Raw genomic sequence first — 57,671 nt, 5'->3', positions numbered from 1 at the left:
ATGATTTATGGTTAGCGCGGTTTTTGTGCGATCGCATAGCAGTGATGAATGGTGGTAAAATTGTTGAACTAGGACAAACAAAACAAATTTTTTCTCATCCTCAACATCCCTACACCCAAACCCTATTAGCTGCTGCACCTTTATTAGCAAAAGCGTAAGAATTTAGACGATAGATATTCAGTGTTTTCAATCATCAATCAACAATTACCAATTACCAAAGTAATTAATGTCTAAAAATCCGTCTTCCAAACCTTACACAACCAATACCAATCAATCAGATAAATGGCAAGAAAGAGTAGCACAAATAGCATATCGCTTCAATCAACAATATCAAAATCAGAAATTTGAAGTACCAGACGAAGTACAAGCAATGCCAATATTTCGGGAATGGAGTACTGGCATATTAACCGATAGAATTGTATCGCCTTTTTGGGAAATTGCTCAACCTCAAAAAAACCAACATTGTTTAGATATTGGTTGCGGTGTCAGTTTTTTAATTTATCCTTGGCGAGATTGGCAAGCATTTTTTTATGGACAAGAAATTAGTAATATTGCCAGAGATACTCTTAATTCTCGTGGTTCGCAATTGAACTCAAAACTTTTCAAAGGTGTTGAGTTAGGAGCGGCTCATCATTTAAACTATCCTTCAGAACAGTTTGACTTAGTAATTGCGACGGGGTTTAGTTGCTATTTTCCCCTAGAATATTGGAATGCTGTATTGTTAGAAGTCAAACGGGTTTTGAAACCAGGTGGACAGTTTGTATTTGATATTCTTAATTCAGCACAACCTTTAGCAGAAGATTGGGCGGTTCTAGAAACTTATTTGGGTGCTGAGGTGTTTCTAGAATCTACGACTGACTGGGAAAAAACAATTAAAGCTGCGGGTGCTAAAGTAGTCAAACGGCAATTAGGAGAATTATTCGAGTTATACAAAGTCCGATTTTGATATCAAATTCTGGACATTATATTTGAACAGATTATCTATACATCTACCTTCTTTCTTCCCCATTTTCTGCCTCAATGAATAATTCTCTCCATTTATATTGAATAAAATCAACACAAAGGCTGATAATTTTTACTGTGACAGTGTATTATTTGTGAAGATTTTAACAACAATTTTCCCAAGTAGCAGCAATGATTATTCGCCATGCCAGAGAAACTGATTTACCTGCCATTGTAGGAATTTACAACGCTGCGGTTCCCAGCCGCATGGCGACAGCCGATTTAGAACCTGTATCTGTGGAAAGTCGTCTGGCTTGGTTTAAAGGACGAGTCCCTTCACAACGTCCGCTGTGGATAATTGAGACAGAAGGTTTAATTGCGGGATGGTTAAGTTTTCAATCATTTTACGGCAGACCGGCTTACCATTCAACTGCGGAAATTAGTATTTACATTTCCCCAGATTTTCAGGGATGTGGTTTGGGAAAGCGACTTTTAACAAAAGCAATTGATGAAAGTCCAAATTTAGGTTTAAAAACTTTAGTGAGTTTTATCTTTGCTCACAATCAACCGAGTTTAGGATTATTTACATCTTTTGGTTTTCAGCTTTGGGGACATTTGCCCAGAATTGCCGATTTGGATGGGGAAGAAAAGGACTTAATGATTATGGGTTTACGGGTTGGGGAGTCACATTAAATAATTCGTAATTCGTAGTTAAATAAATTTAACCTGGAGTCTGTTAGAATTACCATATGCTAAATCTCTTCACTTTTTCTCAGAATAAACTGGAATTATTCACCACTAGGGATGTCGATGCAGTACTGACAAAGATTGATAATTCCTGCAATATCTGGTTGCGCTGTATTAACTTCCGCGATCGCACTGGAACAGCTAGAATTATCAAGTATTTTGGACTTAATCCATCTCGTGTTGACATGATTTTCAACCATTCCCCTATAGGAATTGATGAAGATATGGAAGATTGTTTATTTAACAGCTATGAAATTCTGACTCATAAAATCAAAAATCGGGAATTTGAGGTAGCCCGTGGTAGTATTGTGGTGGGAAGCAATTTTATCATCACCTTTGAAATCACGGAAGTAAAAATATTCAGTATCCTCACTAACAATCTTCAAAAGCAAAATTTAGATATTCAAAAGTGGGGAGTTGACTATATTTTATATTTTATATTTAAAGATATTTTGAATAATTACCATACTGTATTTGACTATATTTCTAGAAAGCTTGATGATTTAGAAGATGAAGTTTTAGATAAATTGGGTGATGATTCAACCTATCAAAAAATTGCCACGATGAGGCAATCTACTCGTGTTGGAAGGCGCAATTTTCAAAGCATAAAGTCACTTTTAGTTATGATGGATTACGACGATTTCCAATGGATTACCCCACCTGTGAAGGCACTATTTAATCAAGAATTGGCTCATCACATTGATAATCTCTGGCAAGAATATCTGGCTTTGAGAGCCTGGATGTCAGAATTAATGGAAATTCAACGGGATAATGTGGCCAGTGAAACTAGTGAACGAATTAATCGTCTAACTATTCTCTCAAGCATATTTTTGCCCATCACTTTTATTTCTGGCTTCTATGGTATGAACTTCAAATATATGCCGGAATTAGATCAACCTTGGGCTTATCCTGCTATTATCAGCATCATGGTATTAATTGTGATTTCTAGTATTGTCTATGCTAAACGACAACGTTGGTTGTAGTCAGCAAGATTGATTACACTGAGGTAGAAATCTAGTTACCATTGAAAACTAGGTAAAAAGTTCACGAAACAAGATTTTTAATAAATTAATTGTTTAATTTTTAATTGTTTAATTTTTAATTGTTTACACCCTATCCCTAGCTGGTGGCACAATACCAAACCTATTTAATCCTGCATCAATATCTCTCAACAACTTAAAATCATCTTCCGGTAAAGGATAACTATTACTACTAACTAAACCCCCCATTGGCTGTTTTTCCAAAAACGAAAATGCTTGCCGAAACTGTTGAGGTTCTGCTTTAACTGGGGCATCAAAATGACAGGAAATAATCCAATTAAAATCCCAATTTGCAACTTGATCAGCCCAATTTATAGTTTCTCTGGGTGCGCGATTTAAAATCAAACTTTGTAAAATTGGTGCAACAAATAAACGTCCGTTTCCACGCAATACATCAAATGAATTTTGCCAATTTTCTTGCCATTGGAAAGGGAAAACCCCAAAATAAGCTTTTCTAGAACGTTCTGGGGCTTTCTGGGCATCCCGTAATACTTCACCCCATGTGGGAATTGCTAACACACTGGGTTGAAAATACAATGCAAACAAAGTCACACGCTGCCATCCTTTACGGCGATTGGCTTGGGTATCTGCAACTACGTCAGAGGCTTTGTCTTTGGCGTGGTACAACAACGGATAGGGATCGAGTTGGACTATGGCTGGCGGGTTTGCTGGTACAGAAATTATGGTATCTGTAAGTAAGAGAGTGTGCGATCGCTTGTGGAAAAAAGCTACCTCTGCAAACTTGCCTGGCCCCAAATTAATTGCTCCCAATATGGCATAATCAAAATCATCCGCAAAAGGCGCTTTTTGGCTATTTATTGGCAATTTCTGAGTCCGGTTGCCAGGTAAACCCAACCAACTCAAAGGCAAATTTAGGGGAAAACTCCACTGTTCGGGTGCAACAAATACCTGTGCATTGGCAAAACATCGCGCAAAGGGGCCAACAAATACTTTATGTTCTATTCCCGATATAGTGGGCAAAATAATATACTTAACATCGCCGTGTTCTGCTACCAACTCATTTACCAAACGGACACATTCTCCGGTTGGTGCGACAGGTGCATAAACGAGCAAACCGCCTTTTTCTAGCTTTACTACAGTCATGCGAATTGGCACAACTACGTAGAAAATCCCTTGTAACTGATCAAAAGTCCAAATGGTATCTTTTACCACCTCTTTACGGATTGTCCGGCGTTTACCATAAGGGTAAATTGGCACAACAGGCCAGAAGCGCCATGAAACGTCCTGGGGATTAACATTTTCTATATTGACTATTTCTTCACCGTTAGTCACTTTGCCAACCTCTCTCAATTCCCAATGCTTAGATTTTTATTTGCTTTTCTAAATTTGGAGTTTAGCAAATTATTGAGCTAATAATTTAATTTTTCATTTAATTTTGTCACAAATCAAAGTAGGATAATATAGCAGATGCAAAATTGCTATGACTATAATCACTGCTAAATTGACTATTAAAGACTATCATCCAATAATTGCTTCTTGAAATAGCCCCAGATTCTATCCAGGATTTAAACCTTGATAGAGCTATTTTGAATTGTTAACTTGCAGACTTACTTAAGGTTTCACAACTTACAGCAGTTTTCATGTATTTGTACCACACGCTAATTTTTCTATTCCTTCCTTTGCGTCTTTGCGCCTTTGCGTGAGATATTAAGATGTGGTTCATTTACCCGAAAATCGCTGTAACAAAAGTTATATCAAGTTAGCAGACAATTTATCTAGAAATGACTACTGAGGCAGGGAATCGAGTTAATCCAGATGAGGAGAGTTAAGGACATCTATGTTGAACGAGTCTATTTTTGCAGATATTCAAAACCATTGGGCAAAAGCCTCTATTCTTGCGGCGGCGGGGAGAAATATATTAAAAGGTTATCCAAACGGTACTTTTCGTCCAGATGCACCTGTGACTCGTGCTGAATTTGCGGCGATTATTTACACAGCCTTACCGAAACAGGCATCATCTCGTCCGGGGATTACCTTTACAGATGTACCCGCTAATCATTGGGCAGCTAAAGCGATCGCTTCAGCATATCAGACAAATTATCTATCTGGGTATCCCAATCGTTCTTTCCAACCGAATCAACCAATCCCCCGTGTGCAAGCTTTAACGGCTTTAGCTTCAGGGTTAAATTATAGAGCAACAGAAGAGCCGGTCAATACGTTAAAAAAATATTATGATGATTTTGGGCAAATTCCCAATTACGCTGTAAGTGCGATCGCAGCCGCAACTGAAAAGGGCATAGTTGTTAACTACCCGAACATCCGACGTTTGCAGCCCAATACAAACGCTACTAGAGGCGAAATAGCAACATTTGTTTGTCGAGTTTTAGCAATTCCTACAGTACCTTACAAGTATCTTCCTGGTATACAATTGTTCGTAATTCCTCCACAATTTGAGTCAGCCGATACTTTTGTGGAGGGATTAGCACGAGTCCAAAAAGATAATTTGTGGGGTTATATCGACAAAACCGGAAAATTTGTAATTCCCCCACGATTTGATGAAGCTAATTCTTTTTCAGAAGGATTGGCATTAGTAAGAGAAAATATCAATAAATCAAGCTCAATCTAATTCATGGAAATTCGCGGTATTTGGATTACTACAACAGCCAGTCAAGTTTTTAACTCCCGACAAAATATTGCCGAGGCTATGAACTTTCTCGCCGACACTGGATTTAACGTTGTCTTTCCTGTTGTTTGGAATAACGGCACAACAACTTATCCCAGCCGAGTTATGCGAGACAACTTCGGCATAGAAATCAATCCTCGTTTTCAAGGTAGAGATCCTTTAAAAGAATTAATTGAAGAAGCAAAAAGAGTTAATTTAGCTGTTATACCTTGGTTTGAATATGGCTTTGCTAGTTCCTATCAAAAAAATGGGGGGACAATAATCGCTAAAAAACCAGAATGGGCAGCGCGTGACTATGCTGGAAATTTACTTAATAAAAATGGTTTTGATTGGCTAAATGCACTTGATAGCGAAGTACAAAACTTTCTCCTAAGTTTATTTATAGAAGTTGCTAAAAACTATGAAATTGCCGGCATTCAAGGAGATGATCGCTTTCCCGCTTTACCAAGTGAAGGTGGTTACGATAAAAAAACTGTAGAACGCTATCGTCAAGAATTTAATCGACTACCACCAGAAAATTCTAAAGATCCACAATGGTTACAGTGGCGGGCTGATATTCTTTCAAATTTTTTAACCCGCTTCTACCAAGAAATAATTAATATCAATCCGGAATTAATTATTTCCATGTCTCCAAGTCCTTTTCCTTGGAGTTACGAAAACTACCTGCAAGATTCTCAAACTTGGGTTGATTTGGGATTAGTTGATTTAGTTCATCCACAGTTATATCGCCGAGAATTACAAAGTTATAAAAGAGAAATAGATAAACTCATAACTACTCAATTTACTAAACAACAATTACCCCAATTAATTCCGGGTGTCCTTTTAAAAAGTAGTACGTATCGCATTGATACACAACACTTATTTCAGGCACTAAAATATAACCGTTCTGTTGGTATTCAAGGGGAAATTTTCTTTTTCTATGAAGGTTTACGAGAAGATAATAATGCTTTAGCTAATGTTTTAAAATCCAGTATTTACTCTCAACCCGCTGGAAAATTTGACCCGAAAGAAATTAAGAAGTATAGCTTTAGTCAGCGGCGAATAAATAATAATTATGCTTACATAAATAAATCTCAGTCAATTAGCCTCAAGGCAAAATTTGATTGGGTTGAGTCATTTTCTGATGGTATGGCAGCCGTCAAGATGGGTTACAAACACGGTTACATTGATAAAAAAGGTAAACTTGTTGGTAGGCTTCAGTTTGATAGTGCTGCACCTTTTTCAGAAGGATTAGCCTTGATAAAAATTAAGGATAAATATGGCTATATTGATAAAACTGCCAAACAGATACCTACATTACAATTTGATGATGCTAAGTCATTTACTGAAGGCATGGCAGCAGTGAAAATTGCTAATAAATGGGGCTATATTGATAAAAAAGGTACAGTTGTTATTGCTGCTAAATTTGATGATGCTAAGTCATTTACTGAAGGCATGGCAGCAGTGAAAATTGCTAATAAATGGGGCTATATTGATAAAAAAGGTACAGTTGTTATTGCTGCTAAATTTGATGATGCTAAGTCATTTACTGAAGGCATAGCAGCAGTCAAAACTGCTAATAAATGGGGCTATATTGATAAAACAGGTAAAACTATAATTTCCTCTCAATTTGACGATGCTACAGATTTTTCAGAAGGATTTGCATTAGTTAAACTTGGTAATAAATGGGGCTATATTGATAAAACTGGAAAATTGATTATCAAGCCGCAATTTGATGAAGCTGATATTTTTTCAGAAGGTTTAGCCCCTGCTAAAATGAGAGGTAAATGGGGATATATTAATCAGTTTGGTGAGTTTATAATTCCCCCAAATTTAGATTTTGCTAAACCTTTTTCTGAAGGCATGGCATTAGTTAATGTTGGTGGAGAATTAAAACAAGATCAAGAACAAGGCAAAGCATCTTTGATAGGTGGTAAATGGGGATATATTCGTAAACCTTAATAATCCTCAATTGCCATAACTAAACAAGTTTATTCTACTTCACTTGGTCTGAAAAATATTCTGTACCATTTTCTTCTCCACCCTATCAGCAGCATTATCCAACTCTATCATCTCACCATCACTTAAAAACCAACCCAAAGCGCCAATATTCTCTTTTGCTTGTTCCAAATTCTTCGCCCCAGGAATGGGAATTGTACCTTTACTAATACACCAATTAAGAGCAACTTGAGACATAGTTTTATTTCTAATATTTGCTATTTCCTGCAAACATCCTAAAAGCGGTTTCATTCCTGGCAATAATTGTTTACACAACAAACCGCGAATACCTTTAGGAAAAGTACCTTTTTCGGAAAACTTACCTGTTAATAAACCCAACCCTAACGGACTATAAGCAATTAATTTAATTCCCAAATTATCACAAACTTCTTTTAACCCTAATTCCGTCACTGGATAGGTAGATAAAAGGGAATATTGCACCTGCAAAGTTTTAATTGGTATTCCTCGTTCCTGAAATCTTTTATGCACCCATTGTAGTCGTTTTGTACCGTAATTAGATAATCCTACACCTTTCACTAAACCTTGCTCATACAAATCTGCTAAACCATCTAATAATCCCACTTCTTGCCAAGGTGCATAATTAGCTGTAGACCAATGCATTTGCACTAAATCGACATTTTTACCCAAACGTTTTGCGGAAGCATTACAAGCTGATATAATTGACTTTCTTGTCCATCTCCAAGGGTAAGCAGCAAGCTTAGTGGCAATGCAAATATTGTCTTTATTTATCCCTTCGTATTCTCTTGCAAAACGCCCTAAAAGTAATTCACTGCGTCCGTTTAATTTTCCTGTTCCGTAAGAATCACCAGTATCAAACAGCGTGACACCATTACTCACACACAGGTTAAATACCTGTTGTAATTGGTCGTCCATGCTTTCATTGTATCCCCAGAGGAGTTGGTTTCCCCATGCCCAAGTCCCGCAACCCATAGCAGGAAGGGAGAGTTTTTCATTAGTTTGCATCGTTACTAGCTATAAAAAGTGCATATATTAGCAGTTTAGTATAGTTGGGGTGAGCGAGCGCACTAATAGTTAGGATTCAGATCAAACTAAGTTAGATTAAGTTAGATGATGATGCAGATTTTATCTTGTATCTTGATTTAATTTAGTAAGCCTCAAATCTTCTACTATCGTAGTAAAAAGTTAGAAAAGTATCATCATCAACCAATATTCCTAAAATGATATCGAGGTTTTCTCGAAAATAGGGACTACCAGATTCTTCGTCATTACTAATAATATGCTCATCCAGTATTTCTACAACAATAGCTGGCTGATTTTTATAAGGATATTTTCTATTCTTGAGATTTGCTTTCCATTTCACTAGTTGTCCTACTTGAAAAGAATCTTTTTTGAGGAAATTATTGCAAGCTGTTTGCAGTTGAGTTATGTATTCCTCTCCATAGCTTTCTTTTTCTGTGGCAATTTCTTCTTCGTCTTCTTCAAAGTTACCATTTTGGAGAGATTGCACTAATGCACCTATTAAGTCTTGGCTAGAATTTTGTTTTTCGCTCATACGAATTATTTAACTCCCTATCTAGAATAAGCTAATTGATCACTTTTTGAATGATAATTATCTGGTATTTTAACACTTTTTTCAAATGAGCTACGATTTATTTTTCCAGGATTGGGAAAGATGTAATTATTATGTTCGTTCGATTCTAACATTAATGCTGGCAGAGAAGACCAGATTTTCTTGCTCATTTTGCTTAATAACCTAGTTTGACGCAATCTAATTTCTTCTTTATTTTTTACTCCTTCCACTACATAAAATATTTTAGGAGGCAATAAATTATAACTAGCGGGTACAACATCTAATAACCACCAGTCAAACAATTCACGTCTACCGTAAGAACCTGGGAAAATCGCATAACCTTCTAAGCAATCATCTAGAATTTCTAAAATTGCTTCTACAGATTTATCATAGTCAAGAACTCGAATTGCATTATAAAAAACATCTAATGCTTCGCTAATTGCTTGAAAATTCGCTTCTTTTTTCTGAAAATAAGATTCATGAGATTTAAATATCGCGTTAATAAATTTATCAAGTTTATTCTGATTTATCCTCTTAGTTGAATCTTTAATAGATTCATAGAAAAATTCCTCCATTAATTGAATAACTGTTTTAGGCAAATTATTATTTGGATCATAATATTCTAAAGTAGGTTCTACAGCTAAACTGATGATAAGCGTCATCCATATATATCGAAGATGGTTGATTGACTGATTTCCATTACCAAAAATTTCTATAACGGCTTTTAAATCATCTTCTAATGAAGCTATACCATTACTCTCTGGTTCATATAGTTCATCATAACGTTCTAACTTAATTTTATTAAATAAACACTGAAGATCAACAGGAATTCTATTGAATAATTCCTGTTGATAATTTTGATTTTGAATTATTTTTGATATCATAATCAATCTCCTCTTTATCAATGAGACATCTGAAACATATATCTACTAAAACAGTCTTACTATGGAGGATAAGGGTAGTCCCAAAATATTTCTACCTTCATATTTGGAAACTTTTCTTCAAACTGTTGTTTAACATCTTGACAACTTTGGCAAGGGTGTTGCTCTGTATAAAGATAGAGATACCCTTCTATTTGCAAATTGTAGTCTATTTCGAGAATATCTGCAATTTTTGAGAGTAGTTTATATTCAGCATCAGTATCCATGATGCGTCCACTGTAGGAGTCTAGTCCTGGTTGAAATTTTCCTCCTTCTGATCTTGGTTTGGGTCTAGGTATTGGACTTTTTTTGTTAGATGTTGCTTCTAGATGAAAAATCACATCTCCTATTTGTACTTCAGCAACGGCAACATTGTTTTTAACTTTAGGAAATGGTTGCGTACTGATGGGTTTATTGGAGAGCAAAATCTCCCTAATTTTAGCAGCAGATTCTCGTAACCTTTTCTTGATTGGATTTTCGTCTCCATTATTATCTTGCGTATTTGTCATGTAATGATATTAACATCTTATAGGATGTTATTTCCCTGGTAACATGAATGGTAAAGCATCAATCCACTATCCACAATACCAGTATTGCCTTCACAATCAAGATATAAGAACTTTCATCAAAACAGGTATTGAAAAATGATACGTTTAAAACTCTGGCAATGGATCATCCTCATCTCACCAATTGCGATAATTGTCTCCTTCCTACTCATATCCGCAGGAATGCAAATTCACACTTGGGGATTAAGTTGGATTTGGGCATTATTCACCCTTGTATTTGTCGGTTGGCGATGGTTGCTGGTACGCTGGACTAAACCAGCTGTAAATCAAATCGAAGCTGTCTTTGCAGAAGTGCAGGAAGAATTGGAATCTAGCAACGACAATAATATAAATGTGTCAACAGGAATAGATACAGCTACTCAAGTAGAAGCAGAATTACAAAAAGTTCTTACCGCAGCACAAAATGATTCCCCTATTTGGGAAGACTGGCAAACATTTTGGACAAGATGTCAAGATTTAGTAGTAGCAATTTCCCATATCTATAATCCAGAAGTAAGATATCCCTTACTCAACATCTACATTCCCCAAGTTTACGGTTTAATTCGTGGAACTGTAGACGATATGGATCAGTGGATGCAGAAATTATCACCAGTTCTCAATCAAGTTACAGTTGGACAAGCTTATCAAACATACCAAGTCTATCGTAAGTTAGAGCCATCCGCTCGTAAATTCTGGCAAGCTTGGAATTGGGCGCAATGGGTATTAAATCCTGTTGCAGCAGTAGCAAAAAAAGCGAGTGCAGGTGTTAGTAATCGTGCTTCTCAAGAACTACTGATAAATTTGAGCCAACTTTTACGAGAAGCGGCTTTGCGGAATTTGTGCAAACAAGCGATCGCACTCTATGCAGGTACTAAAATTGAATTACCTACCCCCACCCTACCCCAAGGCAAAACTCAAACCCTGCGTGACATTCTTACCCAAGCTGAACCTCCAGAAACAGTTGAGCAAAAACCCCTTAATATTCTCGTTATCGGACGCACAGGTGCAGGTAAAAGTAGTTTAATTAATACTATTTTTCAAAATGAACTTGCAGCAGTTGATGTGTTACCGAGTACAGATAAAATTCAGAATTATCACTGGGAAACAGAAAGCGGAGAAATTCTCAATCTTTGGGATACTCCCGGTTATGAACAAGTCAAACGTGATGATTTGCGGGATTTAGTCATTGATTATGCCAAAAATGCTGATTTGTTATTATTAGTTACTCCCGCACTTGATCCCGCATTGCAGATGGATGTAGACTTTTTAGAAGATATCAAATCAGAAATCGCAGATTTACCCATCATTACCATTGTTACTCAAGTAGATCGTTTGCGTCCTCTTCGTGAATGGCAACCTCCTTATAATTGGGAAATGGGAAATAAACCCAAAGAAATATCTATTCGAGAAGCGACAGAATATCGAAAACAACTTTTAGCAAATTTCTGTAATTTAGTTTTACCAATTGTCACCAGTGATATCAAAACTGGTCGTCATGCTTGGGGTGTAGAAGTGTTATCTTGGGGATTAGTAGAAGCCATATCTCCCGCAAAACAATTACGTCTCACTCGTTTTTTACGTAATCTGGAAATCCGCACGATTGCAGCAGCTAAAATTATCGATCATTATACCTTTCAAATGGCAACAACTCAAGGACTTACTGCACTTCTTAAAAGTCCAGTTTTGCAATTTATTTCTACTCTATCAACCGGTTCTCCTACTCTTGCTTATCTTCTTGCAGAAAAAATTCCCGTCGAACAATTACCTATAGTCATTGGTAAATTACAAATGGCTTATGAACTTTTTCCCCTTTTCAATCCTGATAATTCCCAATCACGCAATTTCGATTTACTATCTCTCTGGCCTTTGTTATTAGAAAATTCTACCACGACAGACCGCAACGCCGAAGCATTTGGTCATGCTTTAATAGAATATTGGACTCAGAATTTAACAATTGAACAACTGCGAGAACGATTTGATTATTATCTTCAATAACAACTGCACTTTATATAGCAATCGTATCTGACTTGTGAACAAGAGTCAGATACCAGATTTCTCAGAAAAGTTGGGTATCTTCCTGATATATATAGCATTTCCTAATCACATGAGATAAATCATAGCCCCCTCCACGAAACAGCGGGGAGGGGGTTGGGGGTGGGGTTCCTCACTCAACCGAGAACCGATATATCTCCTAAATCCATAGCGAAAAACTACCCTCATCATTCAAAGAGAGTAGTTGTTTAGAAATATCCAAACCTATTATTTAGCAATCTTCATTTTCCAAGTTTGCTACTGTCACCGCATTAAGAGCAAAAGCTAAAACTAATGGCATGGGACACTTGTAGATAAATGTATAAATAACAGCTACAATCGTAATAACTACAGCCGTGATTGACCAGAAAAGTTCCTGATTAGTTAATCCATTCTCTTCTTTAATCACTCTCAAAACATGAACCGGAATTGGTTCTGGCATTACTCCTCCAGGAGGAAACGCCCAGTAGTTACCACGTCGCTCGACAAATAAATCTGTCCAGCCGTTTTCCATGCACCATGCTTCAATCCATTGAATAGAGTAATGATTCATCATCGGGATACAATTCCAATTGTGCAATTTGTGTAGTTAGTGAATATAAATCTATAGAAGATTCCTGACTAGCTAATTGATAGCTATAAGATTAACGCTAATTCCATACTTATTAACTTTAGTTAAGCAATTAACACATAAGTTTAAAACATATAAAACATATAAATAATGATCAAAGATGAGCAAATGCTGCTTCCCCTTAATTAAAAGACTAACAGGCTATAGCCGCTATTTCTAGCAAAAGATAATAAACTTTACTTGAAGTTTGCTATGTAAATGAATGTAAAGAACCCTGTGAGTCATTGCTAAAATCTTAAGTAATTCTAAAATCATCAAATATCTAACTTAAACATCAATTTTTCAAGTTAAGAAATATAAAAGTTTCAGTATTTGCTGATTGATATCTGTGAATCAATGTCGATACCAATTCAACTATGTTTATATTCAAAATGCCTCTGCTCAAAAGCTTTTAGCGGCATTCTCATTATCTCATCTATTGCTAGAATGAAATATTTAACACTATGACGACATCAGTCTAAAGTAATAATTTAGTAAAACTTTTATAGATAAACCCTGGCATTTATGACAAAGTTTTAACCAAAATCAACCAGCTACTTAACAGAATAGGGTATGCTGAAATGCATTAAACACTAAATCGGCTATTAAATATGTACTGGCGACAAGGGTTAGCATTACTGTTAGGAATTATTATATGGTGCGTAACATCTCCAGCACGAGCAGACTGGAGTCACCCTCTATCATTTAGCAATGCAGAGTTAGGAAGACACGATTTTTCGGGACAAAGTTTGCAAGCTGCGGAGTTTTCTAACGCAAACTTAGAGATGACTAATTTTACAGGTGCTGACTTGCGGGGAGCCGTTTTGAGTGCTTCCGTCATGACAAAAGCAAATTTACATGGAGCAGATTTAACTAATGCAATGGTTAATGAAGTAAAATTGAATGGCGCTGATCTCAGTGATGCCATTTTGTTAGAAGCTCTTTTGCTCCGTTCTGTCTTTACTGATGTCAACATCACAGGTGCAGATTTTACGGATGCTATTTTAGATAGAGCGCAAATTAAAGAGCTATGTGCAGAAGCCAGTGGTGTGAATTCCCAAACTGGTGTAGAAACTCGTGAGTCGTTAGGATGTCGATAAAACTTGGTATAATTGGTGGCGGACAACTTGCCTGGATGATGAGCGATGCAGCAAACAAGCTAGGAGTAGAATTAATAGTACAAACTCCTAATCAAGATGATCCGGCTGTATCTATTGCTCAAGAAACAGTTTTTGGCGCAGTTGATGATGCCGCAGCGACGGAGATTTTAGCTTCAAAATGCGATATTATCACTTTTGAAAATGAGTTTGTCAATTTAGATGCTTTATATTTGTTAGAGCAGCAAGGTGTTTGTTTTCGTCCCCGATTAGCAGCTTTATCGCCGTTATTAGATAAATATCATCAACGTTGCTATTTACAGGATTTAGGATTACCAGTTCCTCAGTTTTTCGCTTTGGAAAAGCCAGAAGATATTCAAACTAAAATAGAAAATTGGGATTTTCCTATTGTTCTCAAAGCTAGACGACATGGTTATGATGGCCAGGGAACTTTTGTAATCCATGATTTAGCCTCTTTATCAAAAGTAGTAAATCAAAAAAATACACAGTTCTTAGTCGAAGAATTTGTTCCCTTTAAAAAAGAATTGGCTATAATTGCAGCACGTTCTGTAAATGGGGAAATTGTCACTTACCCAGTTGTGGAAACTCAACAACAACAACAGGTATGTCGGAGAGTAATTGCCCCAGCAGATATTACACCCCAGCAAGTAGCAGAAATTCAAGCGATCGCGCATACACTATTAAATAGCCTCCAAGTTGTGGGAGTTTTTGGCATTGAGTTATTTATAACTGCCGATGGTAAAATTTTAGTAAATGAAATTGCACCTCGCACCCATAATTCTGGGCATTTTTCCTTAGATGCTTGTGAAACTTCTCAATTTGAGCAACACCTGAGAGCCGTTTGTGGCTTGCCTTTAGAGCATACCCAGTTAAACTGCACCAGTGCAATTATGGTAAACCTTTTGGGGTATGAAAACTCACACAGCGACTACCAAAGTCAGCGCCAACAACTAGCAGCGATTCCCCACGCTCACTTACACTGGTACGGAAAAACAGAATCTCGTCCAGGACGTAAACTTGGACATCTTACCGTTTTGCTAGAGCAGCAAAACGAACAGACAGCGCTCGATATCATACACCAAATAGAATCTATCTGGTATCCTCCAGAAAAATTTTCCTAAAAAATTTCTCTATTCAACACACAAACTATTTTTGAAGGCTATAATGAGTTAGTTGCACTACGACGTTGGTGACTGCCCACAAGTTTTTTGATCTATGTCTTTAAGAAACTGGGAGCCAAATAGTTCTCGTGGCAGTATACCGGGCTTGTACCCGGAAACTTTAAACGAGCAACATCCGTTCCCACCTGGTATAACCAGGTCATAAACTTAGGCAAAACGGCGTCGCGGTGAACTCAAAATTTTTAGCTCTCAAGTTTAAACAACTTGGGAGTTTTAAATTTTATAGGTCAAGTCGCTTCTCTACGAGACGCTGCGCGAACGCTCCAATTAAAAATTATTATTAATCTTAAATTTTTTGCACCGCCAACTTCTATCCGTCCGGCTTTGTCCCAGTCTTGTTCATCACCTTTACCATCAATAACTGGATGAATAAAGCTGCGCGAACGCTCCTCCAGAAAAATTTTCCTAAAAAATTTCTCTATTCAACACACAAACTATTTTTGAAGGCTATAATGAGTTAGTTGCACTACGACGTTGGTGACTGCCCACAAGTTTTTTGATCTATGTCTTTAAGAAACTGGGAGCCAAATAGTTCTCGTGGCAGTATACCGGGCTTGTACCCGGAAACTTTAAACGAGCAACATCCGTTCCCACCTGGTATAACCAGGTCATAAACTTAGGCAAAACGGCGTCGCGGTGAACTCAAAATTTTTAGCTCTCAAGTTTAAACAACTTGGGAGTTTTAAATTTTATAGGTCAAGTCGCTTCTCTACGAGACGCTGCGCGAACGCTCCAATTAAAAATTATTATTAATCTTAAATTTTTAATTTTTAATTTTTAACTTTTAATTAAAAAAAGGTCAATAATATTCTCATAGGTTTGGTGTTAAGAAAATTAAATTTCTATAATCTGTATAAATTAACTCTTATTTAACTAACATCTGGAGTTATAATAGCATAATTGCGTTAAATTGTGGTTAAAGCTACAAAAACTTGACAAAATACTTAGCTAAAACAGTGTTCCCAGCCTCGGTTTTTCACCTAGACAACGGTTTAACATTTATTCATCAGGAAATTTCCACTACCCCTGTAGTGGCAGCTGATGTTTGGGTTCGCGCTGGAGCTACTTTGGAACCAAATTCTTGGTTCGGAATGGCGCACTTTTTAGAACACATGATTTTTAAAGGTACAGCAAACCTACCCCCAGGAGAGTTTGATTATAACATTGAAAAGATGGGTGGTGTGAGTAATGCAGCTACGAGTCATGATTATACACATTACTCTCTCACCACAGCTGCCCCTTACCTAGCAGATACCTTACCCCATTTAGGGGAACTGTTGCTCAATGCTACAATTGCGGATGATGAATTTATCCGTGAACGAGATGTAGTACTTGAGGAAATTCGCGCTGATGCTGATGATCCTGATTCGATAGGATTTGAATCGCTGCTTAAAAACGTCTATCAAAACCACGCTTATGGACGTTCTGTCTTGGGTACTGAGCAAGAACTGATGCAGCATTCACCAGAAGCAATGCGCTGTTTTCACCGTTCCCACTACCAACCCGAAAATATGACAGTGGTAATTGTGGGAGGAATTGCTCAAGAACCGGCTTGGGAAATTGTCAATCAATCATTTGCAAATTTTAGCGATCGCTCTAATTGCCCCCCATCTGAGAAAATAGTAACACCAGTAATTACAGGAATTCGCCGTCGAGAACTGATTTTACCAAGGCTAGAGCAAGCTAGGTTAATGATGGCATGGATAGCACCAGGAGTAGAACAACTCCGGGACGCACATGGTTTAGATTTCCTTACCGTCTTATTAGCAGAAGGCAGAACTTCGCGTTTAGTCCATGATTTACGGGAAGAAAAGCAACTCGTACAGGCAATTTGTAGTAGCTTTTCTTTACAGCGTGAATCGAGTTTGTTGACAATTACTGCTTGGTTAGAACCAGAATATTTAGAACGAGTCGAGTCTTTAATTTGCCATCATTTGCATAATTTACAAACTACAGATATTAGTGAACCTGAGCTTAATCGCATCCGCAGAACATTGTGTAATGAATATGCATTTTCTACGGAAACACCAAATCAGCTTTCCAGTCTCTATGGTTACTACAATACCATCGCTCAAGCAGAATTAGCTGTTAACTACCCCCAGCAAATTCAATCTTTTAATGCTCAAGAACTGCAAAAATTAGCACAACAGTATATTTGTCCACAGAATTATGCAGTGACAATTCTTAAACCCTATTAGTCATTAGTTCCAAATTATCACTCATGTCTAATAAGTAATTAAGTAAGCCGACCGAATTAAATCAAACCATGTTAAGCAATGTAAAAATATTATAATTCAGTTCGTAGTCAGGGCTTTAGCCCTTATTCGTATCACTAAGGGCGTGCCTCTTGCAGAGGAGCTACGCAAACGCGCCGCGTCTCTTTAGTGAAGCTTCGACCACAGGAGATAGAGAGGACTTAAGTCCTCTCTACAAACCTTTAATTATTTACACCGTCCTACTTACCAATAACCTATAACTAAAATAATGCAAAGTATAGATAATTCTAATTCTCCTATCCATCGCACCATATTAGCCAATGGCATTGTTGTTTTAGTGGCAGAAAATCAAGCTGCGGATATTATTGCCGGAAGGATTTTTGTGCGTGGTGGTAGTTGTTATGAAAATCGAGAGCAAGCAGGGTTATCACATTTGCTATCAGCAGTGATGACAAAAGGTTGTGATGGTTTATCTAGCTTAGAAATTGCCGAAAAAGTCGAGTCTGTAGGAGCAAGTTTAAGCACAGACGCTGGAACTGATTATTTTCTGCTGTCTTTGAAAACAGTAACGGCTGACTTTGCCGAAATTTTAACATTATCGGGGTTGTTATTGCGATCGCCCACATTTCCCGAAACCCAAGTAGAACTAGAAAAGCGATTAGCAATACAAGATATTCGCTCCCAAAAAGAGCAACCCTTTAGTGTTGCTTTTGAGCAAATGCGACAAGCAATGTACCAAGAACATCCATACTCGATGTCAGTTTTAGGTACTGAAAAAACCGTTAACAGCATCACTCGTGCAGACTTAATACAATTTCACCAAACTCATTTTCGTCCAGATAACGTGGTAATTAGTATTGCTGGACGCATTACACCCTCAGCAGCACTAGATTTAGTCACAGAAGTTTTTGGTGACTGGATTTCTCCAGCCGAACCACGCCATATACTTGATTTACCCGCAATTTCTGTCAAACCACAGTTATGCCTCAAACCCTTAAATACACAGCAATCAATCGTCATGCTGGGTTATATGGGGCCGTGCGTGAGCGCCCCTGGATACGCGGCTTTGAAATTGCTGTCTACATACCTAGGAAATGGTCTTTCTAGCCGCTTGTTTGTGGAATTACGAGAAAAAAGAGGTTTGGCTTACGAAGTATCCGCCATTTACTCTACACGCCTCTTTCCCGCCTCATTTGTGGTTTATATGGGTACAGCCCCAGAAAATACTAGTATCGCCCTCCAAGGACTACGCCAAGAAGTAGAACGACTATGTACTACTGAACTATCGGCAGAGGAACTACAAACAGCGAAAAATAAAATTCTGGGTCAGTATGCCTTGGGTAAACAAACTAATGGACAAATTGCTCAAATATACGGTTGGTACGAAATTTTAGGTTTAGGAATTGAATTTGACCAAGAATTCACCGAACTGATTCATAAAGTCACTCCTAAGTTAGCTATGATAGCCGCTCATCGGTATTTACAGGAACCTTATTTGTCTTTAGTTGGTCAAGAAGAAGCAATTCAATCAGTTAGCAATTAACAGTTTGACTTGCACAAAGCGTCACTAATACTGCTTTATCAGAATTAAAAAATTAAAAATTAAAAATTAAAAAAGCAGATTACACAAGCTTTTCAGTAATTTTTAATGGTTGATTGACTTACGCCATTGTGTAAATAGAGCGATCGCATCGCCAGCCTTTGGCATCCCACCAAGGTAAGATAAGTATGAGAAAATTTCCACCAAATAGTATGTTGTATTACTTACTTTTATTCATTGCCACACCTGTGCTAATTAGCTCCTCAGCTATGGTATCAACGGCAGCACCCACCAAAATCGCCCAAGTCAACGCAGTCGGCAACATCAACCGCCCTACGCTCAAACTTGGTAGCCAAGGTGAACGTGTCTTTGAACTTCAAGCTGCCCTGAAACTGTTGGGTTTTTATACAGGTACAGTGGATGGCATTTATCAACAAGGTACAGCTATTGCTGTTTCTCAATTTAAACAAGCTGCTGGCTTAAATCCAGATGGTATTGTAGATTCCATCACTTGGCAAAGACTTTTTCCTAATGTATCGCCGGTTGCCACTATCTCTTCTTCTCCACCACCTATCTCAGCAAATAGTTTAACCGTTCCTACCCAACTCACTGGAACCACCAGAATCAACAACACACCTGTACCAAAACCAACTTCCCGGAATCAGCCTAATCCAAATTTTCAGCCTACTCCGCGAAATCAGCAAAATCCTAGTATTCAATACACCCCAGAAGGGTGGGCAATTTTGCGTTTAGGTAACCGTGGTTCAGAAGTGGTAAAGTTACAAAAACTACTACAAACTCTGGGCTTCTTGAAAGGTAGTATGGATGGAGACTTTGGGATCACCACTGAAGCAGCCGTAAAAGCGGCTCAAATCCGCTATGGGTTAAAACCAGATGGGATAGTTGGTGGTGCTACTTGGCAAGCTTTCTTACGGCGATTACCCCAACAACGTTAGGCTGATACAAAAATATTGTTAATTGATATGAAACACTTTTTATTAACTTGGTTTGGTACTGCGATCGCGTTATTAATTACGGCTAACATTGTTCCTGGATTCATTATCAGAACTTTTGTAGCTGCTTTGATTGCTGCGATTGTCATCGGTTTGGTAAATGCCATTATTCGCCCTTTTTTGAGTTTGTTAACATTTCCCATCACCTTAATTACCTTTGGGTTATTTACATTTGTAATCAACGCTTTAACTCTTTGGCTGGCCAGCGCCTTAACTCCAGGTTCTGATTTTATCATTCAGGGTTTTGTCCCGGCTTTTTTTGGTTCAATTGTGTTGGCAATTGTTTCTAGCATCATTAACTATTTTCTGCGAGTCGTTGATTGAAAAAAGCAGTATGACTTCTGAATTCTGCTGTATTTGCTTTATTTGTATTATTAAGGAATATGAATTAAATCAAGTACAACTCTTAAGTTATATATAGGGTTTGCTGAAAAAGTTGTCTGTGAGGGTAGGGAACAGGGAACTTTTTCAGCAAACCCTACTTATCAAAAAAACTCTCCGCGTCCCCGCGTCTCTCCATCTCCGTGTCAGCCTAATTATAAGTTTTTAACTGGACACGATATTACCGTTTGGGCAATAGCTATTGTCACCGTTCCCACTTCCCCTGGTAAGCGAAAAATTTGTTTAGGAACTAATAACCTTACACCCAAAGTAGTAATTTCACTAGCGGCCAGAATCGCAGAGGCCTCTGCAACACTTGGGGTTCCTATTCTTTCTTCAACAATTTTAGCAGGGTGAGGAACACAGACATTAGCCAGATTTGCGGCTGTGAAGGTTTTTAGAGGTAAATTGTATACCAGACAAAAGTCCTTTAAACCCACTTCATCAGCTTTAGATTCAATTGTAGCCATACCGGAAATCTGAGATCGGCTAAGTTGATTTTCTCGGAAAATTTTCTCAATTGCGGTATTAATTAATAGTGATGAAATTCCTTTTTGACAACCAATACCTACCCATAAAACTTGTAAAAATAATAAATCTACTTGCATAATTTACTCATTCTATAGTATTTAATTAAATTTAATCTTTTCTATATAATCTCGCAAAGACCTTATAAATAGACGTAAAATCACACCAAAGTATGATTTATTTTTTATAAATGTGAATTTTGATACATCAAAAATGATAAGTTTAATACTTTCGCTAAACATAAAAACCGATATATTCAGTACAACTAGCACAGTAGGAAACATCGAGGGAGAAACAAAGCAAAGGTAAAAGGTAAATTACGTCTTCATGTTTACTTTTTTTCTACCCTTGTAGCGTAAGCATTTCATCTTGATGTTTCACTTTCTTCTTTCTCCGCCGTCACAAACTCTCAACAGTTACGGCGGAGTTTTGCTGTCTGAGTGTCACCCAGCAGTTTTGTAGCAGGGAACAGGCTGGAAAGTCTGTGTAATTTTTAGGTTTTCCGAACTTAATACTCTAAACGGCTAAAATATCTTGTGACAATATTCGTGAACTGTAGTGTAATTTTCTCAAAAAACTGTAACCTTCACAGGTGATATGAATCATATCATGTATAACTTGATATACTGCATAATTAATTTTAGAGGCTTTAAGCAAAAAATCTTAGTTGATTGTCTTGTATAAAGCTGCTCATTACCGCTTAAATTACTGTAATCAGTTTACTCAAAAAACATCTACCCAATATGCTACAGAATACTGACTCTCAGCCATCCCTAGTCAATAAAATTAGTCGCTTATCCCAACCGTTCATTTCTCCTGACTTAATCAACGTCAATGTCAACGGTACACTTTACTTTACAGACAGCGACGAAACTAACGGAACTGAGTTGTGGAAAATTGATACTGAGAGTAATCGTGTGTTAGTCAGCGATATCAATCCAGGAGAAGGGAGTTCCAATCCCTACAACCTAACGAACGTCAATGGTACACTCTACTTCACAGCTGATAATGGTACTAACGGAACTGAGTTGTGGAAAATTGACACTGAAGGAAACCCTGTGCAGTTGGATATCAATCTAGGAGAAGGGAGTTCTAATCCCTACAACCTAACGAACGTTAATGGTACACTCTACTTCACATCTGATAATGGTACTAACGGAACTGAGTTGTGGAAAATTGACACAGATGGTCAGCCATTACTAGTTAGTGATATTAATCCGGGAGATGTAAGTTCCAAACCCGAATCTCTGATTAACGTTAATGGCACACTGTACTTCACCGCTAATGATGGTACTAATGGAACTGAGTTGTGGAAGATTGATACAAATGGTCAGCCAGTATTAGTTAGTGATATTAATCCAGGGGAAGGAAATTCTAATCCCCAATCATTGATCAACATCAATGACATACTTTACTTCACAGCGGAGAACGGTACAAACGGTTATGGATTGTGGAAGATTGACACGGATGGCAACCCAGTAGTAGTTAATACTCCAACTGTCAATCGCTCTTCCAATCCCGAATCTCTGATTAACGTTAATGGCACACTGTACTTCACTGCCGATGATGGTACTAACGGCTATGAGTTATGGAAGATTGATACAAATGGTCAGCCAGTACTAGTTAGTGATATCAATCCAGGAGAAGGAAATTCCCACCCATATAACCTAACTAACGTTAATGGCACACTGTACTTCACAGCTGATGACGGTACAAACGGTTATGACTTGTGGAAAATTGATACTCAAGGTAAGGCTGTACGGTTGGATATCAATCCAGGAGAAGGAATTTCCAATCCTTACAACCTAACCAACGTCAACGGCACACTTTATTTCACTGCCGATGATAGTACTAACGGAACTGAGTTATGGAAAATTGATACTCAAGGTGACGCTGTACGGTTGGATATCAATGCGGGGCGAGGAATTTCCAATCCTTACAACCTAAACAGCATCAATAACACACTTTACTTTCTGGCTTATGACGGTACTAACGGCTATGACTTGTGGAAAATTGATAATCAAGGAAACGTCGTGCAGTTCGACATCAATCAGGGAGAGGGGAGTTCCAATCCTTACAACCTAACCAACGTCAACGGTACACTTTATTTCACTGCTGATGATGGTACTAACGGCTATGAGTTATGGAAAATTGATGATCAAGGAAATGCAGTACTAGTCAGCGACATCAATCAGGGAGAAGGAAGTTCCCATCCCAATAACCTAACCAACGTCAACGGCACACTTTATTTCACAGCTGATGATGGTACTAACGGCTATGAGTTATGGAAGATTGACACTCAAGGAAACGTCGTGCGGTTTGACATCAATCAGGAGGGAGGAAGTTTCTATCCCTATAACTTAACTAATGTCAATGACACACTTTACTTCACAGTTTCTGACGATGTGAACGGAACTGAGTTGTGGAAGATTGATAGCAATGGTAATCCTGTTCAATTTGACATCAATCAGGAGGGAGGAAGTTTCTATCCCTATAACTTAACTAATGTCAATGACACACTTTACTTCACAGTTTCTGACGATGTGAACGGAACTGAGTTGTGGAAGATTGATAGCAATGGTAATCCTGTTCAATTTGACATCAATCAGGAGGGAGGAAGTTTCTATCCCTATAACTTAACTAATGTCAATGACACACTTTACTTCACAGTTTCTGACGATGTGAACGGAACTGAGTTGTGGAAGATTGATAGCAATGGCAACCCTGTACAATTTGACATTAATCAAGGAGGAGGAAGTTCTAATCCTTACAACCTGACAAACATTGATGGCACACTTTACTTCACAGCTAATGATGGTATTAATGGCTATGAGTTGTGGAAAATTGATAGCAATGGCAACCCGGCATTAGTCAGCAATATCAATCAGCAGATAGGAAGTTTATATCCCTACACATTAACCAACATTGATGGCACACTTTACTTCACAGCCTCTGATGGTACTAATGGCTATGAGTTGTGGAAAATTGATAATCAAGGCAACCCAGTAAAAGTCAGCGATCTTGGTTATGGAGGACTGCTTTATTATACAGCAGGAGGACTAATTGACATCAAAGAAGTTATTCGCACTTTATCTGATCCAGTTAATAATGCGCCAACAGTGGCTAATATCATTGTTGACCAAAAAGCCATTGAAGACAATGCCTTCAGCTTTACTGTTCCTTCTGACAGCTTCATAGATGTAGATGCTGGAGACGGACTTACTTATACTGCAACTTTGGAAAATGGCGACCCTCTGCCTAGTTGGTTAACTTTCACGGCAGCAACAGTTTCTTTTAGTGGCACTCCTGATTCTCAGGACGCGAGTGATCTCAACATCAAAGTTACAGTCACAGATAGTGCTGGGGCTACAATCAGCGATGTGTTTAACTTGGTGATCGACTCTCCAATTAAAGGTACATCAAATGCAGACAACCTCAAAGGAAACTCGGGCGAAAATAGCATTTTTGGATTAGATGGTAATGACTACCTTAATGGTGGAAGTGGCGACGATACCCTCAATGGTGGCAATGGTAATGACTACCTGAATGGTGGTACAGGTAATGATATCCTCAATGGTGGTAATGGTGATGATACTTACGTTGTAGATAGTCTCCAAGATACGATTACCGAAGGAGACAATGCAGGTATTGATGTTGTCAAAGCATCTGTAAGTTTTATATTGGGAGACAATGTAGAACGTCTCATCCTGACTGGTAAGTTTAATACTTTCGCTAAACATAAAAACCGATATATTCAGTACAACTAGCACAGTAGGAAACATCGAGGGAGAAACAAAGCAAAGGTAAAAGGTAAATTACGTCTTCATGTTTACTTTTTTTCTACCCTTGTAGCGTAAGCATTTCATCTTGATGTTTCACTTTCTTCTTTCTCCGCCGTCACAAACTCTCAACAGTTACGGCGGAGTTTTGCTGTCTGAGTGTCACCCAGCAGTTTTGTAGCAGGGAACAGGCTGGAAAGTCTGTGTAATTTTTAGGTTTTCCGAACTTAATACTCTAAACGGCTAAAATATCTTGTGACAATATTCGTGAACTGTAGTGTAATTTTCTCAAAAAACTGTAACCTTCACAGGTGATATGAATCATATCATGTATAACTTGATATACTGCATAATTAATTTTAGAGGCTTTAAGCAAAAAATCTTAGTTGATTGTCTTGTATAAAGCTGCTCATTACCGCTTAAATTACTGTAATCAGTTTACTCAAAAAACATCTACCCAATATGCTACAGAATACTGACTCTCAGCCATCCCTAGTCAATAAAATTAGTCGCTTATCCCAACCGTTCATTTCTCCTGACTTAATCAACGTCAATGTCAACGGTACACTTTACTTTACAGACAGCGACGAAACTAACGGAACTGAGTTGTGGAAAATTGACACTGAAGGAAACCCTGTGCAGTTGGATATCAATCTAGGAGAAGGGAGTTCTAATCCCTACAACCTAACGAACGTTAATGGTACACTCTACTTCACATCTGATAATGGTACTAACGGAACTGAGTTGTGGAAAATTGACACTGAAGGAAACCCTGTGCAGTTGGATATCAATCTAGGAGAAGGGAGTTCTAATCCCTACAACCTAACGAACGTTAATGGTACACTCTACTTCACATCTGATAATGGTACTAACGGAACTGAGTTGTGGAAAATTGACACTGAAGGAAACCCTGTGCAGTTGGATATCAATCTAGGAGAAGGGAGTTCTAATCCCTACAACCTAACGAACGTTAATGGTACACTCTACTTCACATCTGATAATGGTACTAACGGAACTGAGTTGTGGAAAATTGACACTGAAGGAAACCCTGTGCAGTTGGATATCAATCTAGGAGAAGGGAGTTCTGGAGATGGTAATGATTACCTGTTTGGATTAGGTGGCAACGACATCCTCAATGGTGGCAATGGTAATGACTACCTTAATGGTGGTACAGGTGATGATGTGCTGATAGGCGGAGTTGGTGTAGACCGATTAACTGGTGGAACTGGTAGCGATCGCTTTATACTAGCTAATACACAGGCTGGAGATTTTGATATTATTACTGACTTCACTGTCGGTGATACTGTCTTAATATCTAAGTTAGAATTTGGACTCAATCAAGAACTGGGCGCTCTTGACTCCAGTGTGTTTAGACTTGGTTCTAGTGCTATCTTAGGAAGCGATCGCTTTATCTACGATCAAATTCACGGTAAACTTTTCTTTGATGCTGACGGAGTTGGTACTACAGCACAAGTTCAAATAGCGCTGTTTTCCAATCAAGCATCTCTTGCCAGTACCGATATAATTGTGACTGAGGCCAGTATTTAGGCATCATATCAAGTCTGGCTAATTGGGGCTTGCTGAATAAGTTGTTTGTGGGCATAGGGTTTTATCTTTTTTCAGCAAGCCCTACTTATTAAAAAAAATCTCCGCGCGATTCCCTAATTATCAGTCTTGAACCGAACAGGATATTACTCTTGCGCCCCAGCTAGTCTTAAAATCCGCGCAATTCCCTGATAGTTATTAAATTCGGCAATCATTAAAGCTGTATAACCACCTTTATTTCTTAAATTCACATCCGCCCCAGAGGTAAGTAACATCTGCACAGCTTGACTATAACCCTCTGCGGCAGCCCACATTAACGCCGTTGCCCCAGATGAGTCTTGAAAATTTACATCTGCGCCTTTTGCTAACAGCAGTTTGAAGACTTCTGGATGGTTGCTGGCTATGGCTTTGACTAAAGCTGTTTTACCATCATCTGCTAAGGCATTGACATTAGCTCCATAGTCAACTAGCGTTTTTACTGTTTTGGTATGTCCTTGAGATGCTGCTAATGTGAGGGCAACTTCACCAAAGTTTTTTTTATCCATGTCAGCCCCAGAATGCAACAAAGCTGCAACTAGTTCGCTGTGTCCCTGGAATGAGGCTACAAGCAGGGGTGTATCACCCAGATGATTTCTAATTTGGACATCTGCACCCCGTTGAAGTAATACTTGCACTACATCAAGATAGCCTTCGACAACAGCACAATGCAGGGCTGTTTCACCTTCTTTATCTTGGTGATTAATTTTTGCACCTCCATCTAACAAAGCTGCAACAATATTACTGTTTCCTATGGCAGCAGCAGCTAACAGTGCAGTACCACCATCGTGGTTTTTCAGATTAGCATCAGCCCCATTTAACAATAGTGTTTGCACCATTTCTAAATTTCCTAAGTCTACCGCTGTCATTAAGGGTGTCTCACCTTCTGCATCTGGGCTATTGACAATAGGACTATTTTGTGATATGGCTTTGACAACTTCTGTCCAGTTGTGCTTGATTGCTAGTTTTAAAGCGGTATCATTATCTTTATCGGTAATATTTGCCTTGGCACCCGCAGCTAATAAGATTTCCACCACATTGAGATGACCTTTGACTGCTGCTGCCATTAAGGCGGTGCTACCATCTTCATTAATAGCATTTACGTCGGCACCTCTAGATATTAACAGCTTAATAATATCAAGTTGATTGCTACTAGCTGCCAACATTAACGCCGTCAACCCATAGGTTTTTCTGGGTAAGTTGAGATTAGCGCCAAAATCTAAGAGCGATCGCACTATTTCTGTATAACCTAAATTCGCCGCGAACATTAACGCAGTCGTGCCATTGCGATCGCACACATCTACCTCAACACCACTAGCCAGTAACTCACACAGACTCTTGATATCGCCACTTTTGGCAGCTTTTAGTAGGAAGTTATCTTTGTTTTCAGTCATAAAGGAATTCCCGCTTAAACGTATATTCTTTAATTTATAGCCGTGTACAAGGTGGTTAGGACATCAATTGATAATAAAACTCCCACTACAAGAGGGTTTTACTCCTGTACGGGCGAACGGCCGTTCGCCCCTCCCGACTCCTGACTCCTGACTCCTGCTATAGCGTCACTATTTAGTCTGAGATTGTTTAAGTACTTTGGCAAGAGGGAAATAAAAGTACTGAGTTCTCAGCTTTAAACTAAGGTATGCTAATTTTTATTAAGATTTAATAATTGGAAGAGAACACGATGAGCCTCGAACTTTCTCCAGCAGTGAAATATGGTTTGAATTTCTTTCACCCAGTGATGATGTGGATACTACTAGCACTGTCACTGTATGCTGCCTACTTGGGTCTGCAAGTACAGCGTACCAGAAATGCTAAGGGTGAAGAAAAGAAAGAACTCATTCAAGGCAAATATACAGTCAAGCACTACCAAATCGGCTCTATTCTTTTAGCTTTGATGGTAGCAGGTTCAATTGGTGGCATGGCTGTCACCTATATCAATAATGGTAAATTGTTTTTTGGTCCACACCTGTTAGCCGGTCTGAGTATGACAGGTTTGATAGCATTTTCTGCGTCTCTTTCCCCCTTTATGCAAAAAGGAGCAAATTGGGCGCGTGTAACTCATATTTTGCTTAATTTCGCTATTTTAGGGCTTTTTATATGGCAGGCTATCTCTGGCGTAGAAATTGTCCAAAAAATTCTCACTCAAGCATAGTCAGGTGTCAAGTCGCTTCTCTACGAGACGCTGCGCGAACGCTGCAATTAAAAATTAAAAATTATTAATTAAAAATTATTATTAATCTTAAATTTTTAATTTTTAACTTTTAATTAAAAAAGGTCAGTGGTCAGTTGTATTGTGCTACTGACCATTGACAAATAAATCTAAGTAGCCATCATGAACTGCGTACACCAGGACACATGAAAAACTTCTTATTCCCCTCATCGCTTGCGGGGAGGGGTTAGGGGTGGGGTCTTATTTTCAAGTCAGGTCTTCACTTGTTATGAGACTTAAGAGGAAAGGCCATACCCTGAGACTGATGAAAATCCTCCTGGACTTTGCGGGTTAAACGACGGGAGACTTGGCGGACAATTTGATGAAGTAAGCGATCGCCTGTAGACTGAATTAGAGAATGGGGTAAACGCTGAATAAATCTGGGAAAATGAAGCTCAACCATCAAATCTAATTGCCATTCTACCTTTGTCATCTCAGCGGCACTTTCTACCAATTGCAGCGATGCATTATAGTCTACGTCATAACCAGGCGCTTGGTAATCAGGGATAGGAATAGTCCGAATGCAATAATTACCCTGTTCTGGATCTAACAATTCCAAACCAATTTTCGGCTCTACTTCATAACCAAAAGAACCAAACCGACCAATTACTAACGCATAGCCATTTTTTCCCAAAGGTTGCACTTTCATCGGTTCAGCGCAGCGTGTGAACCATGAGGAGTGAGAATCCAGATAATCAGCAACCTTACTCACAGGAGCATACATTTCCATACAATCTTGATGATGGCTGTGAAATCTGCTTATATTTATATTATCTTCTTTAAAAGCAGTTTCATCGATTGTCACGCTTGATTCCACAGATAAAACTGATTCATTTATTTCCACAGATGGATAATCCCAGTTGTTTGCTACCATAAGTGTGTTTTTTGTAAAGATAGAAGTTTGTCTATATTCATGATTCCCACTTCGGGATAATTTTTTCACAAAAAAATGCAAATTTCACGAAAACCTCAAAAATCTGTCATCAACTCCATAGAATCACTACAATAAAGAACTGAACAAGCACATATTAGTTTCCCAAGATAGCGCTAATTATGAAAGTATTTGTAGCAGGGGCAACAGGTGAAACAGGTCGTCGCATTATCCAAGAGCTAGTTGCGAGAAATATTCCTGTCCGCGCCTTGGTGAGAGATCCAGAAAAAGCTAAGGCTATTTTATCTCCTGATGTCGAAATAGTTGTAGGCGATGTATTACAACCAGAAAGCCTATCTGCGGGATTAGGTGATAGCACGGTAGTAATCTGCGCCACAGGTGCAAGTCCCAGTTTTGACCCTACAGGCCCCTATAAAGTAGATTTTGAAGGGACAAAAAATTTAGTAACTGCTGCTCAAGCCCAGCAGATTCAGCATTTTGTCTTAGTTTCTTCTTTGTGTGTTTCCCAGCTTTTTCATCCGTTGAACCTATTTTGGCTGATTTTAGTTTGGAAAAAGCAAGCTGAGGAATATATCCAAAAAAGTGGAATTACCTATACTATTGTCCGACCAGGAGGTTTGAAAAATGAAGATAACTCCGATGGTATAGTGATGCAGAGTGCTGATACATTATTCGATGGTAGCATCCCTCGGCAAAAAGTGGCTCAGGTATGTGTTGAGTCTCTTTTTGAACCCGCTGCGCGTAATAAAATTGTGGAAATCGTGGCTAGAGTAGGAGAGACTACGAAAAGTTGGAGGGAATTATTTGAGCCGGTTAAGTCTTTTTGATCAAACGCAGAGGGACGCTGAGGTTAGCGCAGAGGTTCGCTGAGTTTTGATGATCCAATATCTATGTTTGTTATGAGGAGTTAGGTTCTGAAAGGCTTTGAACTCAAAGGTGTAGAAAAACTGATTGGCCCTTTAGCGGCGCTGCTCGGTTTTGTATATTTATTACAGTGGTATGTTGGTGGAGATTTACATTCGCCTTCCGAACCTCTGTTTGGGGGAAAGCAGCCTCCATTGGTGATGAAAGATGGTGATCCTTACATTCGGGCTTTGATGCGAACTATCTCTACCAGTGAGGCTAATAGTAAGCGTCCCTATTCTCTCTTATATGGTGGTCAGCAAGTTAGTGATCTGAGTCGGCATCCTGAAATATGTGTCACCATTGTGGTAGGTCCAAATACAGGTAATTGTTCCACTGCTGCTGGTAGATATCAAATTATTAATACTACTTGGTATGAAATTGCTCCCCGCTATCATCCAAATCCGCCCATGCAGTTAATGTTTTGGTCTCATTATAGCTTTGAAGCAGAGTATCAAGATGTAGTAGTTTATCGTTGGTTGAATGATTCACGAGTTTGGGGAACTGATATTTCTCAACTCCTGCGTCAGCAAAAGTTAAATGAAGTTTTACGGCGACTTTCTCCCACTTGGACAAGTTTAGGATATGGCATAGAGACTAATCAGAATACTCGCTTTTTACCTCAAGTTTATCAGCAATTATTGCAAGAAGAATTAAAAGCTGCTAATCAACCAGCGAAGGGAATTTTGACACCTTCTCCAATTCTTCAGAGTCCACAAAAAAAACCACAAAATCGACCTAATTGAAAGTTATTTGGTAAGTATTCAGGATAAAGAATACAGAAGATGCTACGCAGACCTGCGGTTCAGGAGAATAAAGGCTTTTTTAGTAAACTTTGATAATTTTGATAAAATCTTACCTCTCTCTATTCTTCATTTCATAAGCATTCTGACTCCTGACTCCTGACTCCTGAATTCTTACGTTATTTGAGTTAATCAATCAAAAAATTTCTGATATTTTTTACAAAGTCTAATGTATTTTCTAAGTGAATATTATGTGCAGATTTATTAATTATTCGTAACTGCGAAAATTCACATCTGTAAGACATTGCTGTATTGATATTTACAAATTTTTTATCATTTTTGCCAACTAGCAACAGCAATGGAAGTTTATTTTGTTCTAGCTTTTCCCAAAGAGAAGGCTGATATCCATTGCCCATAAATTGCAGTGACTTTACCAGTTCTAGAGGATTATTTTCTAACCTACTTTCTAGCATTGGTGGATATTGAGAATGATTTTTGATATTACCAAAGATTGGCTGATTGTACCAATTATTGAGGAAGGTTTGAAAATCTTTTTTATTAATAATTCGGGTTAATTTACTGGCAATTTGGAAATCACTTTTAATTCTGGCTAATCTTTCTGTATCTGTTGGTATACCTGGGGAAGCTGATTCTAAGACAACTTTGATAAATTTTTCGGGGAAATATAGAGTTAAATATAACGCTAATCTTCCTCCCATTGAATATCCGATTAAGAAGCATTGGGATATTTTTAATTCATCTAATAAGTTGATTATCGCTGGGGCGGTTTGTTCCATTTTATAATATTCATCTCCTCCCAAAACTTGAGTTTTACCATGTCCAGGTAAGTCAAGGGTGAGATAAGAAAAATCTTCACCTAGTAATTTTATGGCTTCATCAAATTCATCAAGATTACCCATGAAGCCATGTAGGAAAAGAATTAGTGGTTTTTGGGAATTGTCAATTAAAGAATAATTAAATTTATATTTTTCTAAATTCATTTTTTTATTCTAATAAGAATGGATTTCATTTAAGAAATAACTTCCATAGGAATATAAATTTGAAATTCTGTACCTTTATCTGGACTAGAAAAGCAGAGTATTTTACCCTTATGTTCTTCAACAACAATTTGGTAAGTAATAGATAATCCTAAACCAGTTCCTTTACCTATGGGTTTTGTGGTGAAGAAGGGATCAAATATTCGTTGCTGATTTTCTTTAGGAATTCCAACACCATTATCGGTAATGGAAATTAAAACACAATTAGCTTCTACTAACTTAGTAGTAATAGAAATTTGGGGATTTCTTGGTAATTGTTTAGCTTGTAAAGCATCAATAGCATTTGTTAAGACATTCAAAAAAACTTGGTTAAGTTTTGCAGGATAACACTCTACTAGTGGTAATTTATCGTATTCTTTAATGATTTCAATTGCTGATGAATTGAATTGGTTATTGAATCGGCATTGCAAAATCATGATAATACTGTCTATGTCTTTATGAATATCAACTTTTTTGATTTCAGTTTCACCCAAGTGAGAGAAAGTTCGCAAAGAAAGCACAATATCGCGGATACGGGTTGTGCCGACTTCCATCGATTTGATGAGTTGTGGTAAATCCGACTTAATAAAATTTAGATCAATTAATTTTGTAAAAATCTTTATTTCTATTTCTGTATCAACTTTAAGATGATATTTTTCATAAAGTTCTATTAACTTTAACAAATCTGCCGTGTATTGTTGAGCATGAGGAAGGTTAGGATGGATAAAATTGATAGAATTATTGAGTTCGTGAGCTATTCCGGCTACAAGTTGTCCCAAGCTAAACATTTTTTCTTTTTGGATGAGTTGAACTTGTGTTTTTTCTACTTCATTTAAAGCTTCTTGAATTTTATTATCGCTAATGGTTAAGTTTTTTAATGTATGAAAAAGCAAAATGAAAAAATTTATTAATGCTAAACATAAACCAGTGATTTGAATAGTTTGTAATGTATAAGTTCTGTTATTAGATATCTGCTGTTGTTCTGTAGTGATCTGATTCATCAAGTCTAATAATTGGAGGTTATTCTCATTTGAATAGACTATAGCATCTTGTAATGATTGCCGAGAAATTTTATTTTTAGATGAAATAATCGGTTCAATTTTGACTTTATAGGGATTCCAAATCGCTTCTGCTTGAGTGAGCAGATTTTTTATCTTAGTACTTTTCAGATATGAAATATATACTGGCTTTTCATCACTACCTGTGACGGTTTTACCTATTTTAAATCCTATTAAAGTTTCATCAAATTGCTTATAAGCCTGGGCTAATTCATCCTGTGCAGCAGAGATTGTTTTTTCGGTCTGCTCTGCTATTTGTAATTGCAAGATAGTTTTAGAAATTCTTTGTGATAGCATTCGCTGACGACCAGCTAAGTTAATAATTAGAGCATCTTCTTTTAATTGAGAAGAAATCAAAAAATTAGGGAGAAGAACACCTAAATCAAAACACAAAAACAGACCAGCCGAAAAGAAAATAATGCGGTACTTTCCTTTAAAAAATAGATATGTAGGCAATATTTGCTTGAATTTTGCTATCATGACTCAATACTGGGAAACTGCTATCTTGTAAATAAGTATAAAGGCTAAAATAAAGATAAATATGCCAAATATGCAAATAAATGAACCAAGCTAAAACCTTCTTGTCCATTTCCTGCTCCCCAGGAGAAGTATTTACACCAACTTGACTGGAAAATAAAGGCTCTGACGGGCAAGAAATTTTTTCATAAGTTCTGCCACTGCTGTTTTTGAGTTTCTAAGGTAAAAACCGATCTAAAGCAGCTTTGAGTTGTTCAAGTTCTACATCAATATTGCCTTCTTGGGCGGCTCTAGCAATACATTCAGTTAAATGTTCATCCAAAACAATGCGTGCTACTTTATCTATTGCGCCTCTGACAGCGGCAATTTGCAATAATACATCAGGACAAGGGCTATTTTGTTGCACCATTGTTTTAATACCGCGAACGTGTCCTTCTATACGCGAGAGCCTATTGACAATTCGTCGTAATGACTCTTCACTATGAACGTGAGGATGAACAGAATCTACCTGTCCAGGAGTATGATCTGTGTGTTCGTGGTTGTGATCTTCATCGTGTGTGTGTTCTGGTGGTGGAGATGTTGTCAAGGATTCATGAGTTAATTTGTTGGAAGTATTCATGGGATATGAAGGTTTTGGTATTAATTAAGATCCTAACCTAGAGAGATTATGGATTGGTGGAAAAACCGAACCAAGAAGGGCAAATTTCCATAATAGCCTGGTTACTCTATGTTCTATTAACTTGATTACAGATCACTTTGTCCATATCCCCAATTAGACGACGCAGCCAGATAAAAACTTCAATACGCGAAGATTTTGATCCAAGCTGTAAAAATAAGTGTATGTAGCTTTGTCACAAAACAGCAAAAATTAGGCTTCTAAATCAGATTGTAATTATGCAAATTTCCAAATCACTCCGCTATATTCGCCAATTGAGTTCCTATGTTGTCGCCATTTTTTTAGGAGTTCTGCTGACGGTTACTTGCTTACAAGTCTTACCATCTGAAGCGGAACCTGCTCCTGCTGTAGTTGCTCAAAAGTCTTCTGGTGGGATTGCTGCTATTGGTAGCGGTAGTTTTGTCACAGCAGCGGTAAATCGTGTGGGGCCTGCTGTGGTCAGGATTGATACAGAAAAAACTATTACTCGTCGTGTTGAGCCTTTGATGGAAGACCCATTTTTCCGGCGGTTTTTTGGTGATAGTTACTCTCAACAGTTACCGACTGAGCAATTACGCGGTCTAGGTTCTGGTTTTATTTTAGACAAAAGTGGGATAATTCTTACTAATGCTCACGTAGTTGATCAAGCTGATAAAGTCACCGTTCGTCTTAAAGATGGTCGCACTTTTGAAGGTAAAGTTCAAGGCATTGATGAAGTTACGGATTTGGCGGTAGTCAAGATTAATGCTGGTAATGACTTACCTGTTGCACCTTTGGGTTCTTCGGAGAATGTCCAGGTGGGAGATTGGGCGATCGCAGTTGGTAATCCTTTAGGATTTGATAATACGGTAACATTGGGGATTGTCAGCACTCTCAAACGTTCCAGCGCTCAAGTCGGGATTAATGATAAACGCTTAGATTTCATTCAAACCGACGCTGCAATTAACCCTGGTAACTCTGGGGGGCCGTTGTTAAATGGTCAAGGTGAAGTGATTGGGATCAATACCGCGATTCGTGCAGATGCGATGGGGATTGGGTTTGCGATTCCTATAGATAAGGCTAAAGCGATCGCATCTCAATTGCAACGAGATGGAAAAGTTGTTCACCCTTATTTAGGTGTACAAATGGTAACATTAACACCGGAATTAGCACAACAAAATAACCGTGATCCCAATTCCATGTTTGCGATTCCTGAAGTCAAAGGTGTATTGGTAATGCGAGTTGTACCCAACTCCCCGGCTGCAACTGCGGGTATCCGTCGTGGAGATGCAATTGTGCAGATTAATAATAAAGCCATTACTAGTGCAGAACAGTTACAAGCCGTGGTGGAAGATAGTCAATTGGGTGAAGTTTTGCAGGTAAAAATACAACGAGGAAATCAAACACAACAGCTTTCAGTTCGTACCGCTGAGTTGAAAGACCTTTCTTAGTTAGGACTTACGCAAGATGTGACTGAAAACTTATTCCTGTGTAGCGGTAATTCATGAATTACCGCTACATTGTTTCTGTTTTACGTAAGTCCTATTAATTATTGTTTATGGGGGTATGTTTCGGTGTACCCCTTAAAGGATGTCTTCCATAAAAATACTCTAAATATTGTTATTATTCTATTTCTATACCATTAAGGAAATTGAATAATGTTGAAAGTCTTTGCTGACCGAGGTGGGACATTTACAGATATTGTTGCTATTACAAATAATCAAGCAATCGTAGACCGACTTGCAAAACATCCAGAACGTTTTTTAATTGTTTCTCTGCCTAATCAAGAATGGGTAATAGTCTATAAATTACTGTCAGAAAATCCTGAACAATATCAAGATGCAGCGATTCAAGGCATTCGGGATATTATCGGTATTTCCAACAAAGAACCCATTCCTAATGAAGCAATAGAAGTAGTAAAAATGGGGACAACAGTAGCAACAAATGCGCTGTTAGAAAGGAAAGGTGATCGTTTGGTTATGGCTATTACTAAAGGCTTTAAAGATGCCTTGAGAATTGGTTATCAAAATCGTCCAAATATCTTTGCTAGGCAGATAGTTTTACCTTCCATGCTTTATGAACAGGTAATTGAGGTAGATGAACGCTATGATGCTCACGGCAATGAATTAATAGCCGTAAATATTGAACAAACTAAAAATGATTTACAAACAGCTTATAACACAGGAATTCGTAGTTGTGCCATTGTTTTTATGCACAGCGATCGCTATCCCCACCACGAACAACAAGTAGCACAAATAGCTCAAGAAATCGGCTTTACACAAATCTCCATATCTCATCAAGTTAGCCCTTTAATGAAATTAGTCAGCCGAGGAGATACAACTGTAGTAGATGCTTATTTAACTCCGATTTTGCGTCGCTATGTTAATCAAGTAGCCAGTCAGTTACCCAACGTGAGATTAATGTTTATGAAATCAGATGGAGGGTTAACCGACGCACAACAATTTCAAGGAAAAGATAGTATTTTAAGCGGTCCAGCCGGCGGTATTGTTGGTGCAGTTCAAACCAGTAAAAGAGCAGGTTTTGAGTTAGTAATTACCTTTGATATGGGAGGAACAAGTACAGATGTTGCCCATTTTAAAGGAGAATATGAACGCCAATTGAATTCAGAAATTGCTGGTGCAAGAATGCGAGTCCCTGTATTAGCAATTAATACAATTGCTGCTGGTGGTGGTTCAATTCTCTTTTTTGATGGTTCTAGTTATCGTGTTGGCCCCCAATCTGCTGGTTCAAATCCTGGCCCAGCTTGTTACCGACGTGGAGGACAATTAACTGTAACAGATGCTAATGTCATGTTAGGAAAAATTCACCCCCAATATTTTCCTTCTGTTTTTGGAAATACAGGCAATTTACCTTTAGATCAAGATATCGTCAAAAAGCTATTTATAAAATTAACCCAAGACATTACAGCCGTCACAGGTAACAATTCTACACCCGAACAAGTAGCCGCAGGATTTATTGCTATTGCTGTAGAAAATATGGCAAACGCAATTAAAAAAATCAGCCTCCAACGTGGTTATGATGTCACCGAATATGTACTTTGTTGTTTTGGTGGTGCAGGGGGACAAGTTGCTTGTTTAATTGCTGATACATTAGGAATGAAAAAAATATTTCTGCATCCTTATGCAGGAGTTCTTTCTGCTTATGGAATGGGATTAGCTGATGTTAGAGCAATTAAAGAAGCGGGAGTAGAACAGCCTTTAAGTCAATCATTAATCCCGCATTTACAGCATTTAATGGATACTTTAGAAATTCAAGCTAGAAGTACCATTAACTCAGATGAAACAAGTAGTAAAGAAGAAATAGTTAAAAAGATTAATTTAAAATATGACGGAACTAATTCTACATTAAACATTAATTTTGCCGATGATGTGGCATTAATGCGAAAAGAATTTGAAACCGAACATAAATCTCGTTATGGTTTTATTCAATCAGAGAAAATCTTAATTGTCGAATCAGCCTCAGTAGAAGTAATTCAGAAAATGGATACTCCTGAAGAACCCTTAATTATTCGTAACCGTCCCCAAAATGTAGCACCTAAATCAGTTGAAATAGTGAAGATGTTTACTGCTAATCAATGGTATGATGCTCCTGTTTATCGACGGGAAGATTTACAACCAGGAGATAGAATTAGTCAACCCGCAATTATTGTTGAAAAAATCAGCACAATTGTAGTTGAAGCTAACTGGGAAGCAACATTAACTGAGCGCAATTATTTAATTTTGCAACGCATTTTTAAATTGTAGGTTGGGTTAAGCGACAGCGCAACCCAACAAAATTTCTCTCGAAAATGTTGGGTTATGCCTACGGGATACATTCTTCAATCAACCTACCATTTTAGTTATACTTAAAATATAAGATTCAAAATTATCTATCAATTCATTAATGACAGTAATTAATGTTAGAATAAAAAAATAACTACTTGGTATCATATTATGATGATTACTCAAGAAATAGCATCGGAAGAAAACATCTCTCCAGATGTAATTTTTCCTCCCAGTGATTTATATAGTGATGAACCGACCGTGGAAACAGAACTACATCTACGACAAATAATTTTACTTTTCAAATGTTTAGAATGGTTATGGAAAGATAGAACTGATTTTTATGCTGCGGGAAATCTGAGTATTTATTATAGTCCGCATCAGAAAAAAACAGAAAATTTCCGGGGGCCTGATTTTTTTGTAGTCTTAGGAACTGAAAGAAAAACTCGTAAAAGTTGGGTAGTTTGGGAAGAAAATGGTAAATATCCTCATGTAATTGTCGAAATTCTTTCACCAAAAACAGCTAAGATTGATAGAGAATCAAAAAAAGAACTTTATCAAGATACTTTCCGCACACCCGAATATTTTTGGTTTGATCCCTATACATTAGAATTTGCAGGTTTTCAGTTAATAAATGGAAAATATCAACCTGTAAAAGCAAACGAAAAAGGATGTTTATGGAGTGAACAATTAGGCTTATCTTTGGGAATTTATCAAGGTTTATTACGTTATTTCACACCAGAAGGAAATTTAGTACCTACACCTGAAGAAACCGCAGAAAAAGAAACTCAAAGAGCAGAACAAGAAGCTCAAAGAGCAGAACGTTTAGCAGCGAAATTGCGGGAATTAAATATTGATCCAGATACTATTTAAGCAAAAATATAGGTTGGTTTTTGCTCCTCAACCCAACCTACAGTTTAATTTGAAGTTAATTAATTTATGTAAAAAAGATGTCCACCACATCTCAACCTGATCCCGTCCGTTTAGAAATCTTTAAAAACCTCTTTCAATTTAACGCCGAACAAATGGGAATTGTTCTGCAAAACACCGCAGCATCAGTGAATATTAAAGAAAGGCTAGATTTCTCTTGCGCTATTTTTGATGCTTCAGGATTATTAGTTGCTAATGCTCCCCATATTCCCGTACATTTAGGCTCAATGAGTGAAAGTGTCCGCAGTTTAATTAATGATAGAGGTGACACCATAAAAGCAGGTAATGTTTATTTATCAAATAATCCCTATAACGGTGGAACACATCTTCCTGATGTAACAGCAATTACTCCTGTTTTTGACACAGACGAAACACAAATTATTTTCTATGTAGCTTCTCGTGGACATCAATCTGATATCGGCGGAATTACTCCCGGTTCTATGCCTCCTCACAGTACCACCGTTGAAGAAGAAGGAATTATTTTTGATAATTTCCTCTTAGTTGAACAGGGAAATTTTCGAGAACCAGAAACAAAGCAATTACTCTTAAATCATACCTATCCTGCCCGTAACCCTAACCAAAATATAGCAGACTTTAAGGCACAAATTGCCGCCAATGAAAGAGGAGTTCAAGAACTAAATAAAATGGTTTGGCAATACGGGCTTGAGACAGTGCAAGCTTACATGAAATTTGTCCAAGACAATGCAGAAGAAGCAGTTAGAAAAGCGATAGATGTTCTCAAAGATGGTGCATTTATTTATGAAATGGATAATCATGCCAAAATCCAAGTAAAAGTCACTATTAACAGAATAAATCGAAGTGCTGTAATTGATTTTACTGGTACATCTTGGCAACTAAATAGTAACTTTAACGCTCCCAAAGCTGTAACTCAAGCCGCAGTTTTATATGTGTTCCGTACTTTAGTTGATGATAATATTCCTCTCAATGCTGGATGTCTTAAACCTTTAGAAATAATTATTCCTGAAGGCTGTATGTTAAACCCAATTTATCCCGCAGCAGTAGTCGCTGGTAATGTAGAGACTTCGCAAACTATTGTTGATGCTTTATATGGTGCTTTGGGTGTGATGGCTGCTTCTCAAGGAACGATGAATAATTTCACTTTTGGAAATGAGAAATATCAATATTATGAAACTATTTGCGGTGGTTCTGGGGCGGGGATTAATTTTGATGGTACTGATGGAGTTCATACACATATGACTAACTCCCGGTTGACTGATCCTGAAGTTTTAGAAACCCGTTATCCTGTACAAATAGAAAGTTTTTGTCTGCGTGCTGATAGTGGTGGTAAAGGAGAATATTCTGGGGGGAATGGGGTAATTCGTCGGATTAAGTTTCTAGAACCGATGACAGCTAATATTCTTTCTAACCATCGTTTGATTCCTCCCTTTGGGTTGAATGGTGGAGAAGGGGGAAAAGTAGGAAGGAATTGGATAAAACGTCAAAATGGAACTGAAGAGTATTTAGATAGCACGGCTACAGTAGAGATGCAACCTGGGGATATTTTTGTGATAGAAACTCCTGGAGGTGGAGGATTTGGTAGGGTTTAGTGAATCTAAGAGAAACCAAATATCACCTTTTCCCTAACTTCCAATTTTCACCACCTGGTAATTGAATTAAATAATCATCAATTATAGCCGGTAATTCCTTAACTGAATATTGATAAGTCAATTTCAATAGAAATTTTGCTTGATGAATTATCTGTTCTTTATCTACCATTTCGGCGAGTTGAAAAGGGCTGTAAACACCATTCAAAACTTCCACGCTTGCATCTCGAATAGCTATATCTATTTCATGTTCAAGATAATCATTCCATTCATCTAAGTTAATGTAATATAATTTCTTATTTTCTTTGAGATTAACATCTTGAATTTCTAAAACGGCATTTCTAATAGATGCAGCCCAAGAATTTGTTAACCGCTTCTCTATTTTATTTTTAATTAAATGTATCAGCAGCACTTTTAGAAAAGACTTAATTTGCCGTAAAATTGCCTTTTTACTCATCCCCTCTAATTCATCTACAATAGCTAAAGCATCTGCATAACGCTGTTCTAAAATGCTATTTCTGAGGTCTATTAATTCCTGTGTCATTGCTGTATTAACCTCAAATTAATTCAACCATATTTAAGTATAGCAGAATTTCAGAAGCTAGGAGTTAGTTAGGGTTTAGGATTGCTAAATATCTACAGTATATTAATGTTATTTTTTACCTAACTTCTCGAACTTCTCCCAAACGAGTAAAGCGAATTTCAATTCGTCTTCTTGTTACATCCTCTTTCCGCGCTATCCCTGCAAATTGTCCATTTGGTAATATTAATTGTGCCGCAGAATAAGCACGAAATGATAAGCCAGATAGTCTACCTTCTTTTTTTTGGGTATCACGCAGCACTTTGACAACTGATAAAGCCCGCATTAATCCTAAATCAGCATTAGAACCAGCTTGGAGTTTACCGACAGGTAAGTTACCACTAACTACATTTTCTAAATTCACATCTAAATTACTTGTTATATTACCATTAGGTTGTCCGTCAGTATGTCCGATTATTTCGACAACGTTAATGCCATATTGTTTAGTTCTATTTTCTATTTCCGGTACTATTTGTTTCAAAATATAATTTGACATTTGTTGAGGAATTTCTGCACTACCAGAAGCAAATCTGTAAGCACCTTGATCTTTGATAACTATGATTGGTGGTGTGTCTGTTGATTGTTTTTTTGGCTTTATTTGGGTTTGCAAATATTTTACTTGCTGCTCTAATTGTTTTACTTTTACCGCTAAATTAACGGAATTTTTAACAGGTTTATTTTGATCTTTAGTAATTTGTGAGATGATAATAGTTAGAAATAAAAATAAGACTAATATCATAAAGGCATTAGACATCAAATCTGTAAATGCTTGCCAAACATTTAAATCTTCGTTATATTCTGTGTAGCGTGAACGACGAGCCATAATTTAATTCTTTTTGATTACAAACAAATGTGATTAAGAAATTTTATAAGTTTATATCTATGATTCTGGTGTTTTCATTACTTGTCTGAGTTGGTTAATAGAATTTTTCGTATCATGCAAATTTTTATTACATTCTTGAATATTTTTGATGATCATCTCTAAACCTTTTGTATTTATATCTGTTTGCTTGTTGATACCTTGAACAATAATATTACTAACGTTTTTATATTCTGAAATTAATTCAACATTGTTATTTTGTAATAAGCTTATTAAATCTAATTTAATAGTGTCAAACTTAATGATAAATTGATTAGCGTATCCTTCAATATTGCTGATAACCGTCTGAAATTGTTGATGATTATGATCAATTTTTTGGGAAAAATTAGAAATGAAGCTATCACCTAAATTATCAAATGCTACATTCATCTGTTCTGTGTTGTATTTTACAAGTTCTGAATTGTATTTGACAAACTCTAATAATTGATTGAGCGAAACTTCTACATTATTCAAACTATCAGCTTTATCGCTAACTTTTATTTCTAACTGATCAAGTTTATTAATAGCTTCAGAAAAACTATTAGCACCTTGTTGGAGTTGAGGAATAATTTTACTCATCTGAGTTTGATTAGTTTGATGTAAATCTAATACTTGAATTGAACTTTGATTAATACCTTTGATATCTTCTCCTAAATTAATTAAACTCTGACTGCAATTTTCTAGTTCAATTAAGGAATTTATAATTAATTCTGTTGTCGCGGCTAAACTTGCTGCTGATTCGGAAAAATTTTGCTGTGTATTACTCAAATCTACTGTAGCTAATGATAATTTTAAAGGAAAATCACTTTTATTAAAAGTTTCAGCAGACTCTTTAAATATTTGAGATGTTGAATTTAGTTCTGACATTGAATTTTCAAACTCATTAGCAGCACGAGATATAGTTCCAGCAGCGTCTGTAAATTTTTCATAGACTTGTCTAGCTAAATCTGTAGTTTCTCTATTTCCGTCAGCAATTTGTTGTGCCACTTTTCCCATAGATTTTTCTACAGCTTCTCGTACTGTTTCGCCAAAATTTGTTAAAAACACATCTTGCTGATCTACCATTCTATTAACTATTCTATCAAGACGAGCATCACCTTGAACTTGAGGAAGATAAATATTATCTAAATAATCTTCTAAAGAACTAATTAATTGATATTTTGCAAAACTAGTATTCCAGAAACCATAGGATATTGTTAATATAAAACTCAAACCAATTCCTATTAAACTTGTCTTAAAAGCAATACCAGGGTTAGCGCGTCTCAAATCCTGTTGACAGGGGAATTACAGTAGAGGAGAATAGTTTGCTATGGATGCTGCTAACACAGAAACCATGTATTGATCATTCATAGAATGGTAATATTGTTGTTAGTGCTAGTACGGATAAAACTATCAGAATTTGGGAAAGCTACAGGGGAACAATTAAACGCACTTTAAATGGACATACGGATGCAGTTTTAGCTGTTGCTATTAGTCCTGATTCTACAACTCTTGTTAGTGGTAGTGTTGATAAAACTATCAGAATTTGGAATTTACAAACTGGGGAAAACTGTTATATTATTAATCAGCATTTAGCAACAGTAAACACACTAGCAATTACTCCCGATAATCAAACTCTGATTAGTGGAAGTTCAGATAATAAAATTAAATTATGGAAACTCCAGACTGGGGAATTACGTCACACTCTCAAAGGACACTCAACGGCTATTTCTGCTATTGCCATTCACCCAGATGGTAAAATTATTGCTAGTAGTAGTCAAGATGGAATTATCAATCTTTGGAATATCGAAACTGGGGAATTATTAGAAACTCTTTCTGGGTTTAGTCCCCTAGCTTTTAGCGCTGATGGTAAAATGTTGATTAGTGGCGGAAAAGGTGGAACTATCAAAATTTGGCGACAAGTTCAAAGCAGTGATAATTTATCCTTAACAGGGGAATGGTGGGAAATTTTAGGCGTAGAACCCAAAACTCATCCTCAAGACGTAAAACTTGCCTATCTGAGATTAGCCAGATTATATCATCCTGATATTAACAGTTCTGTAAGTGCTAAAACTGCCATGCAAGCAATTAATGAGGCATATCAAAAGTTTCAGCAGCAATTAAAGACACATAATTGATTAACCAGTGAAAATTTAGGGATTTTGCTACTATAAGCTCTATTTTTAAATGGTTATTACTGTAGAATATATATACCTTCATCAGTATTCCGCATTCGCTACAAAGTTCTTTGGCGGGGCGCACGCTTCCGGGTTTGAGGGCTTTGGCTTTTTTGTGGGATTCTATGGATGTCATCTATTTTGTTTATTTTTACTAAATATGGCTTTTATTACCTTACCGTTAGGGGTTGTGAAGTTGACGGTTTGAGTTGAATAAGAGGTTTTTTTCTCGCAAAGTCTTTATAATCGCTACTTAGATTTTTGCCTGGAAATTACAGAAAATTTAAATTTATTAAGAAATAATTAAGTAATTACAACATTACCGGTAGAGGATAATATCGCTTAGACTGAATGTGTCTTAAATAGAGACTGTCAATTTTTGATACATGAAGGAATTTAGATGCAGCAAATACTCCAAAATACTAAGAGACTAGTATCAGTGAGCCTAGCTACACTACTAATTTTAGTAAGCACTATAACTATTTTCCCATCTACAGCTAGTGCAGATAATAATGTAGTAAAAATCGAATGTACCTCAGACTGCGGTAATATCGTTCCATTTGCAGCTGGTGTAGTTTCTGGTAGCGCAGTAACACTTATGGCTACTGGAGATACAGCAACTTTAGCAACTTTAGCTGCAACCGGGGCTGCTACTATTGGGGAAATAACAACGGCTTTAGCTGGGTTAGGGGTGGCTGCTGGAACTGCTGTCTCATCACCAGTTTTAGTTCCTGTAGCAGTAGCAGCGGCAGGTGGATATGGTGCATATCAGTTACTTGTAATCTCTTTACTGTCTACACTGGGTGTAACAGATTTTCTGGTTTTGCACTTCTTCTTAAATCCTGTTGACATTACTTAGATACAGCAGCTAGATGGGTTATCTATTAACTTACCTTGAGTTGTGCCACTTGATCATCCTCCCACATATCAACTAGATTCCCTTGTCAATAGGATTTGAGATGCGCTAACCCTGAAAGCAATACTCATCCCTTCTAGAGGTTTCTTTAATTCAGTAACTAAATTACTAACATCATTAGCATTAGTTTGATTAATAGTTTGACTAAGCGCCTCTAAATTCATGGTGATACCGAAAAAAGTACCCATCAAGCCAAATGCTAACAGTAAATTTGGCATAATTCGACATAAATAATCTATTTGTTCACAGGTAAAATTCAAGCCTTTGATTTTTTCCTGACTATAAATTTGATCAATTAATGCTCCTGTATTTACCTGTTCTAATTGTTTAGAAGCTTGCTCAAATCTATCCTCCAATGTTTGGACAATTTTTGGTTGTTCTCCCCTTACTCCTGACTTGATTAATCTTTGAACTTTATTAGTTAAAACTATCAAATAGTGGTAAAGAGATATGCGAAGCAAAAGAGTAACTCCAGATATAACAGCAAAAAAAACAATGCTAACAATTAAGTAAGATGGTATTGGTGGCATAAAAGTTACCTTTGGTAGTGCGGGAAGATGGTTAAAAGTGGGTAGATATGAACTACCCAGGAAAAACTACAGTGGATATTGAATGAAGACTCTTTGTTTTTCGCGTTCGTATTCTTCTGGAGTCATAAAACCTTCATCTAAATCTTGTTTAAGCTGCTCTAATTCTTGCCGTCGTTTTGAGCGATTATCAGTATTATTTAGAGGAGAAGTAGAGACTATTTCACCAACAATAGCTTTTTGAGTTTCTGTATTGTTTCTAGTTTGAAGTAAATTTTGATTTCTAAATTTTGCTTCCATCTTCTTCCAAAAACGATTGATAATTCCCTCTTTTATGTTATGTTGTGTAGTATTTCTTGTATCTACATATACTCTTTGTTTATAGGAAGAATTAGGACTATGATCTGGTATTTTCTCAACTTGATTTGCAAATTTACGCCATTTTGGTAAATACTCGTTATCCCATAGTTTTGGATTATTTTCCATTCGAGCGATTGCATCATCTAAAATTTGCTTTAACGTATCAGCCATATTGCGATTATTGGCCAAATCTTCCAAAGCTTCCATCCAATTTGCACTCAAAGCAGCAGTATAATAACTATCTTGAAAAGCGTCATAATATTGAAACTCTAATTCCTGAGTTTTCTGATTTTCTGCTAGTAACTCTAATGCTAAACAAGGATAGAAAATATCCTCTAGTTCTTCCATTCTTCTAGCATCTGGTGGAATAATATCAGGAAAGGAAGCACGAGAATCATTATGTAAAAAAGATGTACCAGAATTTTGTTCTCGTAAATATGGGTTTCTCATTCTTTCCAAACTACTAATTAATCTCAACGGAAACCCAGCATACTCATTCACAATTAAAATTTCATCGTCTGCTTGTATTGCTTTTAAAACAGTGGCTGAAATTCCTAAATCTTGTGTTAATAATTTTTTAAAATCTTTTACTTCTGATTCATCTGTATCTTTATATCCTACTAATTTACTACTTTTACCACCCTCGTCACGGAAATAAGGATCATTTAAATTTAAACGCAGAAGTGGTTGAGCTTCCTGCATAATTTGTCCTAAACGAGTTGAAGCAACAGATGAAGAGTATTTCTTTATGAAGCGTTTAATCACAGAAGTAACAATATTACTGCCTCGAAAAGCAAATAAACTATCAACTTTTAAGTCAATTTCTTGTTTTAGCTGAGAGTGCGTAGTGCGTTCTATATTCAAAAAAAATGCTAAGGATGTCCCTCTACCAGTAGCTTCAGTAAGTGCTGAACTTGCTAATACCAACTGAGGACGAAAATCATTTTCTGGCAACATAGTTTGATAGCAAAGTTCTATATCTTCAGTATCAAAAATTGCCTCTCCACTCATTTCATCAAAATTCAACTGTTTTAATTCTCGTTCCTCTTTTTCATAAGCACTTTGTAAATCTTCTACTAAACTGTTGAAAGCTGCAATTTGTTTTTGTTTTTCTTGAACGTGCTTTTGTAACTGATTGACAATTTTCAGAGTTTCTTGCCGCACAGTCAAGTCAAAATTATGCCTGATAATTTTGCAAACTTCCTGCATTACTTTTTTGGCTTCATCTTGAAATTGACTATTCTTTAGATTTAAAATCAAAATAAATTTATTTTCAATTTCTTCAATTATTTGTTCAGCATTATCCCATTTTCTTTCTACATCTTCCAATCTCTTCATCCCACCAAAATCAGTAATTGCTTCTTGCAAATCCTGTTGATATTTATGCAATTCATGTTGCAGAGCATCTATCCAACTGCGGGTATTTTTAATAGAAAATTTAGCTTCTATTGGTGTGAGTAATTGAATTAGATAATCATCAATATTATTGCTAAGTTCCTTAACTATTTTAGGAGCAGCCTGAATTAATTTTGTCAACCAATAGCCGCGATTACTTTCCGTTTCTCCTGGTTGCACTGTGCGGAATTGTTTATAAAATTCTCCTGCTAATTGTTGGCGAACATTTGCACGGTCATCTTTATTTTTAGATTCACCAATTAACCGTGATAATTTATTCTGCCAAGTTTTGATACTATTACTAAAAGTCTTATTAGATTCTTCTACAGATTCTGCTAGTTTATTAGTTAATCCATCTCGTTTTGCTAAGTCATTATGCCAATTATGCTGAATTAAAAATTGCTCAAGTAAGTTCAAAGGGTCTGGACTTTGACCTTTACCATTTAACCAAAATTTGACTAATTCTGAACTGACTTTTGTTAAAGCAATTTGGATAATAGTATCACGAGGAAAATAAATTGCTGACAATCCAAATGTTAAGTATCTTTGGCTATTAGGACGTGGATGTTTATCGGACTGAATGATGTGTTGAAGGAAATTATCTCGATTACCTTTAATAACTGGAGCTAATTCACCAGAAAAATCTAGAGCTATCTTATGAGCAATCACATTACATAGTTTACCTTGGGTAAGAATTTCATATTCACTTCCTGTTTGCTGAGATAGTAAATAAGCATAATCAAAGGGTGGACGTTTTTCTTGAATAATTGATAAATTTTCAATATCATAGCAGGCTTTAAATTCTGTACTAGGATTGCTGTAATAATTTAATTCTTTTAATGCAGCATAAGTATTAGCACTCATATTAGGAGTATTCCCATACAATTCTGGACTAATCACTAAATAACCCAAAATCTGAGCGCCTTGTTCACCATAAAGATTTCTTAGACTATAAGCAACATCCAAAAACATCCCACTTCCTGTCCCACCGCAAAGAGAACCAACCACAAAAATATTTAATCCTGGTTCTATTCTTAAACCTGATTTCAGTAATAAAGATTCATGTCCTCTCGTACGTCTTTCTGCGGTTTCAATCGCTGTTTTAATTTTTTGGTAATTATTAAAGAAAGCTAATCTACCAACAGGTCTAATACCTTTTGCACCTTCTTCAACTGCTTTAATATTCCGCAATAACTGAGGAGGAAACCAGATCCCAATATGGTCATAAGGTCCGTAACTACTATATTCTGAACGCCGTTCTAGTCCGTCTACAAACATGGTGACATCTTTAGATGACATGGTAGCGCTGACTTTTTCAGATTCTTTAAAACTCAAATCAACACCATGATATGTACTCCCAGTTCTAATCCCTGTGACTTGGGTTGCAGCTTTATCTGTGTCAATGTGAACAAAACTGACAATTGGTAAGTTATTTAAGTCTCCATAGCGGTCAACAATTAACCTTCTAATTCGCATTAAAACATCTCTACCAGTTCCACCTAAACCGATACAAATTGTGCGATTAATTCCTCTAGATTGGGTTTCGTTTGCAGATGCTTGAGTCATGTTTTTTCCCCTGAATACTATTTTTTGATTTTGATAGAAATCTCGTGATCGCGCTGGCGTGAATCTGGGCAATTTAGTGTGAAATTAGAACTTGATATGAGAGTCCGTGAGGTGACTTTTTTGTTGTTAAGTTCAATTTTTGCATCTTCCTTTGGCACTAAATAAAGCTTTTCTCCTTTACGTTCTAAATATGCTCTAATGTCTCCACCTCGAAAGCTGATAGAATGTATACAGCTAGAATCATCTTCACCAATTGCGATTTTTTTATTGTTTGGTAATCTACATATTGGTTCTTCATCTTCATTATCTTGTAACTTAATTCGCACCTCCCATTTTTTTTGCAATTTAGTAAATTTTAATATACTCCAAATACCTGCGGCAACTATTAATAATAAAATTAGAGTTGGTAGCCATAACTGTTTAATTAAATAAGGATCAACCAAACAAGTTTTTTGACCTCCTGGTGCTGGTGTACAAAATTCTTGAACTGTAGGATTAATATCGACTACAGATAGTTTATAATCTTTATTAGATTGTGTTGGAATGGGGAGCGGTCGCTCTTTTAAAGGTAAAGCCTTAATCCAATTCTGTCTTTCCTGACTTTCCGGTGATGTCGCAATTCTGAAAGGACTATTAGCAGGAGTTTCTATCCAAACTTGGCAAGTAATTTCAGGTTTAGTACATAACGGTGCATCAGTAATCCAAACAACCGACTGCGGCTTAATTGGTAGATTTTTGGAAACTCGATTTTGATTAATCTGGGCAATACCTTGATAAACAGTTAATTCTGCTTTTTGAATATCTGTACCGTAGCGGTTAGGGTCATAATTAAAAGGAATTTTAGCTAATACTTTATCAATATTTTCTGGATTTTTTTGACTAAAATCTATAGGTGTTCCTAATGGATTTTTAACATCTATAATTTCATTAAAAACTAAATCTTGACCAAAGGTCACAACATAAACAGAATCTCCGGGTTTGAGACTGTCTGCAACTATCTGACGTAAGCGAATACGTCCTTCGTCATTTAAACCTACACTTTTCGTGACATCAATAGCTAAGACAACATCACGTTTACCCCCACCCAATAGGGATACCAACTGTAAGCCATTTTTCTGTGTATCAGTCAGTGGTTGTCCAGGGGTAATTTTTGTCAAAATCACAAACCTTATAGCCTATTAAATAGTGTGTTTCAGACTTATTCCACAAATAAGTAACAAGTCTAGTTCAAAGTATAAATCAAAGAATTGTATTGTTACTGTTTGCAGCTTGTATATTTTTGAATTGTACCACTACTTGTAGTTACGCGCTCTATTTAGACTTTCATTAGCATTACTTTACTGACTACTTACTAAATTTGACAGCTATGTCAGTTACTCTCCTCACATACGACTTGAGAAATATCACACATCGCGCTACTCTTCATTAGCGTCAACCCGTGAAACTCAAACCATGACAAACCACCCCCAAATACCCCCCTGCACCTGGAAACGTCCCATTGGCCTAGGCTGGGACAAACCCTACACCGTCCGCTATGCTAGTAATATTGATGATGGTCCCTGGCACGGAATGCCTCTCGGTGGCTTTGGTGCAGGGTGTATAGGACGTTCTTCACGAGGAGATTTTAACCTGTGGCACATTGACGGGGGAGAACATACTTTCAAAAACGTTCCCGCTTGTCAATTTAGTGTCTTTGAATCTGGACAAGCTTACGCATTATCTACCCAACCACCAGAAGATAACACACTGCAATCTTGGCAATGGTATCCACCTTCTCCCCTCTCTGTTGATTGTGTGAAATCAGGAACTTATCATGCACTTTATCCTCGCAGTTGGTTTGTTTATGAAAATGTCTTAAAATCACAATTAACCTGTGAGCAATTTTCGCCAATTTGGGCAAATAATTATCAAGAAACTAGTTATCCTGTAGCGGTTTTCTTGTGGAAAGCCCACAACCCTACAAATGCACCAATTACTATTAGCATTATGCTAACTTGGGAAAATATGGTGGGTTGGTTTACGAATACTTTGAAATCTCCTGAAGTGCGAGTTAGAGATGATGGTAGTCCAGTTTATGAATATCAACCAGCTTGGGGAGAAAGTCAAGGTAATTATAATTGTTTAGCAGAAGATGATCAATATTTTGGTTGTGTTTTAGGTCAAGTTGCTGATAATCAAACTGTCCAAGAAGGAGACGGAACTTGGTGTATTGCGACTGCAAAAAATCCTCAAGTTGAAATATTTCATCATTCCCGATTTAATCCTGTGGGTAATGGTGAAGATGTTTGGCAAAGTTTCTCAGAAAATGGTTCTTTACCTAATTATATAGATGAAACTCCCGCAGATGAAAAAACCAGATTAGGTGCTGCTATTGCAGTACGTTTCACTTTGCAACCAGGGGAAAATTTGGAAGTTCCTTTTGTCCTCAGTTGGGATTTTCCTGTAACAGAATTTGCAGCGGGAGTGAACTATTACCGCAGATATACAGACTTTTTTGGTTGTAATGGTGAGAATGCTTGGCAAATTGCCACTACTGCACTTAAAGAATATCAGAATTGGCGATCGCTCATCCAAAACTGGCAACACCCTATTCTCAACCGTTCTGACTTACCCGACTGGTTCAAAATGGCGTTATTTAACGAACTCTACGACTTAACCAGCGGGGGAACTCTCTGGAGTGCCGCGTCAGAAATTGATCCCGTTGGCCAATTCGCCGTGTTAGAATGTCTAGATTATCGTTGGTATGAAAGTCTGGATGTGCGGTTATACGGTTCTTTTGGACTGTTGATGTTATTTCCTGAACTGGAAAAATCGGTGATTCGCGCTTTTGCTAGGGCAATTCCCCAAAGTGATGATAGAACTAGAATTATCGGTTATTATCTCACCATCAAATCCGAAAGTCCCCTCGCAGTTCGCAAAGTCGCCGGTGCTACACCTCATGATTTAGGCGCACCCAACGAACACGTTTGGGAAAAAACCAATTACACTAGTTATCAAGATTGCAATCTCTGGAAAGATTTAGGTTGTGATTTTGTATTGCAGGTATATCGAGATTTTCTGTTTACCGGTGCAAATGATATCCAGTTTTTAGCAGATTGTTGGGATGCAATTGTCCAAACTCTCGATTATGTGAAAACATTTGATCTCGATGGGGACAGTATACCAGAAAATTCTGGCGCACCTGACCAAACTTTCGATGATTGGCGTTTGCAAGGTGTAAGTGCTTATTGTGGTGGTTTATGGTTAGCGGCTTTGGAAAGTGCGATCGCTATCAGTGATATTTTAGCAGACCACAGAGACACAAAAACGCAAAAGTCGATTTATCAAACTTGGTTAAATCAATCAAAACCGATTTACCAAGAAAAGCTGTGGAATGGTGAATATTACCGTTTGGATAGCGAAAGTGGTTCTGATGTAGTTATGGCTGACCAATTGTGTGGGCAATTCTACACTCGTTTATTGAGTTTACCAGATATTGTCCCCAGCGATCGCGCCATTTCGGCTTTGACAACTATATATGATGCTTGTTTTCTCAAGTTTCAAAATGGTGAATTCGGTGCTGCTAACGGTGTTCTTCCCAATGGTTTACCAGAAAATCCTAATTCTACACATCCTTTGGAAGTTTGGACAGGTATCAATTTTGGTTTAGCTGCATTTTTCCTACAAATGGGCATGAAAAATGAAGCCATGCGCTTAACTGAAGCCGTAGTTAAGCAAGTTTACGAAAATGGGTTACAGTTCCGCACTCCCGAAGCTATTACTTCTACAGGGACTTTCCGCGCTAGTACTTATCTCCGTGCTATGGCTATCTGGGCTATTTATTTACATTTATGATACCCATAATCGTAAAAATACGGCTTTGATGATTTAAACTGATTCAGCCTAGTTTCTCTATAAATTAGGCTATAATCAGTATTACGTCATTTTTACACAACTGTGAATCTTCTCAACTCTAAATTTAAATTTAGTAAAATTTATCACTTTAAGCTTTAAAAATATAAAATGCAGATAAACAGCATTAGGTATCAATAGATAGTTCTTGAAGATTTATATAGAAAAAGCATCATTGATAACCAAAACAATGTATGTCTATAAACTGCTATTTTATTTTCCGATTATTTCCGGAATCCTCAGAAAAAGCAAGAAATGGTTAGAGTCGAAAGTTTTAAACCTCAAAACTCATGTTTTACTCATTTTTTTTTAAATGTCCCTATCACCGTATTTGGTGATAAATATCACGACTCTCATCTATTACTTAGAAAAAATGCCCGATTATTTCGTTTTTATCACAACCTACCCTGAGTACAAGTGTAAAAACTGACTTGGGCTGCACATAATTATTAGCCTAGAAAATACCCCTACTACGTATCTAAGGAAATATAGAAAAATGAATACTAAAGAGAGATCCAGTAAAGTTGTCCTCACTCATAAAATACTCCCTAAAATTTACAGTCTCAATTTAGAGATTTAGAGCGAGTCGGATTTATATGGTAATGCCTGAATTTCACATTGTCAATAAATTCCTGATTTAGTTGTTGAGCAAATTTAAAGATGATGGGATTTGCCGCTCAGACTTCAGCAACAAAGAGTTCCTAGAGTAATGCATTCTTGATCTAGTTCAAAATATAAAACTAACATAAATTAATAATCAGAAACTCATCACAATTAACGATTTTCATTTATTCTTAATCTCAACTCCATCGCCACAGTAATCTTAGACAAATTGGTTGGTTATATTCCCAAAATTGGGTAATTTTATTGAAAAAAATATAGAAGCATTATTTGCCTGCTAACTGGCGTTTAGATGCTAAATTATATGTTTAAGATTCGGTTAAGCCGACTATACTTTTTTATCAGCACACCTCTGAATGGGTGTTTTTTTATTTTAATTTTGTGGTGACAAAATAGGTTAATATATCATAGCATACAAGAGTAGTATTAACCAGTTAATGTCTGGATTATATAGCTAGTTTCTATGCAATCATTACTCCTATTTTCCTAGCGGATAACTGAGCTTAGTGCATCTGTAAAGATTTTTAGATAAGAACTTCAGGCAAAACATATAACAATATATAATAACTAACCAGTCAGGGCTAATTTTAATAAAAATCTTGAATTTGGCTGTTTTCAAAAGTATCTAGAGTTGCTTATAGATAAGCTTTTTTAAGAAAAATCGGCAAGATAATTTGTTAATGAAACAAGCATAATTAACTTTTTTCAATTCATAAAATAGGGGGTGTAACCCCCCATTTTTTTGCTCAATATGGGACAAAATTCAAAGCTGCACAATCCATAAGTGAATATCTAGAGACATTAAGTAAATTTAACTTATAGGACTGCCAAACTGGCAGATGACATTAGCGACAAAAAATAGTATAAATACGAATGTAGACATTGAGATTCAAATATGAATTATCTTCTCGGCTAAGTTCAAAGTTATGAGACTTTACTGAAAAGCTCTCCTAACGCTCGGCGGCAAGTTATACAATAATATCCAGTAAAAGATTATTGAATTAAGGGTTGTGGATTTTTCTCTCATACACAACAGCATCTACCAAGCCAGCTAACGAGAGAGAAAACAGGTAAATTTTTACCTTGCATTCACTGGTTAGCAAAAGCCAAAGCCGAGAAGTACTCAATGATGGTTGTCTTCATCAACAACCCCTACCACTAGGTAACATCTACAAAACTGCACAGAGAAACAGGGTCAATACGGCAAAGTAGCAAACAGACTTGATTAAAAACAGTCAGGTTTTCAATCACAGGTCAGCGCAATGAAAAAAATCATCAGGTCAAATGCAGTCGAAACATCAAACCAACGAGGTAACTTAGGGAAAAAGCACTATGATTTGCATCCTCGTCAGGTAGCCATTTATGAAAGTCCCATACTTTCACAAAGGGTAACTTTATCAGCCATATCGAAAAGTAGTGATATAGCAATTAATAAAACAGGTAACAGGTCTACATCCTTTCAGACTGAGGCACTTTCAGCCCTTCTGGATTTAGTGTGGTGGAGGAGCTTAAATTTTTGGCTCACGGTTGTGATGTGGGTATGTACAGGAAAGATTGCACAAGTCAGTCATACCCAAGAAAAGCAAATCACAGCTTTAACGGCTCAAACTTTCCGGGTGATGATAGCTAGAGTCGAACAAGCCGCCCAAAGAGCGTTAGCTTTGAAAGTTAGTATATTGAAGCTTCTCCTGAACACACAGAAAACTACCCAGATAGCAGTCAAAATTGCTAAAACTAAAACTCAGTTCCATAGTATCCAGATGCAGCGAAAACAACACAGAAGTTTTATAGATAGCGCTGATAACTGGAAGTTAAGGCAACTGCTTAGAACTGGAAAACTTTCTGGATGTGCCTGTTGAAAAGATTATCTATTTTTTCAACATTCGCCACAAATCCATTACCAATATATTCCTGTAATTAATTCAACAACTGTTTCAAAGCTAGTACTCAACCAAACCACAATTGCTGGGTGAAGGCAAGCATGGGGAGAATATAACTTTTTTTCTGTTGTGAACCCATCAAAGTTGGTGTGGTGGACTAGTATTGCAGTTGCAAAACAGCAATTGACACAATAAAGCTCGAAGAAACTGAACTAGTTTATTACCTTCAAAAAAACTAACACGTACCATGAATCAAGATATTTCTGGCAATAGTAGCAACTTAGATAAGAAAATCCAACCCGAACAATTCGATCAAGTAATAGAAGCAATTCTAGCTGGTAAGTATTCCTGGGCTTGTGTTTTAATGCTGCGGTTTGTTGGTTACAATCCTCTGCATTACATTCCTTACCGCACTTATAACCGACTTCTCAAAGAAAATTCCCGCATGAGTAGGTCAACTGCACAGCACAATGACAATCTTAAAATTGCCACACAAGCAACCGAGAAAAGGTCTGATAGTCATCTTGCACCTAGCTGTTTGAGCAAAATTAAAGATTTAGCTTATTTGGAAGTGGGTGGTAAGCAAAAAGCAGAAGTACGTGGTAGCCACAGAGAGAAGCGGTCAGCATAGCTTGCTCAGAAAGAATTGTAGATTGAATAAAGTCAGTAACCGGTACTGTAGAGATGTTCTTAGGGAATGTCTCTACAATACATCAGTGTAAAAATTTGCCAAAATGGCAAATATAGAATAGTAACATCCTATAAATTAGAAATAACAACCGAAAAGAAGTGAATGGCTAAAAGCTCCACTTTTACCAATAAAATCAATGCTTATCTCTAAGCATGAAATATGTAACACTGACTGTTTCAGCAATCAGTTACTCATGGATTAGATAACTTTTACACCAAGACTGATTAACAGTAACTACTGGTGGTTCTTTTTTCTAGGAAGTCTGAGCAATAAGAAATTGGGGTAGTGGCTTCCCCCAGTGAAAACTTAACATAGCTAGAGAACTTCTTCTACTCTATTGGGTTTGACTTTTCAAAACTTTAGTGCCAAAAGTAGGCTAGAAAATTGAAAAGTTACTGTGAAATCACGTTTATGGTTGGTAGGAATTATTAGCTATTACGCTTCTGTTTCCAATTTTGTAATCCTATTATTCCCAAACAGGATTATTTTCGCTGTATAAACTGGCAATTTATATAGTGAGTAATAGAAGCTGGCAACTTTGAACAGCTTCTTTTTATTTTTTTTGTAAAAATTATAGCCATCCTATAAAAATACTCAGTTGTTTGTAAAAAATTTGTAAAAAATAAAATAAAATAAAATAAAATAAAATATTATAAAAATTGCGCTATTGTATAAGCAATTAATATTATTTTTAAATATAAATTTAATATAAAGTCTTCGTGAAGATCCAATAAAGATTTTATTTTTTAGATAAACTCCAGGCGAAGATGTAGGAAAATTTGGAAATGAATCATAGTAGATAAAGATAAACAGTGAGGAAATGTAGCTTTTTCTTAAAAGTTCTCTTGTGTAAAATTTCAGATTTATGACAATCTGCTGATGAGAAAATACTAGCCTTAAGCTAGTGTAAGAAATAGATTACTTCCTCGCCTGATCTTAGCTACTTTTAGGCTTCAATCCTTAAAACAGGTTTTACCTCTTACCTAAATATTGGGATGTTCATATATGAACCTGCATCGCAGTGTTCAATAACATCCTCACAATTAGAGCTACCAGCAGGCTCCAAATTGTATTACTGTGAATATCAACTAAGGGCAAATGGCTTGACAACATAAGATGGTGGTTGCGTTACAGCAGAATTCAGGAGTCAGGAGTCAGGAGTCAGGAGTAAAACTGGCTTTGTGTATAGGGTTAAATTTAGATTTTGTACCTCCTAACTACGCAAACTGCTGTAGGTATTTAAAAAGGCTAGAAATTATTGCTTTTTACTGTTTTAGGTGTGTTAGCAAATATAGCTGTTTAATAGAAAACAGTTATCTGGCTACATATTGTTCAAGGATGCTTACCACTGCTTACAAACTTTCTACTCCAGAAATTTTGGAGGATAGGAAAAACCCAAAATTACATGATTTGCATGAGGATGTTTGATGAAAATTTCTCCCAAGCTAGGATTTTTAATGTCAGATATTAATGGTTAAAAATTTGATCAAATGGCGAAATACTCGCCTGGATTTTCAGCAAGCTAGGGAGGAAAACTGAAAGTCTGAATTGCAAATCATGTCATAAATATTTGGTTAGCCGTAATTGGCTAATTAATTTTGCATCTGGATGTTAGCAACAGATGTCAGGGATAAACTTGCCCAAATTTCACAAT

At 36.9% G+C, this 57,671-nt stretch carries 46 protein-coding genes, 2 other RNA genes and 1 pseudogene (1 of these 49 only partly in view); 31 read left to right on the top strand and 18 right to left on the bottom strand.

Going from position 1 to position 57,671, the window contains the following annotated elements:
• The 4 genes from A9Y75_RS08375 to A9Y75_RS08360 all read left to right on the top strand — a co-directional run.
• Positions 1 to 158, top strand: partial view of an ABC transporter ATP-binding protein gene (locus tag A9Y75_RS08375; RefSeq protein ID WP_071189109.1) — the 3' end only. It extends 1,492 nt beyond the left edge of the window; only the last 158 of its 1,650 coding nucleotides appear in the window; its start codon lies beyond the left edge, outside the window; it ends in the stop codon at positions 156 to 158.
• 68 nt (positions 159 to 226) lie between these two features.
• Entirely contained in the window at positions 227 to 946 is a 720-nt protein-coding gene (locus A9Y75_RS08370) for a class I SAM-dependent methyltransferase (protein ID WP_071189108.1), read from the top strand.
• Between the two features lie 188 nt (positions 947 to 1,134).
• Positions 1,135 to 1,635, top strand: coding sequence for a GNAT family N-acetyltransferase (locus A9Y75_RS08365; protein ID WP_071189107.1), 501 nt, complete (start codon positions 1,135 to 1,137; stop codon positions 1,633 to 1,635).
• Between the two features lie 56 nt (positions 1,636 to 1,691).
• Positions 1,692 to 2,672 (top strand): CorA family divalent cation transporter, encoded by a 981-nt coding sequence (locus tag A9Y75_RS08360; RefSeq protein ID WP_071189106.1) that lies wholly within the window; start codon positions 1,692 to 1,694, stop codon positions 2,670 to 2,672.
• 123 nt (positions 2,673 to 2,795) lie between these two features.
• Here A9Y75_RS08360 and A9Y75_RS08355 read toward each other — a convergent pair whose 3' ends face one another.
• Positions 2,796 to 4,022, bottom strand: coding sequence for a DUF4336 domain-containing protein (locus A9Y75_RS08355; RefSeq protein WP_143046382.1), 1,227 nt, complete (start codon positions 4,020 to 4,022; stop codon positions 2,796 to 2,798).
• A 505-nt stretch (positions 4,023 to 4,527) separates the two neighbouring features.
• On the opposite strand from A9Y75_RS08355, the gene A9Y75_RS29490 reads away from it, so the two are divergent.
• Both A9Y75_RS29490 and A9Y75_RS08345 read left to right on the top strand, forming a co-directional pair.
• Positions 4,528 to 5,316, top strand: coding sequence for an S-layer homology domain-containing protein (locus A9Y75_RS29490; RefSeq protein WP_071189104.1), 789 nt, complete (start codon positions 4,528 to 4,530; stop codon positions 5,314 to 5,316).
• A 3-nt stretch (positions 5,317 to 5,319) separates the two neighbouring features.
• A complete protein-coding gene (locus A9Y75_RS08345) occupies positions 5,320 to 7,314 on the top strand; it encodes a WG repeat-containing protein (RefSeq protein WP_236721359.1) in 1,995 nt (664 codons plus the stop codon).
• Positions 7,315 to 7,353: 39 nt separating this feature from the next.
• Here A9Y75_RS08345 and A9Y75_RS08340 read toward each other — a convergent pair whose 3' ends face one another.
• The 4 genes from A9Y75_RS08340 to A9Y75_RS08325 form a co-directional block, all read right to left on the bottom strand.
• Positions 7,354 to 8,334, bottom strand: coding sequence for an aldo/keto reductase (locus A9Y75_RS08340; protein WP_071189103.1), 981 nt, complete (start codon positions 8,332 to 8,334; stop codon positions 7,354 to 7,356).
• A gap of 142 nt (positions 8,335 to 8,476) precedes the next feature.
• A complete protein-coding gene (locus A9Y75_RS08335; RefSeq protein ID WP_071189102.1) occupies positions 8,477 to 8,884 on the bottom strand; it encodes a hypothetical protein in 408 nt (135 codons plus the stop codon).
• Between the two features lie 17 nt (positions 8,885 to 8,901).
• Entirely contained in the window at positions 8,902 to 9,786 is an 885-nt protein-coding gene (locus tag A9Y75_RS08330; RefSeq protein WP_071189101.1) for a hypothetical protein, read from the bottom strand.
• 59 nt (positions 9,787 to 9,845) lie between these two features.
• Positions 9,846 to 10,331, bottom strand: coding sequence for a deaminase domain-containing protein (locus A9Y75_RS08325; protein ID WP_071189100.1), 486 nt, complete (start codon positions 10,329 to 10,331; stop codon positions 9,846 to 9,848).
• Between the two features lie 135 nt (positions 10,332 to 10,466).
• Between A9Y75_RS08325 and A9Y75_RS08320 the strand changes: the two genes are divergently transcribed.
• The gene (locus A9Y75_RS08320; protein WP_071189099.1) at positions 10,467 to 12,362 is read left to right on the top strand and encodes a GTPase family protein; all 1,896 of its coding nucleotides are present in this window, start codon (positions 10,467 to 10,469) and stop codon (positions 12,360 to 12,362) included.
• A 268-nt stretch (positions 12,363 to 12,630) separates the two neighbouring features.
• On the opposite strand, the gene A9Y75_RS08315 is transcribed toward A9Y75_RS08320, so the two are convergent.
• Entirely contained in the window at positions 12,631 to 12,954 is a 324-nt protein-coding gene (locus A9Y75_RS08315) for a hypothetical protein (RefSeq protein ID WP_177176138.1), read from the bottom strand.
• A gap of 665 nt (positions 12,955 to 13,619) precedes the next feature.
• Between A9Y75_RS08315 and A9Y75_RS08310 the strand changes: the two genes are divergently transcribed.
• The 8 genes from A9Y75_RS08310 to A9Y75_RS08275 all read left to right on the top strand — a co-directional run bounded on the left by A9Y75_RS08310 (position 13,620) and on the right by A9Y75_RS08275 (position 20,400).
• A complete protein-coding gene (locus tag A9Y75_RS08310) occupies positions 13,620 to 14,108 on the top strand; it encodes a pentapeptide repeat-containing protein (protein ID WP_071189097.1) in 489 nt (162 codons plus the stop codon).
• The gene (locus A9Y75_RS08305; protein WP_071189096.1) at positions 14,099 to 15,247 is read left to right on the top strand and encodes a 5-(carboxyamino)imidazole ribonucleotide synthase; all 1,149 of its coding nucleotides are present in this window, start codon (positions 14,099 to 14,101) and stop codon (positions 15,245 to 15,247) included. The genes A9Y75_RS08310 and A9Y75_RS08305 overlap by 10 nt, the downstream gene beginning before the upstream one ends.
• A gap of 51 nt (positions 15,248 to 15,298) precedes the next feature.
• Positions 15,299 to 15,482, top strand: a non-coding RNA gene (ssrS, locus tag A9Y75_RS08300) — 6S RNA.
• 285 nt (positions 15,483 to 15,767) lie between these two features.
• Positions 15,768 to 15,951, top strand: a non-coding RNA gene (ssrS, locus tag A9Y75_RS08295) — 6S RNA.
• A 312-nt stretch (positions 15,952 to 16,263) separates the two neighbouring features.
• Entirely contained in the window at positions 16,264 to 17,505 is a 1,242-nt protein-coding gene (locus tag A9Y75_RS08290; protein WP_071189095.1) for a pitrilysin family protein, read from the top strand.
• 286 nt (positions 17,506 to 17,791) lie between these two features.
• Positions 17,792 to 19,066, top strand: coding sequence for a pitrilysin family protein (locus tag A9Y75_RS08285; RefSeq protein ID WP_143046381.1), 1,275 nt, complete (start codon positions 17,792 to 17,794; stop codon positions 19,064 to 19,066).
• Positions 19,067 to 19,251: 185 nt separating this feature from the next.
• Positions 19,252 to 20,019, top strand: a complete 768-nt coding sequence (locus A9Y75_RS08280; RefSeq protein WP_236721358.1) for a peptidoglycan-binding domain-containing protein — start codon at positions 19,252 to 19,254, stop codon at positions 20,017 to 20,019.
• Between the two features lie 27 nt (positions 20,020 to 20,046).
• Positions 20,047 to 20,400 (top strand): phage holin family protein, encoded by a 354-nt coding sequence (locus A9Y75_RS08275; protein ID WP_071189092.1) that lies wholly within the window; start codon positions 20,047 to 20,049, stop codon positions 20,398 to 20,400.
• A gap of 212 nt (positions 20,401 to 20,612) precedes the next feature.
• Here the strand turns inward: A9Y75_RS08275 and A9Y75_RS08270 are convergent, their stop codons facing one another.
• Positions 20,613 to 21,065: a cobalamin biosynthesis protein gene (locus A9Y75_RS08270; protein ID WP_071189091.1), complete on the bottom strand. Its 453-nt coding sequence runs from the start codon at positions 21,063 to 21,065 to the stop codon at positions 20,613 to 20,615.
• A gap of 663 nt (positions 21,066 to 21,728) precedes the next feature.
• Between A9Y75_RS08270 and A9Y75_RS08265 the strand changes: the two genes are divergently transcribed.
• Together A9Y75_RS08265 and A9Y75_RS30070 are read left to right on the top strand one after the other, a co-directional pair.
• The gene (locus A9Y75_RS08265; protein WP_071189090.1) at positions 21,729 to 24,752 is read left to right on the top strand and encodes a putative Ig domain-containing protein; all 3,024 of its coding nucleotides are present in this window, start codon (positions 21,729 to 21,731) and stop codon (positions 24,750 to 24,752) included.
• A 474-nt stretch (positions 24,753 to 25,226) separates the two neighbouring features.
• Positions 25,227 to 26,312 (top strand): DUF5050 domain-containing protein, encoded by a 1,086-nt coding sequence (locus tag A9Y75_RS30070; RefSeq protein WP_071189089.1) that lies wholly within the window; start codon positions 25,227 to 25,229, stop codon positions 26,310 to 26,312.
• Positions 26,313 to 26,455: 143 nt separating this feature from the next.
• Here the strand turns inward: A9Y75_RS30070 and A9Y75_RS08255 are convergent, their stop codons facing one another.
• Complete coding sequence (locus tag A9Y75_RS08255) at positions 26,456 to 27,739, bottom strand: ankyrin repeat domain-containing protein (protein ID WP_071189088.1); 1,284 nt, start codon at positions 27,737 to 27,739, stop codon at positions 26,456 to 26,458.
• A gap of 287 nt (positions 27,740 to 28,026) precedes the next feature.
• Between A9Y75_RS08255 and A9Y75_RS08250 the strand changes: the two genes are divergently transcribed.
• Positions 28,027 to 28,497, top strand: a complete 471-nt coding sequence (locus A9Y75_RS08250; RefSeq protein WP_071189087.1) for a DUF4079 domain-containing protein — start codon at positions 28,027 to 28,029, stop codon at positions 28,495 to 28,497.
• 277 nt (positions 28,498 to 28,774) lie between these two features.
• Here the strand turns inward: A9Y75_RS08250 and A9Y75_RS08245 are convergent, their stop codons facing one another.
• Complete coding sequence (locus tag A9Y75_RS08245) at positions 28,775 to 29,428, bottom strand: DUF1997 domain-containing protein (RefSeq protein WP_071189086.1); 654 nt, start codon at positions 29,426 to 29,428, stop codon at positions 28,775 to 28,777.
• A 179-nt stretch (positions 29,429 to 29,607) separates the two neighbouring features.
• Between A9Y75_RS08245 and A9Y75_RS08240 the strand changes: the two genes are divergently transcribed.
• A complete protein-coding gene (locus tag A9Y75_RS08240) occupies positions 29,608 to 30,273 on the top strand; it encodes an SDR family oxidoreductase (protein WP_071189085.1) in 666 nt (221 codons plus the stop codon).
• Between the two features lie 120 nt (positions 30,274 to 30,393).
• On the top strand, positions 30,394 to 31,095 hold the full coding sequence (locus A9Y75_RS08235) for a glycoside hydrolase family protein (protein ID WP_236721376.1): 702 nt from the start codon (positions 30,394 to 30,396) through the stop codon (positions 31,093 to 31,095).
• A 185-nt stretch (positions 31,096 to 31,280) separates the two neighbouring features.
• Here A9Y75_RS08235 and menH read toward each other — a convergent pair whose 3' ends face one another.
• The 3 genes from menH to A9Y75_RS08220 form a co-directional block, all read right to left on the bottom strand.
• Positions 31,281 to 32,093, bottom strand: coding sequence for a 2-succinyl-6-hydroxy-2,4-cyclohexadiene-1-carboxylate synthase (gene menH / locus A9Y75_RS08230; RefSeq protein WP_071189083.1), 813 nt, complete (start codon positions 32,091 to 32,093; stop codon positions 31,281 to 31,283).
• A 29-nt stretch (positions 32,094 to 32,122) separates the two neighbouring features.
• The gene (locus A9Y75_RS08225; RefSeq protein ID WP_071189082.1) at positions 32,123 to 33,667 is read right to left on the bottom strand and encodes an ATP-binding protein; all 1,545 of its coding nucleotides are present in this window, start codon (positions 33,665 to 33,667) and stop codon (positions 32,123 to 32,125) included.
• A gap of 214 nt (positions 33,668 to 33,881) precedes the next feature.
• Positions 33,882 to 34,283 carry a metal-sensitive transcriptional regulator gene (locus tag A9Y75_RS08220; protein ID WP_071189081.1) on the bottom strand — a complete coding sequence of 134 codons (402 nt, stop codon included), beginning with the start codon at positions 34,281 to 34,283 and terminating at the stop codon, positions 33,882 to 33,884.
• Positions 34,284 to 34,558: 275 nt separating this feature from the next.
• Between A9Y75_RS08220 and A9Y75_RS08215 the strand changes: the two genes are divergently transcribed.
• From A9Y75_RS08215 to A9Y75_RS08200, 4 genes are all read left to right on the top strand, one after another.
• Positions 34,559 to 35,749 carry an HhoA/HhoB/HtrA family serine endopeptidase gene (locus A9Y75_RS08215; protein WP_071189080.1) on the top strand — a complete coding sequence of 397 codons (1,191 nt, stop codon included), beginning with the start codon at positions 34,559 to 34,561 and terminating at the stop codon, positions 35,747 to 35,749.
• Positions 35,750 to 35,956: 207 nt separating this feature from the next.
• Positions 35,957 to 38,062: a hydantoinase/oxoprolinase family protein gene (locus A9Y75_RS08210; protein ID WP_071189079.1), complete on the top strand. Its 2,106-nt coding sequence runs from the start codon at positions 35,957 to 35,959 to the stop codon at positions 38,060 to 38,062.
• A gap of 189 nt (positions 38,063 to 38,251) precedes the next feature.
• A complete protein-coding gene (locus A9Y75_RS08205) occupies positions 38,252 to 38,953 on the top strand; it encodes a Uma2 family endonuclease (RefSeq protein WP_071189078.1) in 702 nt (233 codons plus the stop codon).
• A 77-nt stretch (positions 38,954 to 39,030) separates the two neighbouring features.
• Entirely contained in the window at positions 39,031 to 40,578 is a 1,548-nt protein-coding gene (locus A9Y75_RS08200) for a hydantoinase B/oxoprolinase family protein (protein WP_071189077.1), read from the top strand.
• Between the two features lie 22 nt (positions 40,579 to 40,600).
• Here the strand turns inward: A9Y75_RS08200 and A9Y75_RS08195 are convergent, their stop codons facing one another.
• From A9Y75_RS08195 to A9Y75_RS08185, 3 genes are all read right to left on the bottom strand, one after another.
• On the bottom strand, positions 40,601 to 41,119 hold the full coding sequence (locus A9Y75_RS08195) for a DUF29 family protein (RefSeq protein ID WP_071189076.1): 519 nt from the start codon (positions 41,117 to 41,119) through the stop codon (positions 40,601 to 40,603).
• Between the two features lie 115 nt (positions 41,120 to 41,234).
• Complete coding sequence (locus tag A9Y75_RS08190; protein ID WP_071189075.1) at positions 41,235 to 41,978, bottom strand: flagellar motor protein; 744 nt, start codon at positions 41,976 to 41,978, stop codon at positions 41,235 to 41,237.
• A gap of 57 nt (positions 41,979 to 42,035) precedes the next feature.
• Positions 42,036 to 43,280 (bottom strand): hypothetical protein, encoded by a 1,245-nt coding sequence (locus A9Y75_RS08185; RefSeq protein ID WP_071189074.1) that lies wholly within the window; start codon positions 43,278 to 43,280, stop codon positions 42,036 to 42,038.
• 86 nt (positions 43,281 to 43,366) lie between these two features.
• Between A9Y75_RS08185 and A9Y75_RS30380 the strand changes: the two are divergent.
• The 3 genes and pseudogenes from A9Y75_RS30380 to A9Y75_RS08175 all read left to right on the top strand — a co-directional run.
• Positions 43,367 to 43,417 (top strand): annotated as a pseudogene (locus A9Y75_RS30380) (hypothetical protein); the annotation flags it as partial.
• On the top strand, positions 43,406 to 44,131 hold the full coding sequence (locus tag A9Y75_RS30065; protein WP_343232371.1) for a DnaJ domain-containing protein: 726 nt from the start codon (positions 43,406 to 43,408) through the stop codon (positions 44,129 to 44,131). The pseudogene A9Y75_RS30380 and the gene A9Y75_RS30065, both read left to right, overlap by 12 nt.
• A 439-nt stretch (positions 44,132 to 44,570) precedes the next feature.
• Positions 44,571 to 45,029: a hypothetical protein gene (locus tag A9Y75_RS08175; protein WP_071189073.1), complete on the top strand. Its 459-nt coding sequence runs from the start codon at positions 44,571 to 44,573 to the stop codon at positions 45,027 to 45,029.
• Positions 45,030 to 45,097: 68 nt separating this feature from the next.
• Here A9Y75_RS08175 and A9Y75_RS08170 read toward each other — a convergent pair whose 3' ends face one another.
• The 3 genes from A9Y75_RS08170 to A9Y75_RS08160 all read right to left on the bottom strand — a co-directional run bounded on the left by A9Y75_RS08170 (position 45,098) and on the right by A9Y75_RS08160 (position 50,097).
• Entirely contained in the window at positions 45,098 to 45,616 is a 519-nt protein-coding gene (locus A9Y75_RS08170) for a hypothetical protein (protein ID WP_071189072.1), read from the bottom strand.
• A 66-nt stretch (positions 45,617 to 45,682) separates the two neighbouring features.
• A complete protein-coding gene (locus A9Y75_RS08165; protein WP_071189071.1) occupies positions 45,683 to 48,934 on the bottom strand; it encodes a tubulin-like doman-containing protein in 3,252 nt (1,083 codons plus the stop codon).
• A 17-nt stretch (positions 48,935 to 48,951) separates the two neighbouring features.
• Complete coding sequence (locus A9Y75_RS08160; protein ID WP_071189070.1) at positions 48,952 to 50,097, bottom strand: VWA domain-containing protein; 1,146 nt, start codon at positions 50,095 to 50,097, stop codon at positions 48,952 to 48,954.
• A 289-nt stretch (positions 50,098 to 50,386) separates the two neighbouring features.
• Between A9Y75_RS08160 and A9Y75_RS08155 the strand changes: the two genes are divergently transcribed.
• The 4 genes from A9Y75_RS08155 to A9Y75_RS27415 all read left to right on the top strand — a co-directional run bounded on the left by A9Y75_RS08155 (position 50,387) and on the right by A9Y75_RS27415 (position 57,445).
• The gene (locus tag A9Y75_RS08155) at positions 50,387 to 52,768 is read left to right on the top strand and encodes a GH116 family glycosyl hydrolase (RefSeq protein ID WP_071189069.1); all 2,382 of its coding nucleotides are present in this window, start codon (positions 50,387 to 50,389) and stop codon (positions 52,766 to 52,768) included.
• A gap of 1,940 nt (positions 52,769 to 54,708) precedes the next feature.
• Positions 54,709 to 55,305, top strand: a complete 597-nt coding sequence (locus A9Y75_RS08150) for a hypothetical protein (RefSeq protein WP_071189068.1) — start codon at positions 54,709 to 54,711, stop codon at positions 55,303 to 55,305.
• Between the two features lie 268 nt (positions 55,306 to 55,573).
• Entirely contained in the window at positions 55,574 to 55,957 is a 384-nt protein-coding gene (locus A9Y75_RS08145; protein WP_071189067.1) for a HetP family heterocyst commitment protein, read from the top strand.
• Between the two features lie 1,176 nt (positions 55,958 to 57,133).
• A complete protein-coding gene (locus A9Y75_RS27415; RefSeq protein WP_143046380.1) occupies positions 57,134 to 57,445 on the top strand; it encodes a hypothetical protein in 312 nt (103 codons plus the stop codon).
• Positions 57,446 to 57,671 lie beyond the last annotated feature (226 nt).

This window comes from Trichormus sp. NMC-1 (genome assembly GCF_001858025.1).
GTDB lineage: Bacteria > Cyanobacteriota > Cyanobacteriia > Cyanobacteriales > Nostocaceae > Anabaena.
This window is presented reverse-complemented; position numbering and strand designations above follow the sequence as displayed.

What these genes read in the sequence shown, in the direction of transcription:
- A9Y75_RS08200 (WP_071189077.1), top strand. Translation starts at nt 39,031, where the DNA reads ATGTCCACCACATCTCAACCTGATCCCGTCCGTTTAGAAATCTTTAAA.
- A9Y75_RS29490 (WP_071189104.1), top strand. Translation starts at nt 4,528, where the DNA reads ATGTTGAACGAGTCTATTTTTGCAGATATTCAAAACCATTGGGCAAAA.
- A9Y75_RS08360 (WP_071189106.1), top strand. Translation starts at nt 1,692, where the DNA reads ATGCTAAATCTCTTCACTTTTTCTCAGAATAAACTGGAATTATTCACC.
- A9Y75_RS08240 (WP_071189085.1), top strand. Translation starts at nt 29,608, where the DNA reads ATGAAAGTATTTGTAGCAGGGGCAACAGGTGAAACAGGTCGTCGCATT.
- A9Y75_RS08345 (WP_236721359.1), top strand. Translation starts at nt 5,320, where the DNA reads ATGGAAATTCGCGGTATTTGGATTACTACAACAGCCAGTCAAGTTTTT.
- A9Y75_RS08245 (WP_071189086.1), bottom strand. Translation starts at nt 29,428, where the DNA reads ATGGTAGCAAACAACTGGGATTATCCATCTGTGGAAATAAATGAATCA.
- A9Y75_RS08370 (WP_071189108.1), top strand. Translation starts at nt 227, where the DNA reads ATGTCTAAAAATCCGTCTTCCAAACCTTACACAACCAATACCAATCAA.
- A9Y75_RS08285 (WP_143046381.1), top strand. Translation starts at nt 17,792, where the DNA reads ATGCAAAGTATAGATAATTCTAATTCTCCTATCCATCGCACCATATTA.
- A9Y75_RS08190 (WP_071189075.1), bottom strand. Translation starts at nt 41,978, where the DNA reads ATGGCTCGTCGTTCACGCTACACAGAATATAACGAAGATTTAAATGTT.
- A9Y75_RS08325 (WP_071189100.1), bottom strand. Translation starts at nt 10,331, where the DNA reads ATGACAAATACGCAAGATAATAATGGAGACGAAAATCCAATCAAGAAA.
- A9Y75_RS08145 (WP_071189067.1), top strand. Translation starts at nt 55,574, where the DNA reads ATGAATCAAGATATTTCTGGCAATAGTAGCAACTTAGATAAGAAAATC.
- A9Y75_RS08165 (WP_071189071.1), bottom strand. Translation starts at nt 48,934, where the DNA reads ATGACTCAAGCATCTGCAAACGAAACCCAATCTAGAGGAATTAATCGC.
- A9Y75_RS08315 (WP_177176138.1), bottom strand. Translation starts at nt 12,954, where the DNA reads ATGATGAATCATTACTCTATTCAATGGATTGAAGCATGGTGCATGGAA.
- A9Y75_RS08195 (WP_071189076.1), bottom strand. Translation starts at nt 41,119, where the DNA reads ATGACACAGGAATTAATAGACCTCAGAAATAGCATTTTAGAACAGCGT.
- A9Y75_RS30070 (WP_071189089.1), top strand. Translation starts at nt 25,227, where the DNA reads ATGCTACAGAATACTGACTCTCAGCCATCCCTAGTCAATAAAATTAGT.
- A9Y75_RS08255 (WP_071189088.1), bottom strand. Translation starts at nt 27,739, where the DNA reads ATGACTGAAAACAAAGATAACTTCCTACTAAAAGCTGCCAAAAGTGGC.
- A9Y75_RS08340 (WP_071189103.1), bottom strand. Translation starts at nt 8,334, where the DNA reads ATGCAAACTAATGAAAAACTCTCCCTTCCTGCTATGGGTTGCGGGACT.
- menH (WP_071189083.1), bottom strand. Translation starts at nt 32,093, where the DNA reads ATGAATTTAGAAAAATATAAATTTAATTATTCTTTAATTGACAATTCC.
- A9Y75_RS08150 (WP_071189068.1), top strand. Translation starts at nt 54,709, where the DNA reads ATGAAAAAAATCATCAGGTCAAATGCAGTCGAAACATCAAACCAACGA.
- A9Y75_RS08305 (WP_071189096.1), top strand. Translation starts at nt 14,099, where the DNA reads ATGTCGATAAAACTTGGTATAATTGGTGGCGGACAACTTGCCTGGATG.
- A9Y75_RS08330 (WP_071189101.1), bottom strand. Translation starts at nt 9,786, where the DNA reads ATGATATCAAAAATAATTCAAAATCAAAATTATCAACAGGAATTATTC.
- A9Y75_RS08265 (WP_071189090.1), top strand. Translation starts at nt 21,729, where the DNA reads ATGCTACAGAATACTGACTCTCAGCCATCCCTAGTCAATAAAATTAGT.
- A9Y75_RS08250 (WP_071189087.1), top strand. Translation starts at nt 28,027, where the DNA reads ATGAGCCTCGAACTTTCTCCAGCAGTGAAATATGGTTTGAATTTCTTT.
- A9Y75_RS27415 (WP_143046380.1), top strand. Translation starts at nt 57,134, where the DNA reads ATGGTGGTTGCGTTACAGCAGAATTCAGGAGTCAGGAGTCAGGAGTCA.
- A9Y75_RS08220 (WP_071189081.1), bottom strand. Translation starts at nt 34,283, where the DNA reads ATGAATACTTCCAACAAATTAACTCATGAATCCTTGACAACATCTCCA.
- A9Y75_RS08335 (WP_071189102.1), bottom strand. Translation starts at nt 8,884, where the DNA reads ATGAGCGAAAAACAAAATTCTAGCCAAGACTTAATAGGTGCATTAGTG.
- A9Y75_RS08275 (WP_071189092.1), top strand. Translation starts at nt 20,047, where the DNA reads ATGAAACACTTTTTATTAACTTGGTTTGGTACTGCGATCGCGTTATTA.
- A9Y75_RS08270 (WP_071189091.1), bottom strand. Translation starts at nt 21,065, where the DNA reads ATGCAAGTAGATTTATTATTTTTACAAGTTTTATGGGTAGGTATTGGT.
- A9Y75_RS08170 (WP_071189072.1), bottom strand. Translation starts at nt 45,616, where the DNA reads ATGCCACCAATACCATCTTACTTAATTGTTAGCATTGTTTTTTTTGCT.
- A9Y75_RS08205 (WP_071189078.1), top strand. Translation starts at nt 38,252, where the DNA reads ATGATGATTACTCAAGAAATAGCATCGGAAGAAAACATCTCTCCAGAT.
- A9Y75_RS08225 (WP_071189082.1), bottom strand. Translation starts at nt 33,667, where the DNA reads ATGATAGCAAAATTCAAGCAAATATTGCCTACATATCTATTTTTTAAA.
- A9Y75_RS08365 (WP_071189107.1), top strand. Translation starts at nt 1,135, where the DNA reads ATGATTATTCGCCATGCCAGAGAAACTGATTTACCTGCCATTGTAGGA.
- A9Y75_RS08155 (WP_071189069.1), top strand. Translation starts at nt 50,387, where the DNA reads ATGACAAACCACCCCCAAATACCCCCCTGCACCTGGAAACGTCCCATT.
- A9Y75_RS08210 (WP_071189079.1), top strand. Translation starts at nt 35,957, where the DNA reads ATGTTGAAAGTCTTTGCTGACCGAGGTGGGACATTTACAGATATTGTT.
- A9Y75_RS08320 (WP_071189099.1), top strand. Translation starts at nt 10,467, where the DNA reads ATGATACGTTTAAAACTCTGGCAATGGATCATCCTCATCTCACCAATT.
- A9Y75_RS08280 (WP_236721358.1), top strand. Translation starts at nt 19,252, where the DNA reads ATGAGAAAATTTCCACCAAATAGTATGTTGTATTACTTACTTTTATTC.
- A9Y75_RS08310 (WP_071189097.1), top strand. Translation starts at nt 13,620, where the DNA reads ATGTACTGGCGACAAGGGTTAGCATTACTGTTAGGAATTATTATATGG.
- A9Y75_RS08175 (WP_071189073.1), top strand. Translation starts at nt 44,571, where the DNA reads ATGCAGCAAATACTCCAAAATACTAAGAGACTAGTATCAGTGAGCCTA.
- A9Y75_RS08215 (WP_071189080.1), top strand. Translation starts at nt 34,559, where the DNA reads ATGCAAATTTCCAAATCACTCCGCTATATTCGCCAATTGAGTTCCTAT.